This window comes from Methylobacterium sp. HJ2 (genome assembly GCF_056431005.1).
In genome coordinates this window covers 275004-330200 of sequence record NZ_JBWJYM010000004.1, presented here as the reverse complement: position 1 = coordinate 330200, position 55197 = coordinate 275004, and the positions used below count along the sequence as shown (strand labels likewise).

The 55197-nt window shown below is 71.3% G+C and carries 53 protein-coding genes (2 of these 53 running past the window's edge); 24 read left to right on the top strand and 29 right to left on the bottom strand.

All coding sequences use genetic code 11. The features are described 5' to 3' along the window. Positions 1-1140, bottom strand: partial view of a protein meaA gene (locus ACS5RC_RS12755; RefSeq protein ID WP_478344232.1) — the 5' portion only. The gene continues 891 nt to the left of window position 1, outside the view; 1140 of the gene's 2031 nt are visible here — the first part of the coding sequence; the start codon lies at positions 1138-1140; the stop codon falls past the left edge of the window. A 317-nt stretch (positions 1141-1457) separates the two neighbouring features. Between ACS5RC_RS12755 and ACS5RC_RS12750 the strand changes: the two genes are divergently transcribed. Next, on the top strand, positions 1458-2930 hold the full coding sequence (locus ACS5RC_RS12750) for a catalase (protein ID WP_478344231.1): 1473 nt from the start codon (positions 1458-1460) through the stop codon (positions 2928-2930). A 210-nt stretch (positions 2931-3140) separates the two neighbouring features. After that, a complete protein-coding gene (ccrA, locus tag ACS5RC_RS12745) occupies positions 3141-4424 on the top strand; it encodes a crotonyl-CoA carboxylase/reductase (protein WP_478344230.1) in 1284 nt (427 codons plus the stop codon). A gap of 47 nt (positions 4425-4471) precedes the next feature. Here ccrA and ACS5RC_RS12740 read toward each other — a convergent pair whose 3' ends face one another. From ACS5RC_RS12740 to ACS5RC_RS12695, 10 genes are all read right to left on the bottom strand, one after another. Beyond that, entirely contained in the window at positions 4472-4711 is a 240-nt protein-coding gene (locus ACS5RC_RS12740) for a hypothetical protein (RefSeq protein ID WP_478344229.1), read from the bottom strand. Positions 4712-5046: 335 nt separating this feature from the next. After that, the gene (locus tag ACS5RC_RS12735) at positions 5047-5568 is read right to left on the bottom strand and encodes a dienelactone hydrolase family protein (RefSeq protein WP_478344228.1); all 522 of its coding nucleotides are present in this window, start codon (positions 5566-5568) and stop codon (positions 5047-5049) included. 106 nt (positions 5569-5674) lie between these two features. Further along, on the bottom strand, positions 5675-5851 hold the full coding sequence (locus ACS5RC_RS12730) for a hypothetical protein (RefSeq protein ID WP_478344227.1): 177 nt from the start codon (positions 5849-5851) through the stop codon (positions 5675-5677). A 229-nt stretch (positions 5852-6080) separates the two neighbouring features. Next, positions 6081-6593, bottom strand: coding sequence for a 5,6,7,8-tetrahydromethanopterin hydro-lyase (gene fae / locus ACS5RC_RS12725; protein WP_478344226.1), 513 nt, complete (start codon positions 6591-6593; stop codon positions 6081-6083). A gap of 221 nt (positions 6594-6814) precedes the next feature. Continuing rightward, positions 6815-7660, bottom strand: a complete 846-nt coding sequence (locus tag ACS5RC_RS12720; RefSeq protein ID WP_478344225.1) for a triphosphoribosyl-dephospho-CoA synthase — start codon at positions 7658-7660, stop codon at positions 6815-6817. Next, entirely contained in the window at positions 7660-8568 is a 909-nt protein-coding gene (locus ACS5RC_RS12715) for an ATP-grasp domain-containing protein (RefSeq protein WP_478344224.1), read from the bottom strand. The genes ACS5RC_RS12720 and ACS5RC_RS12715 overlap by 1 nt, the downstream gene beginning before the upstream one ends. A gap of 68 nt (positions 8569-8636) precedes the next feature. Next, positions 8637-9608 (bottom strand): methenyltetrahydromethanopterin cyclohydrolase, encoded by a 972-nt coding sequence (gene mch / locus ACS5RC_RS12710; protein ID WP_478344223.1) that lies wholly within the window; start codon positions 9606-9608, stop codon positions 8637-8639. Further along, positions 9605-10882 carry an ATP-grasp domain-containing protein gene (locus ACS5RC_RS12705; protein WP_478344222.1) on the bottom strand — a complete coding sequence of 426 codons (1278 nt, stop codon included), beginning with the start codon at positions 10880-10882 and terminating at the stop codon, positions 9605-9607. The genes mch and ACS5RC_RS12705 overlap by 4 nt, the downstream gene beginning before the upstream one ends. Continuing rightward, entirely contained in the window at positions 10789-11682 is an 894-nt protein-coding gene (locus ACS5RC_RS12700; RefSeq protein ID WP_478344221.1) for an NAD(P)-dependent methylenetetrahydromethanopterin dehydrogenase, read from the bottom strand. The genes ACS5RC_RS12705 and ACS5RC_RS12700 overlap by 94 nt, the downstream gene beginning before the upstream one ends. 137 nt (positions 11683-11819) lie before the next feature. Next, positions 11820-12806: a beta-ribofuranosylaminobenzene 5'-phosphate synthase family protein gene (locus ACS5RC_RS12695; protein WP_478344359.1), complete on the bottom strand. Its 987-nt coding sequence runs from the start codon at positions 12804-12806 to the stop codon at positions 11820-11822. Between the two features lie 500 nt (positions 12807-13306). Here ACS5RC_RS12695 and ACS5RC_RS12690 point away from each other — a divergent pair, with 500 nt between their 5' ends. The 7 genes from ACS5RC_RS12690 (at position 13307) to ACS5RC_RS12660 (ending at position 20526) form a co-directional block, all read left to right on the top strand. Next, the gene (locus ACS5RC_RS12690; protein ID WP_478344220.1) at positions 13307-14329 is read left to right on the top strand and encodes a formyltransferase; all 1023 of its coding nucleotides are present in this window, start codon (positions 13307-13309) and stop codon (positions 14327-14329) included. Beyond that, positions 14329-15975: a formylmethanofuran dehydrogenase subunit A gene (locus tag ACS5RC_RS12685; RefSeq protein WP_478344219.1), complete on the top strand. Its 1647-nt coding sequence runs from the start codon at positions 14329-14331 to the stop codon at positions 15973-15975. The genes ACS5RC_RS12690 and ACS5RC_RS12685 overlap by 1 nt, the downstream gene beginning before the upstream one ends. A gap of 63 nt (positions 15976-16038) precedes the next feature. Further along, a complete protein-coding gene (gene fhcD / locus ACS5RC_RS12680) occupies positions 16039-16980 on the top strand; it encodes a formylmethanofuran--tetrahydromethanopterin N-formyltransferase (RefSeq protein WP_478344218.1) in 942 nt (313 codons plus the stop codon). A 3-nt stretch (positions 16981-16983) separates the two neighbouring features. Continuing rightward, on the top strand, positions 16984-17778 hold the full coding sequence (locus ACS5RC_RS12675; protein ID WP_478344217.1) for a formylmethanofuran dehydrogenase subunit C: 795 nt from the start codon (positions 16984-16986) through the stop codon (positions 17776-17778). 79 nt (positions 17779-17857) lie between these two features. Continuing rightward, positions 17858-18064, top strand: coding sequence for a hypothetical protein (locus tag ACS5RC_RS12670; RefSeq protein ID WP_478344216.1), 207 nt, complete (start codon positions 17858-17860; stop codon positions 18062-18064). A 138-nt stretch (positions 18065-18202) separates the two neighbouring features. Then, positions 18203-19825, top strand: a complete 1623-nt coding sequence (locus ACS5RC_RS12665; protein ID WP_478344358.1) for a sensor histidine kinase — start codon at positions 18203-18205, stop codon at positions 19823-19825. Continuing rightward, positions 19822-20526 carry a response regulator transcription factor gene (locus ACS5RC_RS12660; protein ID WP_478344215.1) on the top strand — a complete coding sequence of 235 codons (705 nt, stop codon included), beginning with the start codon at positions 19822-19824 and terminating at the stop codon, positions 20524-20526. Before ACS5RC_RS12665 ends, ACS5RC_RS12660 begins: the two co-directional genes overlap by 4 nt. A 240-nt stretch (positions 20527-20766) precedes the next feature. On the opposite strand, the gene ACS5RC_RS12655 is transcribed toward ACS5RC_RS12660, so the two are convergent. From ACS5RC_RS12655 to ACS5RC_RS12640, 4 genes are all read right to left on the bottom strand, one after another. Beyond that, entirely contained in the window at positions 20767-24189 is a 3423-nt protein-coding gene (locus tag ACS5RC_RS12655) for an SbcC/MukB-like Walker B domain-containing protein (RefSeq protein ID WP_478344214.1), read from the bottom strand. Between the two features lie 91 nt (positions 24190-24280). Beyond that, the gene (locus ACS5RC_RS12650; RefSeq protein WP_478344213.1) at positions 24281-24913 is read right to left on the bottom strand and encodes a DUF4194 domain-containing protein; all 633 of its coding nucleotides are present in this window, start codon (positions 24911-24913) and stop codon (positions 24281-24283) included. Continuing rightward, on the bottom strand, positions 24906-26276 hold the full coding sequence (locus ACS5RC_RS12645; protein ID WP_478344212.1) for a Wadjet anti-phage system protein JetA family protein: 1371 nt from the start codon (positions 26274-26276) through the stop codon (positions 24906-24908). Before ACS5RC_RS12645 ends, ACS5RC_RS12650 begins: the two co-directional genes overlap by 8 nt. 33 nt (positions 26277-26309) lie before the next feature. After that, entirely contained in the window at positions 26310-26729 is a 420-nt protein-coding gene (locus tag ACS5RC_RS12640; RefSeq protein ID WP_478344211.1) for an FKBP-type peptidyl-prolyl cis-trans isomerase, read from the bottom strand. Positions 26730-26844: 115 nt separating this feature from the next. Between ACS5RC_RS12640 and ACS5RC_RS12635 the strand changes: the two genes are divergently transcribed. Beyond that, a complete protein-coding gene (locus ACS5RC_RS12635) occupies positions 26845-27159 on the top strand; it encodes a hypothetical protein (RefSeq protein ID WP_478344210.1) in 315 nt (104 codons plus the stop codon). Positions 27160-27174: 15 nt separating this feature from the next. Here the strand turns inward: ACS5RC_RS12635 and ACS5RC_RS12630 are convergent, their stop codons facing one another. The 6 genes from ACS5RC_RS12630 to ACS5RC_RS12605 all read right to left on the bottom strand — a co-directional run bounded on the left by ACS5RC_RS12630 (position 27175) and on the right by ACS5RC_RS12605 (position 33212). Continuing rightward, positions 27175-27465, bottom strand: coding sequence for a hypothetical protein (locus ACS5RC_RS12630; protein ID WP_478344209.1), 291 nt, complete (start codon positions 27463-27465; stop codon positions 27175-27177). A gap of 22 nt (positions 27466-27487) precedes the next feature. Next, entirely contained in the window at positions 27488-27694 is a 207-nt protein-coding gene (locus ACS5RC_RS12625) for a hypothetical protein (protein WP_478344208.1), read from the bottom strand. A 140-nt stretch (positions 27695-27834) separates the two neighbouring features. Then, positions 27835-29391 carry an FAD-dependent oxidoreductase gene (locus ACS5RC_RS12620; RefSeq protein WP_478344207.1) on the bottom strand — a complete coding sequence of 519 codons (1557 nt, stop codon included), beginning with the start codon at positions 29389-29391 and terminating at the stop codon, positions 27835-27837. 111 nt (positions 29392-29502) lie between these two features. Next, positions 29503-31878, bottom strand: coding sequence for a response regulator (locus ACS5RC_RS12615; protein WP_478344206.1), 2376 nt, complete (start codon positions 31876-31878; stop codon positions 29503-29505). 61 nt (positions 31879-31939) lie between these two features. Continuing rightward, a complete protein-coding gene (gene rarD, locus ACS5RC_RS12610) occupies positions 31940-32797 on the bottom strand; it encodes an EamA family transporter RarD (protein WP_478344205.1) in 858 nt (285 codons plus the stop codon). A 136-nt stretch (positions 32798-32933) separates the two neighbouring features. After that, the gene (locus ACS5RC_RS12605) at positions 32934-33212 is read right to left on the bottom strand and encodes a hypothetical protein (protein WP_478344204.1); all 279 of its coding nucleotides are present in this window, start codon (positions 33210-33212) and stop codon (positions 32934-32936) included. A gap of 532 nt (positions 33213-33744) precedes the next feature. On the opposite strand from ACS5RC_RS12605, the gene ACS5RC_RS12600 reads away from it, so the two are divergent. The 4 genes from ACS5RC_RS12600 (at position 33745) to metC (ending at position 36009) form a co-directional block, all read left to right on the top strand. Further along, positions 33745-34089, top strand: a complete 345-nt coding sequence (locus tag ACS5RC_RS12600; RefSeq protein WP_478344203.1) for a DarT ssDNA thymidine ADP-ribosyltransferase family protein — start codon at positions 33745-33747, stop codon at positions 34087-34089. Then, positions 34082-34558 (top strand): DarT1-associated NADAR antitoxin family protein, encoded by a 477-nt coding sequence (locus ACS5RC_RS12595; protein WP_478344202.1) that lies wholly within the window; start codon positions 34082-34084, stop codon positions 34556-34558. The genes ACS5RC_RS12600 and ACS5RC_RS12595 overlap by 8 nt, the downstream gene beginning before the upstream one ends. Further along, positions 34467-34733 carry a DarT1-associated NADAR antitoxin family protein gene (locus tag ACS5RC_RS12590; RefSeq protein WP_478344201.1) on the top strand — a complete coding sequence of 89 codons (267 nt, stop codon included), beginning with the start codon at positions 34467-34469 and terminating at the stop codon, positions 34731-34733. Before ACS5RC_RS12595 ends, ACS5RC_RS12590 begins: the two co-directional genes overlap by 92 nt. 94 nt (positions 34734-34827) lie before the next feature. After that, a complete protein-coding gene (gene metC / locus ACS5RC_RS12585) occupies positions 34828-36009 on the top strand; it encodes a cystathionine beta-lyase (protein ID WP_478344200.1) in 1182 nt (393 codons plus the stop codon). A 12-nt stretch (positions 36010-36021) separates the two neighbouring features. Here metC and ACS5RC_RS12580 read toward each other — a convergent pair whose 3' ends face one another. Next, on the bottom strand, positions 36022-36717 hold the full coding sequence (locus ACS5RC_RS12580) for a DNA-binding protein (RefSeq protein ID WP_478344199.1): 696 nt from the start codon (positions 36715-36717) through the stop codon (positions 36022-36024). A gap of 256 nt (positions 36718-36973) precedes the next feature. On the opposite strand from ACS5RC_RS12580, the gene ACS5RC_RS12575 reads away from it, so the two are divergent. Next, positions 36974-37642: a response regulator transcription factor gene (locus ACS5RC_RS12575; protein ID WP_478344198.1), complete on the top strand. Its 669-nt coding sequence runs from the start codon at positions 36974-36976 to the stop codon at positions 37640-37642. Continuing rightward, a complete protein-coding gene (locus tag ACS5RC_RS12570) occupies positions 37639-39102 on the top strand; it encodes a sensor histidine kinase (RefSeq protein ID WP_478344197.1) in 1464 nt (487 codons plus the stop codon). Before ACS5RC_RS12575 ends, ACS5RC_RS12570 begins: the two co-directional genes overlap by 4 nt. Before the next feature lie 18 nt (positions 39103-39120). On the opposite strand, the gene sfnG is transcribed toward ACS5RC_RS12570, so the two are convergent. Then, on the bottom strand, positions 39121-40227 hold the full coding sequence (gene sfnG, locus ACS5RC_RS12565; RefSeq protein WP_478344196.1) for a dimethylsulfone monooxygenase SfnG: 1107 nt from the start codon (positions 40225-40227) through the stop codon (positions 39121-39123). 531 nt (positions 40228-40758) lie between these two features. On the opposite strand from sfnG, the gene ACS5RC_RS12560 reads away from it, so the two are divergent. The 6 genes from ACS5RC_RS12560 to ACS5RC_RS12535 all read left to right on the top strand — a co-directional run bounded on the left by ACS5RC_RS12560 (position 40759) and on the right by ACS5RC_RS12535 (position 46315). Beyond that, positions 40759-41349: an NAD(P)H-dependent oxidoreductase gene (locus ACS5RC_RS12560; protein ID WP_478344195.1), complete on the top strand. Its 591-nt coding sequence runs from the start codon at positions 40759-40761 to the stop codon at positions 41347-41349. Continuing rightward, positions 41346-42308 (top strand): aliphatic sulfonate ABC transporter substrate-binding protein, encoded by a 963-nt coding sequence (locus ACS5RC_RS12555; RefSeq protein ID WP_478344194.1) that lies wholly within the window; start codon positions 41346-41348, stop codon positions 42306-42308. Before ACS5RC_RS12560 ends, ACS5RC_RS12555 begins: the two co-directional genes overlap by 4 nt. A 6-nt stretch (positions 42309-42314) precedes the next feature. After that, complete coding sequence (gene ssuC, locus ACS5RC_RS12550; RefSeq protein WP_478344193.1) at positions 42315-43097, top strand: aliphatic sulfonate ABC transporter permease SsuC; 783 nt, start codon at positions 42315-42317, stop codon at positions 43095-43097. Between the two features lie 2 nt (positions 43098-43099). Further along, positions 43100-43972 (top strand): ABC transporter ATP-binding protein, encoded by an 873-nt coding sequence (locus tag ACS5RC_RS12545; RefSeq protein ID WP_478344192.1) that lies wholly within the window; start codon positions 43100-43102, stop codon positions 43970-43972. 127 nt (positions 43973-44099) lie between these two features. Continuing rightward, positions 44100-45275 carry an FMNH2-dependent alkanesulfonate monooxygenase gene (gene ssuD / locus ACS5RC_RS12540; protein WP_478344191.1) on the top strand — a complete coding sequence of 392 codons (1176 nt, stop codon included), beginning with the start codon at positions 44100-44102 and terminating at the stop codon, positions 45273-45275. 23 nt (positions 45276-45298) lie between these two features. Further along, on the top strand, positions 45299-46315 hold the full coding sequence (locus ACS5RC_RS12535; protein ID WP_478344190.1) for an aliphatic sulfonate ABC transporter substrate-binding protein: 1017 nt from the start codon (positions 45299-45301) through the stop codon (positions 46313-46315). A gap of 70 nt (positions 46316-46385) precedes the next feature. Here the strand turns inward: ACS5RC_RS12535 and ACS5RC_RS12530 are convergent, their stop codons facing one another. From ACS5RC_RS12530 to typA, 4 genes are all read right to left on the bottom strand, one after another. After that, positions 46386-47597: a glycosyltransferase family 87 protein gene (locus tag ACS5RC_RS12530; RefSeq protein WP_478344189.1), complete on the bottom strand. Its 1212-nt coding sequence runs from the start codon at positions 47595-47597 to the stop codon at positions 46386-46388. Next, a complete protein-coding gene (locus ACS5RC_RS12525) occupies positions 47581-48291 on the bottom strand; it encodes a class I SAM-dependent methyltransferase (RefSeq protein WP_478344188.1) in 711 nt (236 codons plus the stop codon). The genes ACS5RC_RS12530 and ACS5RC_RS12525 overlap by 17 nt, the downstream gene beginning before the upstream one ends. Further along, positions 48288-49289, bottom strand: a complete 1002-nt coding sequence (locus ACS5RC_RS12520; RefSeq protein WP_478344187.1) for a glycosyltransferase family 2 protein — start codon at positions 49287-49289, stop codon at positions 48288-48290. Before ACS5RC_RS12520 ends, ACS5RC_RS12525 begins: the two co-directional genes overlap by 4 nt. A gap of 191 nt (positions 49290-49480) precedes the next feature. Beyond that, positions 49481-51307 carry a translational GTPase TypA gene (typA, locus tag ACS5RC_RS12515; protein WP_478344186.1) on the bottom strand — a complete coding sequence of 609 codons (1827 nt, stop codon included), beginning with the start codon at positions 51305-51307 and terminating at the stop codon, positions 49481-49483. 334 nt (positions 51308-51641) lie between these two features. Between typA and ACS5RC_RS12510 the strand changes: the two genes are divergently transcribed. Then, positions 51642-52856: a sensor histidine kinase gene (locus ACS5RC_RS12510; RefSeq protein ID WP_478344185.1), complete on the top strand. Its 1215-nt coding sequence runs from the start codon at positions 51642-51644 to the stop codon at positions 52854-52856. A gap of 91 nt (positions 52857-52947) precedes the next feature. Further along, on the top strand, positions 52948-53331 hold the full coding sequence (locus ACS5RC_RS12505; protein WP_478344184.1) for a response regulator: 384 nt from the start codon (positions 52948-52950) through the stop codon (positions 53329-53331). A gap of 12 nt (positions 53332-53343) precedes the next feature. Here the strand turns inward: ACS5RC_RS12505 and ACS5RC_RS12500 are convergent, their stop codons facing one another. Together ACS5RC_RS12500 and ACS5RC_RS12495 are read right to left on the bottom strand one after the other, a co-directional pair. Then, complete coding sequence (locus ACS5RC_RS12500) at positions 53344-53688, bottom strand: DUF3325 domain-containing protein (RefSeq protein ID WP_478344183.1); 345 nt, start codon at positions 53686-53688, stop codon at positions 53344-53346. Beyond that, positions 53685-55197, bottom strand: partial view of a PepSY-associated TM helix domain-containing protein gene (locus tag ACS5RC_RS12495; protein WP_478344182.1) — the 3' portion only. Its footprint extends 26 nt past the window's final position; 1513 of the gene's 1539 nt are visible here — the last part of the coding sequence; its start codon lies off the right edge, out of view — the gene reads right to left on this strand; the stop codon is at positions 53685-53687. The genes ACS5RC_RS12500 and ACS5RC_RS12495 overlap by 4 nt, the downstream gene beginning before the upstream one ends.

Sequence of the window (55197 nt, the reverse complement as noted above, 5' to 3'; positions counted from 1 at the left end):
GCCGGTCTCGACCGCCGCGACCGCGCCGCCGATGCCGCCGATCCGCTCCAGCTCGGCCCGGGTCTCGGCCTTCAGGGACTCGACCTTGGCGTCGATCACCGTCGAGCCGTCGAAGATGTCGTCGTATTCCAAGAGGTCGGTCTCGAAGGCGAGGATCTGCTGCATCCGCATCGACCATTGCTGGTCCCACGGCCGCGGCAGGCCGAGCGCCTCGTTCCAGGCCGGCAGCTGCACGGCGCGGGCGCGCGCCCGCTTCGACAGCGTCACGGCCAGCATCTCGATCAGGATGCGGTGGACGTTGTTCTCGGGCTGCTGCTCGGTCAGTCCGAGCGAGTTCACCTGTACGCCGTAACGGAAGATCCGGCGCTTGGGGTCGTCGATGCCGTAGCGCTCCTGGGCGATCTCGTCCCAGAGCTCCGAGAACGCCCGCATCTTGCAGATCTCGGTGACGAAGCGCAGCCCCGCATTCACGAAGAACGAGATCCGGCCGAACACCTCCGGGAAGGTCTCCGGGTCGAATTCGGGGTCGGCCCGCACGGTGTCGAGCACCGCGATGGCGATGGCGAGCGCGTAGGAGAGCTCCTGGACCGGCGTCGCCCCGGCCTCCTGCAGGTGGTAGGAGCAGACGTTCATCGGGTTCCATTTCGGCACGTTCTTGGTCGTGAACAGGATCACGTCCTTCGTGAGCCGAAGGCTAGGGGCGGGCGGGAACACGTAGGTCCCGCGCGAGAGGTACTCCTTGATGATGTCGTTCTGGGTGGTGCCCTGCAGGGCCGCGATCGGCGCGCCCTGCTCCTCCGCCACCGCGAGATAGAGTGAGAGCAGCCACGGCGCCGTGGCGTTGATCGTCATCGAGGTGTTCATCTGCGCGAGCGGGATGTCCTGGAACAGGGTCCGCATGTCGCCGAGATGCGCGATCGAGACGCCGACCTTGCCGACCTCGCCGCGGGACAGCTCGTGGTCCGGGTCGTAGCCCGTCTGGGTCGGCAGGTCGAAGGCCACCGAGAGGCCGGTCTGGCCCTTGGCGAGGTTGCCCCGGTAGAGCTTGTTCGATTCCGCGGCGGTCGAGTGGCCCGCATAGGTCCGGATGATCCACGGCTTGTCGCGCTTCACCTCGGCGACGGCTGCCTGTCCGCTCATCCCATCCACTCCCATGCCGATCGTTGCGCCGGTCGCCCGCCGCGCGAGGCCCGGGCCCCGCGGACAGCATGGGCGCCGCCTTCGTGGGCGCACCCTAGTGCCGATTCTGCCGGGGTGGAATCGACTTATCGTTCTCGCGCCCGCGTGTTTTCTTCAACAATGGTCCAATGCGGCGCGGGCCCGCGCACCCGCTGTGGACGGGGCAGGCCACGATGCCGCGAGGATGGGTGCCGCGGGCGATCGTTGACCTACATCAAGGCGAGGCGGCCGCGGGTCCGAGGTCCGGGCCCACGCCGCGCATGGAGCAGATCCCGACGATGGCCGATCAACCGCCCCGCCTGACGACGGCGTTCGGAAACCCGATCTCCGACAACCAGAATTCGCTCACCGCCGGCTCGCGCGGGCCGGTGCTGATGCAGGATTACCACCTCATCGAGAAGATGGCCCATTTCAACCGGGAGCGGATTCCGGAGCGGGTCGTCCACGCCAAGGGCTACGGCGCCTACGGCACCTTCCGGCTCACCAAGTCGCTGAGCCAGTACACCCGCGCCAAGGTGCTCACCGAGGTCGGCGCCGAGGTGCCGATGGTCGCCCGCTTCTCGACCGTCGGCGGCGAATCCGGCTCGGCCGACACCGCGCGCGATCCGCGCGGCTTCGCGCTGAAGTTCTACACCAGCGAGGGCAACTGGGACCTCGTCGGCAACAACACGCCGATCTTCTTCGTGCGCGACGCGATCAAGTTCTCGGACTTCATCCGCACCCAGAAGCGCGACCCGCGCACCCACCTGAAGCCGCACTGGCGCCGTTGGGACTTCTGGGGCCTCTCGCCCGAGGCCATCCATCAGGTGATGATCCTCTACAGCGATCGCGGCACGCCCAAATCCGCCCGCTTCATGAACGGCTACGGCTCGCACACCTTCTCGCTCTGGAACGACGCGGGCGAGCGCCACTGGGTGAAGTTCCACTTCCACACCAAGCAGGGGGTGCAGAACCTCTCGGCCGACGAGGCCGACGAGCTTGCCGGCAAGGATCCGGACTACTCCTCGGCCGACCTGTCGAGCGCCATCGAGGCCGGCGACTTCCCGAAGTGGAAGGTCTCGGTCCAGCTGATGCCGGAACTCGACGCCGACACCTACCGCATCAATCCGTTCGACCTCACCAAGGTCTGGCCGCACGGCGACTATCCGCTGATCGAGATCGGCGAGATGGAGCTCAACCGGAACCCGGACAACTACTTCGCCGAGATCGAGCAATCGGCCTTCGAGCCGTCCAACGTGGTGCCGGGCATCGGTTTCTCGCCCGACAAGATGCTGCAGAACCGAATCCTGTCCTACGCCGACGCGCACCGCTACCGCCTCGGCGTGAACTATCACCAGATCCCGGTGAACCAAGCCCGGAACGCCAAGGTCCAGACCTATCACCGCGACGGCACGATGCGGACAGACGGCAACCACGGCGCCCAGGTCGATTACCAGCCGAACTCCTTCGGGGGGCCGGTGGAGGACCCCGCGTTCCTGGAGCCGCCGCTGCGGATCACGGGCGACGCCGCCCGCTACGGCTGGCCGAACGACGACGAGGACCTCTACGGCCAGCCCCGCGAGCTCTGGTCGAAGGTGCTCGACGAGGGCGCGCGCAAGCGCCTCGTGCAGAACATCGTCACCTCGATGGGCGACAGCCCGCGCCATATCCAGGAGCGGATGATCGGCCATTGGTATAAGGTCCACCAGGATTTTGGGCGCGGCGTCGCCGAAGGTCTCGGTATCCAGACGAGCAAGGCGGCCGCGGAATAGCGTTCGCGTCCGAATAATTCTTGGGACGGACCCAAGTGGATTTTGAATCGACGGGGCGCGCGCTGTGGCGGGTGCCCCGTTTCGCGTTTTAGCCTGTCGCCTCCGCCTTTCGGCCCACTTGGAGCCCTCCCGCATCGCCGCTATAGCGCTGGGTATTGCGAGCGCGGCTTTTAGAGAACCGCCGGCCCAACGGGTGTGAGGAGAGCGACCATGGCAGCCAGTCCGGCATTGCAAGCGGCATCCGAGGTCAAGGACCTCTACGAGATGGGCGAGATCCCGCCTCTCGGTCACGTGCCGGCCAAGATGTATGCCTGGGCGATCCGGCGCGAGCGCCACGGGCCGCCGGAGCAGTCGCACCAACTCGAGGTGCTGCCGGTCTGGGAGATCGGCGACGACGAGGTGCTGGTCTACGTCATGGCCGCCGGCGTGAACTACAACGGCGTCTGGGCGGGGCTCGGCGAGCCGATCTCGCCCTTCGACGTGCACAAGGGCGAGTACCACATCGCCGGCTCGGACGCCTCGGGCATCGTCTGGAAGGTCGGCTCCAAGGTGAAGCGCTGGAAGGTGGGCGACGAGGTCATCGTCCACTGCAACCGGGACGACGGCGACGACGAGGAGTGCAACGGCGGCGACCCGATGCTCTCGCCCTCGCAGCGCATCTGGGGCTACGAGACGGGCGACGGCTCCTTCGCGCAGTTCTGCCGGGTGCAGTCGCGCCAGCTCATGGCCCGTCCGAAGCACCTCACCTGGGAGGAGGCGGCCTGCTACACGCTGACCCTCGCCACCGCCTACCGCATGCTGTTCGGCCACGCGCCCCACACGGTGAAGCCCGGCCAGAACGTGCTGATCTGGGGCGCCTCCGGCGGGCTCGGCGTGTTCGGCGTGCAGCTCTGCGCGGCGTCGGGCGCGAATGCCATCGCGGTGATCTCGGACGAGTCGAAGCGCGACTACGTGATGAGCCTGGGCGCCAAGGGCGTCATCAACCGCAAGGACTTCGACTGCTGGGGCCAGCTGCCGAAGGTCAACAGCCCCGAATTCCACGCCTGGACCAAGGAGGCGCGCAAGTTCGGCAAGGCGATCTGGGACATCACCGGCAAGCAGGACGTCGACATCGTGTTCGAGCATCCGGGCGAGGCGACCTTCCCGGTCTCGGCCCTGGTGGTGAAGCGCGGCGGCATGGTGGTGTTCTGCGCGGGCACGACGGGCTTCAACATCACCTTCGACGCGCGCTACGTCTGGATGCGCCAGAAGCGCATCCAGGGCTCCCACTTCGCCCACCTGAAGCAGGCCTCGGCCGCCAACCAGTTCGTGCTCGACCGGCGCATCGATCCCTGCATGAGCGAGGTGTTCCCCTGGGACAAGATCCCGGCGGCCCACACCAAGATGTGGAAGAACCAGCACCCGCCCGGCAACATGGCCTGCCTCGTGAACAGCCCGCGCGCAGGGCTGCGCACCGTCGAGGACGTCATCGAGGCAGGCCCCCTCAAGCGCTGAGCCGGGAAGCCGCGCCCTCTCCGTCACCGGAGGGGGCGCGTCCTCCGCTACCGGCCGTGCGCGCGCGCCGGATGGCGGCCGTGGATCGAGCTCGTGACGGCGGGATCGGCCTGAACACCGCGCGGCGCCAGCGCGATGTCGGCGGTCGCGGGCGCGGCCGTGTAGCCGAGCGAGGCGGCTGAAGCCGGCAGGCTGCCGGGCGAGATGTAGGTCTGGGCGAGCGCCGTGCCGGCCGGGAGGGCCAGGGCGGCGGTGAGCGTGACGATCGTTGCAAGACGGTGTGACATGGCCGGGATCCTTCGGAGGCGAAGGGCCGGGTGCCGATCCGTGATCGGGTGTCCGGTGCTTCGTTCGAACCCGGAAATGGGTGGCCCGCGGCGCGGCGGACGTGCGCGCCGTCACATCGAGGTTTCAAAAACCAAGCCGTTTGGCCACGGGAGGGGCTATTGAGGCTGAACTTGCGACGGTCTGTTTTCGGGCGCGAATTGGCAGAAGCAGGCATCGCCGTCGCGACCTCTCTCGGACGTCGAAACGGACGAGCAGTAATGTCTGCTACAAATGAGAAGCGATCTAGCGCTGGAGGCGTTCGATCCGACTCTAGAAGCTGGCGTTGTGTTGCATTTTAAAAGCGAAGGTTAAACGCGTCCCCGTCAGATTGGCAAGCAGCGAGAAAATCTGAGCGATAGATCGAAGCAGCTGTCGCATTGATTCCGTCGTAAAAATTATGTCCCAACCCCTTATAGATAATCGAATAGCTTGGAACTGATCGACACCATTGTTCATCAGGTCTATGGGGGTCCAACTCACCCCAAAGCGTATAGGTTGGGATAGCAAGGCCGTCAGGCTCATGGCGTAAGCGGGTCGAGGACACGCAAACCAGCTTCTTCAACGGCAATCCTTCCCGGGCTGCTCGCCAAAGTGCGGTGCCTCCTGCGCTGAACCCGAGGCCGATCGGACCATCGTCTGAAAAATCGCGCAGTCTGCGCACGGTTTCCCGCATGCCATCGTGCTCGAATAGATAAGTGTGAAGTTCTCCGCCTTTCAGAGCAGGTCTGCCGCTAAGATTGCCCAGAGTGAGGCAATCGACCGCTCCATAATGCGCCAGCCATTCCATTTCGAAAGGCTGACCATGGATATCGAGCACCACAAGAAATCGCATCGATTGCCCATTAGCCGACCGGGAGGGAACCAGCCTCGACAGTCCCGTCCGCGGTCAAGCGGATGAGGTTTCGAACCCTAGGACCGGCGCTTCAGCGGCGACGCGTCTCGTCCTGCGGCAGGTGGCGGGCGTAGGTCTCCTGCTTCGACTCGCGCTCGCGGATCAGGTCGGCATAGGCCTGACGCATCTCCGGCGAGACCGAGACCGACTTGCCCTTCGACGGCTTGCGCTTGGGCGCCTTCTTGAACGTGTTGTCGCCCTCGGCCATCGATCCGCCCCCCAAAGTTCGTCGCCAGCATAGCGTCGGCCGGCGACGTTCGCGAGACGAACTTGCGGCCGTGCGCCCGGGCCGAACCGCAGCCGGCAACGAGAAACGGGACGGCTTTCGCCGTCCCGTCCGAGGCCTCGCCCTAGCGGCCGAGGAAGATCGATGCCAGTCGCTGGAGCAGGCCCCGCGGTGCGGGCGGAGGCGCGCTCTGCCCAGGACTGTCCCCGATCTAAGCGTTCGCGGCGAAGGGGTGCGACGCCGACTTGCGCTGCTCGGTCACCGTCGAAGCCTTCGGCTCGCCGTTCACGGCGCGCTGGATCGAGAGCTTGGTGGCCTCGTAGTTGTACTTCTGGATCTTGGCGTCGTCGGCCGCCTCCCAGTGGATGAACACGCCGACCAGGATGAACAGGTCGTCGGCCTCGTCCGCCGGGATGATGCCCTCGGCGACGGCATCCTGCACGGCCATGGCGACGCCGTGCTGGGCAGGGCCGAACATCTGGACGGCCTGACGGGCGTCGTTGATGGTGACCTTGTTGAACATCAGCGTGTTGGGCTTGCACGGCAGGTTCGGCGCGATGACCGCGAGCAGGCTGGTGAAGCCGTGCTTGTTGTTCACGAGGCCGTTGCAGAACGCCGTCTCGGCCGGCGAGCCGCGCGGTCCGATGATGAGGTCGATGTGGGCGACCTCGTTGCCGTCGCCGACGAGAGCCTCGCCGACCTGAACCTTGGTGATCTTCGCCATTCGGGGTCTCTCCCTGGATTCCAAAAAAAGGGGCTGCGGCTAGAGGGCGTGCCGCAGCCGGGAAGCCATCCTTGTTTGCGACGTGCAGCCGGGAAAGCCGCACCGGTTTGCCCGGATAGCGGCGCGGACCCTACAGCGGGGCCCTGCCTGTCACAACCCTGGGCAAGGCGCTGAAATCGATAAATTAATGCGGCGGCCGGCGGCGTCAGGCACGGAACTTTTCACGGGAAGCCGCCTTGGCCGACCGCGCCCGGGTCGGCCGCGCGCAGGGCGTCGGCGAACAGCGTCGCGACGGTGAAATCGGCGCTCGTGCCGGGATTGATGCCCCGCGCCTTCAGACTGCCGTCGAAGGCGAGGAGCGGCGCCACCGGCGCGGCGCGCAGGTCGAGCCCGGCCACGATCCCGGCTGCCTCGGCGCGGATGGCCTCGGCCACCTCGGGCCCGTGCTTGCGCGCCACGTGGCTGTCGGGAACGGCGGCGAGGTAGGCGAGATGCACGGCCGTGGTGCACCACGTCGCGTCCAGGCCCGCCGCGCGCGCCGCGGCGAGCGCGGGCCGGCCGACCGCGTCGAGATCGGCGAAGCCGGTGACGTAGGCCCGGGCGATGCGGTCGCGCGGGGCCGCCTCCGCCATCGCGTCGCGCAATGAGTCGGGAGGGGTGCCGGCGACGTCGTGCCGCCCGGAGCGGCCGAGCCCGCCGGGATTGGCCCGGACGATCGCCGCGAACACGTCCCGCGCATCGGTCCCGTCGAGGTCGTCCAGCACGGCCGCGAGGCCGAGGCCCGTCTCGGCGGCGCGGGCGAGCGGGGCGCAGAGCAGCAGGATGCCCAGATTGGTGTTCTGGCCGACGGCCGCCATCGTCGCATCGACCCCGCCGAGGATGCGGGCGCCCACGCGCGCGCCGGCTTGCGCGAGGGACGGGGCCGAGACGTCCGCGCTGGCGACGAAATCCGCTACCGCCATCCGGTGGCCGCTCGCGTAGGCGTGGACGTTGCCGGGCTTGAGCGCGTCGAGTTCGGCGAGGCAGGCCGCCCGGTACAGGGTGGCGATCTGCGCGGGCGCGCGCATCAGGCGACGACGCGCGCGGGCCGGTTGGCGGCCCGCACGGCGGCGAGGAAGCCGCGCACGACCGCGCCCGCGATGTCGGTCTCGCACACCTTCTGCAGGCCGGACCAGGCCGGCATCGAGTTCACCTCCAGCACGAGGTAGCCGCCCTGCCCGTCCTCGACGAGGTCGATGCCCGTGTAGTCGACCCCGACCGCGGCGGCGGCGGCCTCGGCGAGCTCGGCCGCGCGCGGCGGCATCGCCCAGGCGAGCGGCCGGCCGCCGCGGTGGACGTTGGTGATCCAGCCGTCGCCCTCGCGGATCATCCCGGCCACCGCCCGGCCCTCGCAGACGAAGACCCGGTAGTCGCGCCAGAGCCCGTCGCTGCGCGGCACGTAGCGCTGGAGGTAGTAGACCCGCGCGACTGCGGCCTCGTCGGGCAGCTCGTCGGGGCGCTCGACCAGCATCAGGCCCTCGCCCTGCGAGCCGAAGAGCGGCTTGAGCACCAGCGGCCGGCCCGGCCGGGCCTCGCGGGCGACGCATGCCGCTGCGGCCTCGCGCTTCGAGAACACCCAGGTCTCGGGCGTCGGCAGGCCGGCGCGGTCGACGAGGAGCGAGGTCGCGGCCTTGTCGACGGAGCGCTCGATCGCCACCGGGTGGTTCCACACGGTGACACCGGAGGCCACCAGCGCGTGCAGCACGCCGAGGCGCATCGTGGTGGCTTCGAAGGTGCCGCCCGCGATCGTCCGCAGCAGGACCCCGTCGGGCAGGCCGTCCGGAAAGCCCGGGACGCGCAGGGGTTCGCGACCCCCCGTCACCACCGCCACGTCGGCGAGCGAGAACAGCACCGGCTCGACGCCCTGCGCCCGCAGGGCGGCCAGCAGGCGGCCCTTGTGCCAGTTGCCGTTATCGGCCGCGAGCCCGATGCGCATGCGTGTCTCGGAAGGAAGTTGGCACTGATCGGATCCGCGACGCGGGGAACGGGCCCGCCGGGATGGCCTCAGGCGAAGGACGCCTCGACGAGGGCCGGCTCGAGCCGGCCGCCCCGGAAGCTCGCGCCGGTGCGGACCGAGGTGACGATGGCCTCGGCCGGCGAGAACAGGGCGCCGTCGATCTTGTAGAAGTCGCCGTTCACCCGCGAGAAGATCTCGGCGAAGGGCGCGCCGTGGTCGCTCGACGTGGTGGAGGGCAACTGCTCGGCGAGCTGGCGCGCATCCGCATCCTCCGAATCCACGAAGAGCTGCACCCGGCCGCCGTAGATGATGGCGTCGTTGGTGCGGCCCATCGCCTTGATGAAATCGGGGTGCTGCGGCGAGAGCGGGGCCGAGCCGATGCCGTCCACGATCGCGTGCAGGTCGAAGCCGACGGTATGGGCCTTGTGCAGCGCCACCTCGAGCACGCGGGCGACGACCTGGGTCGCGCCGGCGAGCGACTGGGTGGGCGCGAAGATGAACGTCAGGTTCTCGGGCGCGAGGCCGGCGGCGGCCGCGACCTTGGCGACGACGTTGACGGGCGGGCCGCTCGCGGCCTCCAGCACCAGGGCGGTTCGCGTCGCCTGATCCCGGTAGCCGAGTTCCGTGTAGAGATCCTCGACCACCGCGACGGCGCGGCCGGGACCGGAGCCCAGGGCGAAGAAGCCCGAATCCCCGTCCTCGTCGGCGATGCTCCAGCCCGCGTACTGGCTGCCGAGGCAGGCGAGCACCGGATCGGCGGCGTGCACCACCACCGAATAGGGCCACGACGCGATCGGCCCGGTCGGGCTGAAGCTCACCGTGCCGAGGCCGCCGAGGCAGATCTCGGCGATCCGGCGCCCCGCCTCGAGCGAGCCGCGCGCGTTGGCGCCGGCATCGATCATGCGGGCGCCGCCCGCCTCCTGGCTGACGGCGAGGCGCAGCATCCCGGCATCGGCGACGAGGCGATCGACCAGGGGGGCGGTGAGCGCGTTCACGCTCGGGTACTGGGGCGTGCTCATACTCGGGTTTCCTCCAGGGCGAGGATGGCGCGCAACCCGGCCATCCGCGCCCGCAATGCGTTCTTGGCCGCGCCGGCCTCCGGCCCCGTGGCCAGGACGGTGCAGAGCGGCGCGTCCCGGCGGACGATCGTGCCGGCCCGGGGACGGTCGCGCACGTGGTCGGGCCAGGGCAGGTCCGGCACGGGCGCGATGTCCCGGTCCGCGTAACAGATCTCTGCGGCCGCCGCACCCGCCGGATCTGCATCCGGGGGCGGCGTCGCGCCGAGGACCGCTCCGATATGGGCGCCGAGCAGCGGGGTCGCCCGCCGGTCCAGCACGTCGAGTGTCGCCCCCGGCCGCGGGTTGACCTCGGTGAGCCACCAGCCGCCCTCCCCGATCAGGCAATCGAGGCTGGCGAGGCCGGCGAGACCCGTGCGCCCGGCGAGCCCCTCCGCCGCCCGGACGATCTCCGCGACGATCCGGGGCGCGACCGGACAGGCTTCGGCGGCGCCCCGGGCCAGGGCACCCGCGTAGCGGTAGGGCCGTAGCCGCGTGGGCGCGCTCCATTGCTCGGTCAGCGCGAGCACCCGGATCCCATGCCCGTCGGCCAGCAGGTTCAGGGCGAAGGCGCGGCCCGGAGCCCGGGCCTGGAAATAGGCTCCCGGCGGCGCCGGGCCCCGCCCGGCCCGGCGGATATGGCTGCCGCCCGAGCCGCCGACCCGCTTCAGCAGCCAGTTCTCCGGATCGGTCCGCGGCTCCCGCGCGACCGGCGGGGTGGGGATGGCGAGGTCGGCGCAGAGGGCGGCGAGCCGGAACGGATCCTTCAGCGCCGCCACGCTGTCCGGGCTCGCCCCGAGCAGGCGGTGGCGGGCGGAGACCGCCCGCATCAGCTCCGGCGCGCCCTCGAAGCCGCTGCCCAGGACGACGCCGAGGCTCGGTCCGTGCGCCGACGCCGCGAGATCGTCGAGGGCCGTGAGGAGGGCCTGCCCGCCGACCCGGCCCGAGCCGAAGCGACCCGGCAGCGGGCGGTAGGCCGCGGCGCCCGCGAGGGTGTCGGCGTCGCCGAAGAGGTCGGCGACGTAGGGCCTGAGTCCCGCCCGCCGCGCGGCCTGAGCGAGGGCGCGGCCGGATTGGGCCGCGATGAGGACGGCGGGCCCCGTCCCGGCTTCGGCCCCGGCGGACGGGCGGGGCGCGCCCGCGCTCAGCCCGCCACCTCGACGGCCAGCTCGTAGGCGTCGCGGAAATCGAGGCAGAGCGGCTGGTCGGCGGCGAGCATGCGGCCGAACAGGCGGCACTGGGTCTGGTACTTCACGTTGCCGACCGCGAGCGCGCCGATGCCGATGCCCTTGCCGGTCGGGAGCGCCACGTCGACCGCGTTCACGTCGATGCCCGCGATGCCGGCCGGCGGCACCGCGTTGACGTCGGAGGCGACCAGCAGCTTCGGGGCGGATTCGAGATCCTCCGCCGAGAGGATCGGGATGCCCGCGGGCCCGGCCGAGAGAATGACGTCGGCCTCCGCGATCGCCCTGCGGCGGTCGTCCGGCGTGGTGCCGTCGACGGCATCGACCTCGATGCCGAAGCGCCACTTCATGGTGAAGGCGATCTTCGAGACGCGCTCCTCGCCGTCATGGCCGACGAGCACGCTCTTGGCCCCCTCGAGCGCCCCGATCACCGCCGCCACGTAGGCGACAACGCCCGCGCCGCCGAAGATGACGATGCGCTTGCCCTTCAGATCGGTGCCGAACTTCTCCCTGAGCGCACGGCGCACCTGCGCCACCATCGCGGCGCCCGTCGTGAAGGAGCCGGCCGGATCGGCGAAGATGTGGTTGGCGAAGGGGGGCACGAAGGCCTTCTTGGCCCGGTCCACCATGTCGAGGGCGTCCTCGGCGTTCTTGCCGCCGATGAAGATCCCGGTGCGCACGCCGTCTCCGGGCGCGCGGGAGAAGATCGAGTCCTGGGTGAGCGAGACCACGTCCGGCAGCGTCACGTCGGTGTAGGTGACGATGGTCTCGAAGCCGGCATCGATCGCCATGTTCACGTCGAAGGGGCTCATGTGCTTGAGCGGCGTGAGCATGTGCAGGATCGAGCGGGCCATGGTCGTCTCCTCGAATCTCGGATCTGGCGCCGAGGTCGCCTGCTCCAAATCCCGATGCCGGGCGCCGGTCAAGCCCGAAGCCGGGTCGCGCCGCGCTGCAATCGTGGGTCGCACGCGGCCCTGCGGCCCGCCATGCCTCAGCCTTCGGCGACGACCTGCGCGCCGCCGTTGCGCCCGCGGGCGACGACGAGATCGAGGCCGGTGCCGGCGAGCGCCGAGACCAGCGCCCGCGCCTCGGCCTCGGACGGCACCAGCGCGAAGCCGGTCGGCCCCCAGGAGCTCTGCCCGTAGCCGGCAACCCCCATCGCGGCGACCGCGTCGAGGGCCCGGGCGACCGCCGGGCTGGCGTAGCGCCCGCCCTGATGGGGCGCGAAATGATCGCCGACGAGCCGCTGGATGCGGGTGATGCCGGCGCCGAAGCCCTCGGGCTCCGCCGTCGCCGCGGCGGGCAGCACCTGCATCAGAACGATGCGGCAGATCTCGGCGGCCTGGGCCTCGGGAAAGCGGGGGAGATCGCGGAAGGCCTCGATCTCGCGGCTCCCATGGACGCCGGTCATGCTGGGATCGAGCATCAGCACAACGCGCCACGCCTCCGGATAGGGCATGCGGGCGATGACGGGCGGAGGCGCGCCCGTGGCGTCGCGCCCGCCATCGACGATCAGGCCCCCCTCGGTGAAGGCCTTCAGCCCGACGCCCGAGCGGTTGCCGCGGTCGAGAACGTTCGAGAAATCCTCCGGCGCGAAGGGCCGGCCGGCGAGCCGCGCCAGCGCCGCCGCCACCGCGAGGGCGAGCTGCGTGCCCGAGCCGAAGCCCGCATGGGCCGGGATCGCCGCCTCGACGCGGATCGCCACGCCCTCTCCGATGCCCAGATGCGCCGCCGCAGCCTGGATATAGCCGCGGACGCGCGCCGCCTCGGGGCCCTCGGCCCGGGCCTCCGGCGCAGGCTCCGCGGTGAGGCGCAGGGCGGGGGCGTCGATGGCCAATCCGATGCTGCCGAAGCGGCGCCCGAGGCCGCCATGGAGATCGAGGAAGCCGAAATGCAGGCGGGCGGGCGCAGTGACCCGGACCCGCGCGGGCCGGTCCGGCTCCGCATCGCTCGGGCCCGCCAGCGTCCGGCTCGGCAGCTCAGGCACCACGGTCCCTCCTCGCTCGCCGCGGCGCGCACGGTCCTCGGCCCGACCCCGGCGGCGGTCCCGGCGGATGGTACCGCGGACCCCGACCGCGGGTTCCGGGCGGCTTCTCCCATGCCGGCCGCATCCGGGCAACCGCGGGGGATCGCCGGATCCGCGCCCGATCGGCGCCTGATCCGCGCCGGATCGGCACTCGATCCGCGGCGGGGCGCCCTCCATCCGGAGGTCCGCGCCCGGGTTCCGCGCTCGTGGCCCGGGCTTCGAGGGAAGCCGCGGCATTTCCCGGGCCGGGGCCTTGCTTGCTGCCTGCGACCGATGCAAACGTGCGGGCCACGACGGCCCGAATGCCGTCCGCGGAGGCGTCGTTGCGCCGGCGGACAGGCCATTTCGGCACGGCGGTGCCGCGAGGCGCCCGCTGTCCCGATCTTACGGTGACCGCCTTCCGGGCGCACCCGCGGTGCGCATCGAGAACAAGAATCAACGTGCGAGGGTGGATGGCAGCCTGGGTGAAGGGTGGCGCGACCGACGCAGACGGCGCCGTCGAGGCAGCCGCCGCGCTGCTGTCCTCCGCGAAGACGCCGGTCTTCGCCGGTCTGAACGCCGACGTGGCGGCGATCCGCGCCGCCTGCGATCTCGCGGGGCGGATCGGCGCCTCCCTCGACACCGTGGGCGGCGATGCGACCTACGCCGAACTCGGCGCCCTGGCCCGGGTCGGCGCCATGACGGCGACGCCGGCCGAGGTGGTCGGCCGGGCCGATGCGGTGCTGCTCGTCGGCGCTCAGCCGCTCCAGCACGCGATCCTCGACCGGCTGAGCGGCAGCAAGCCGACGCGCGGCCGGGCGGCGGGCGCGGACCGGACGCTGATGCAGCTGGGCGCCGGACCCGACCTGCCGGTGGCGATCGCCCATCTGCGGGCCCATGCCCGCGGTCATCTCACCGGGGACAGGGCGCTGTATACCATCGCGAAGTCGCTGGCGGAGGCCCGCTACGGCGCCGTGCTCTACGATCCCGGCGAGGTCGGCACCCTCGGCATCGAGATGCTGCAGGGACTGGCGATGGACCTCAACGAGGCCACGCGCTGCTTCACGCTGCCGCTCTCCGGCCCGAACCAGGACCGCGCCGCCGTGCAGGTCGCGGCCTGGAAGACCGGCCAGGCGACGCGCGTCGGCTTCGGCCGGCACGTGCCCGAGCAGGATCCATGGCGCTTCGACGCGGCCCGCCTCGCCGCCTCCGGCGAGGCCGACGCGGTCCTCTGGATCGCGAGCCTGCCGACGCCGCGGCCGGACTGGCTCGCCGGCCTGCCCGGCGTCGCGCTGGTCGGGGCCGACGCCTCGGCCGACCTCGCCGAGGTGGTGATCCGGGTCGGCGAGCCCGGCCGTGAGGCCGGCGGCGTGCTCTGGAACGAGGCACGGGCCGGGATGAGCTACCGCGAGGCCGCGGAAGCCTCCGAGCTTCCGACGGCCGCCGACATCATCGAGCGCATCGCAGAACGCATCGCCAGCAGGAAGGACGCCTGATGCTGATCCGGATCCAGGGCGGCCGGGTCGTCGATCCGACGGCCGGCCGCGACGCGGTCGGCGATGTCTGGGTCGAGGACGGCCGCATCGTGGCGCCGCGCGAGGGCCGGCCCGACCGCACCATCGACGCCTCGGGCTGCGTGGTGATGGCGGGCGGCGTCGAGGTGCACTCGCACATCGCCGGCGGCAACGTCATCACCTCGCGCCTGCTGCTGCCGGAGCTCTACGTCAGCGAGGCGGCGCCCGAGGGCCATCCCTTCGCCCATGCGGGCGGGGCGGCCGGCTGGATCGGCGCCACCTACGCCAAGATGGGCTACACCACCGCCGTCGAGCCGGCGATGCCGCCCGTCCAGGCGCTGGCGACCCAGCTCGAACTCGCCGACATCCCGCTCCTCGACCGGGGCGCGCTCACGGTGCTCGGCAACGACGACCATCTCCTGCAGATCCTGCGCGACGGCGAGGGCAAGGCGGCGGTGCGCGACCTCGTGGCGCTCAACGTCGCGACTTCGCGGGGCCTCGGCGTCAAGTGCATCAACGCGGGTGGGGCCTCCGCCTTCAAGGACGGCGCGCTGCGGCTCAGCCTCGACGACGAGATCCCCTGCTACGGTCTCTCGACGCGCCGGATCATGGGGTCGCTCCTCGACGCCGTCGAGGAGATCGGCGTGCCGCACCCGCTGCACGTCCACTGCAACAATCTCGGGCTTCCGGGCGCCGACGACTCGCTGATCGCGACGCTCGAGGCGGCGGAGGGACGGCGCATCCATTTCGCCCACGCCCAGTTCTACGCCTACGGCGTCGCCGACCCCGAGAACCCGATGACCGGCGGTTTCCGCTCGGCGGCCCGCCGCATCGTCGACGCGATGATGGCCAATCCCCAGGCCAGCCTCGACATCGGGCAGGTGGTGTTCGGCCAGACCGTGACGGTCTCCCTCGACATCCTGCGCCAGTTCGGCGGCCGCAAGGGCGCCAAGCCGAAGAAATGGGTGCTCAACGCGGGCGATGCCGAGGGCGGCGGCGTGGTGCCGTTCCTCTACCGTCCGAAGGGCCCGACGAGCTCCCTGCAATGGGCGATCGGCCTCGAGATCATGCTGCTGTCGGGCGATCCCGAGCGCACCATCCTCACCACCGACCATCCGAACGGCGGTCCGTTCACGCAGTACCCGCGCATCATCCACCTGCTGATGGACAAGGAGGCGCGCGACCGCGAGATCGCGACGCTGCCGGGCATCGTGGGGGAGCGCTCGGAATTGCCGGGGATCGAGCGGGAATACACCTTCTCGGAGATCGCCCAGCTCACCCGGTCCGGCCCGGCCAAGCTCCTGGGCCTCGACGATCGCGGGCACCTGCGCGAGGGCGCGCGGGCGGACATCGCGGTCTACCGCGACGATCCCGACCGCACCGCGATGTTCACCGCGGCCAAATGCGTTTTGAAGGACGGCACCGTCATCGTCGAGAACGGGCAGGTGACCGAGTGGCGCGCCGGCCGTTCGCTCGCGCTGACGGTGGAGTCCGATAAGGCGATGGAGCGGCGGACCGAGACCTACCTCCAGGACCGCTTCGGCCAGGGCCTCGCGAGCTTCGCGGTGCCGGACGCGGCCTTCGCCCGCAAGGGCCCGACCTTCGAGGACGTGGCATGCCGGGCCTGAACCGTGCCCCCGCCAGGGGGCGTTCGCGTCGTGGATCCGGGGGGCCGATGCGGCAGACCAGCAATGACTGAGACGACGTACCTGACCCTCAACGGCATCCCGGTCGAGGACACCTTCGCGGAAGCGTTCGACGTCGCCGGGACCTCGATCGTCGTGACCAACGACACCGCCCGCTGGGCGATGATCGCGGCGACCGTGATGACGGGCTTCGCCACCTCGGTGATCGGCTGCGGCGCCGAGGCCGGGATCGACGCGGAGCTGTCGCCCGAGGAGACGCCGGACGGGCGCCCGGGCGTGCGCATCCTGCTGTTCGGCTTCGAGCCGAACGGCCTGAAGGAGCAGCTGATCAAGCGCGTCGGCCAGTGCATCCTGACCTGCCCCGGCACGGCCTGCTTCGCGGGCGGCGAGGGTCCGACCAAGATCAAGCTCGGCGGCGCGATCCGGTATTTCGGCGACGGCTTCGCGGTTGCCAAGCGCCTGCCCGACGCCGCCGGCCGGATGCGGCGGTACTGGCGCATCCCGGTCATGGACGGCGAGTTCCTGTGCGAGGATTCGGTGCGGGCGGTCGACGGCGCGGTCGGCGGCGGCAACCTTCTGTTCCTCGGACGCACGCACGCCGACACGCTCCAGGTGGCCGAGATCGCGGTGGAGGCGGCCAAGGCCGTGCCCGGGGCGATCCTGCCCTTCCCCGGCGGGATCGTGCGCTCGGGCTCGAAGGTGGGCGGGCGCACCAAGGGCATGATGGCCTCGACCAACGACGCCTATTGCCCGACGCTGAAGGGCCGGGCCGGCTCGAAGCTTCCGCCCGAGTGCGGTGTGGTGCTGGAGATCGTGATCGACGCGCTGACCTCGCAGGGCGTCTCGGACTCGATGCGGGCGGCTCTGCACGCCGCGACCGAGATCGGCGCCCGGCACGGGCTCGTCGCGGTCACGGCCGGCAATTACGGCGGCAATCTCGGTCGCCACCACTATCATCTGCGCGACCTGCTCGCGAAGGAGGCCTGAGCGATGAGCGTCCTCACCCTCCGCGCGGCACCGCCCGAACGCCTGGACTTCCTGGCGATCACGCCCCTCGTGCTCGCGCGCCTCAGCCAGGCCGAGGCCGAGCGCCTGCCCGTCGGCACGAGCCGGCGCGGCCTCACCCTCGGCGACTGCTTCGCGGTCAAGCTCGACGGCGGCGACGAACTGGTGATCGAGGGCGGGCACGAGCGCCTCGACCGGGTCGGCGCCTCCCTGTCCGACGGTGCGATCCGCGTCGTCGGCGACGTCGGCCAGCGCCTCGGCGCCGGGATGGCGGGGGGCAGCGTCACGGTCAGCGGGAATGCCGGTCCCTTCGCGGGCTCCGGCGCCACCGGCGGCACGATCACGGTCGCGGGCGATGCGGGCGACCATGCGGGCGGCGCCGTCCACGCCGCCAAGGTCGGGCTCGACGGCGCGACCCTGGTGATCCGCGGCACGGCGGGCGACCATCTCGGCGACAGCATGCGGCGCGGCCTGATCGTGGTCGAGCGCGCGGGCAACCACGCCGGCTCGCGCCTGATCGCCGGCACCATCGCGGCCGGCACGGTCGGCGACCATCCGGGCTACGGCATGCGCCGCGGCACGCTGGTGGTGGAGCGGCACGGCGCCCTGATGCCGACCTTCGTCGAGACCGGCACGCACGACCTCGTCTTCGTCCGCCTGCTCGCCAAGGCCCTGCGCGGCCTCAGCCCGCGCCATGCCGATCTCCTCGCCGGCAGCCTCCGGCGCTACTCGGGCGATCTCGCCACCATCGGCAAGGGCGAGATCTGGGCCGCGGCCTGATCTGGCCGGCTCGATCTTCGGCATCATATTGCATCGGAGGACCGCCCGCGCGGCCGTCCGATGCTCCGGAGACCGTCCGATGCTCATCCTGCTCTCGATCTGCCTCCTGTCGCAGCCGACGACCTGCAAGGAGGACAAGATCGATTTCTCCTACGAGGCGCGCAGCCCCTTCGTCTGCCTGCGCAACGCCCAGAGCGCGCTGGCCACGTGGCAGGAGGCGCATCCCGAGTGGCACGTGCAGCGCTGGCGCTGCGCCGCGCGGGGCAGCCAGCCCAAGGACCTCTGAGCCGGGCGTGCCCGGGCCGCCTGTCCCGGACGGTCCGGCGGCCGGGCGCCCGATGATCGGGGCCGGCACCCCTTGGCCCCGTGCGCTCCGGGTGCCATGCTTCGCCAAACCGCCCGCACGGCGGGCCGGACGGGGATGATGCGCTCGCTCAAGGTTCGTTTCGCGCTCCTGCTCGGCGCGACAACCCTTCTTGTCGTGCTCGCGGCGGCGGGCGTGCTCGCCTCGATCGCCGCCGCCGAGCGCACGATCGACCGCACCCTCGAGGCGCAGGGCCGCCTTGAACTGCTCGCCGAACTCTCCGGCCGGCTCACCCAGTTCGGGCTCGCCGCGGTCGAGACGGTGGCGAGCCCCGACACCCAGCCGGAGGCCATGGCGGTCGCGCGGACCAACGTCGACCGCGCGCTGAGCCACGTCGACGAGGCGCTGGCGCGCAGCATCCAGGCGAGCGACGATCCCCTCGACCGCATGCAATACGCCGCCCGCATCCGGCCGATGGCGCAGCTGCGGGCGGCGCGCGTCGTCCTCGACCGGCAGGTCTCGCAGATCGGGCGCCAGACGGCCGACCCGGAGCAGCGCCAGAACGCCATCAAGGGCGCGCTGAACGGCTTCGGCGCGATGACCGGGCAGCCGCTCTCCTTCCTGATCGAGGCGGAGCGGCGCAGCATGGTGCTCGGTTCCGAGCAGGCCCGCGCCCTCTCCTCCCGCCTGCGCATCGCCGCGGCCCTGGCCGTCCTGTTCGCGCTCGCGCTGGTGGCGGTGCTCTACCGCAGCATCACGCTCCCGACCCTCGCCCGGATCGCCGCGGTGCGCCGTGCATCCGGTGCGGTCGGGCGCGGCGAGCTCGACACACGCCTGTCCGTGGCGACCCGCGACGAGCTCGGGCTGCTGGTGGCGAACTTCAACCGCATGGCGGCCAAGCTCGCCCGGCGCGAGCGGCGGGTCGCCGCCGACCGCGCCGCGCTCGAGGAGACGGTGGAGGCACGGACCGCCGATCTGCGCGCCGCCAACGCCCGGCTGGAGGCGGTCGACCGCTCGCGGCGGCGCTTCTTCGCCGACGTCAGCCACGAGCTGCGCACGCCGCTCACCGTCATCCTGGGCGAGTGCGACCTCGCCATGCGCAACACCGGCCGCCCCGTCGAGTACGGACCGGTCTTTTCCACCATCCGCAAGCGCGCGCAGCGCTTGAAGCTGCGGGTCGAGGACCTGCTCCGGGTCGCGCGCTCCGAATCCGGCGAGATCGAGCTCGACCGGCAGGCGCTCGGCGCCGCCTCTGTCCTCGCCGAGGCCGTCGACAACAGCGCCTCCGAAGCCGCGCGCCGCCGCGTCGCCCTCGATTTCGATCCCGGCCCGCACGACGTCGAGGTGCTGGCCGACCGCGAATGGCTGCGGCAGGTGGTCGAGAGCCTGATCGACAACGCGCTTCGCCACGCCACCGGGCTCACCCTCGTGACCGTCGCGCTCCGGCCCGGAACGACCGCCCGCGGCAGCGTCGCGCTGATCACCGTGACCGATGACGGGCCGGGCTTCGGCGAGGCCGCCGGCACCCTGTTCGAGCGGTTCCGCCGCGGTGTCCATCCGGGCGAGACCGGCTTCGGCATCGGGCTCGCCCTGGCGCGCTGGGTGGTCGAGCACCACGACGGCGCGATCGCCCTCGGCAGCGGCGATGCCGGCCGCGGCGCCCGGATCCGTCTCGAGCTGCCCTCGCTCCATCCGGCCGCCGAGGCGGCGCACACCGCCCAGCAGAAGGACGACGCCGCATGACGCGGATCCTGATCGTTGAGGACGACGTCGACATCCGGGGCATGCTCGCCCGCGGGCTGGAGGCGGAGGGGTTCGAAGTCGGTACCGCGGCCTGCGTCGACGACGCGCTCAGTGCCGCCCGCGCGGAGACGCCGGGCGCGGTCGTGCTCGACATCACCCTGCCGGACGGCTCGGGCCACGACGTCTGCCGCTCGCTCCGGGCCGGCGGCTATCCCGGGCCGATCCTGTTCCTCTCCGCCCGCGACGAGGTGCGCGACCGCGTCGAGGGTCTCGCGCTCGGCGCCGACGACTACATCGTCAAGCCCTTCGTCTTCGACGAACTGGTCGCGCGCCTGCGGACCCACCTGATGCGCCGTCAGAGCGCCGAGGCGCCCCGAACGACCCTGACGGCCGGCAAGCTGGTGCTCGATCTCGACACCCGGCAGGTCTCCTGCGGCGAGGCGTCGGCCCGCCTCACCCCGCGGGAGGCGGAGCTGCTCGCCATGCTGATGGAGGGCGCCAACCGGCCGGTCTCGCGCGCCGACATCTTCGAGAAGCTCTGGGCGAGCCAGGGCGGCCTCTCGCTCAACGTGGTCGACGTCTATATCGGCTACCTGCGCTCGAAGATGGCCGATTTCGTCCGCCACGGCGGCCCGGTTCTCACCACCGTCCGCGGGCGCGGCTTCATGCTGGAACTGAAGGGGCAGGATTTCCGGCACTGACCGGGACATCCTCGCGCGGGAGCGGAGACCGGCCGCCGGGCGTGACGAGACCGCCCGGACTGTACGCCGCGGAAAAAACCAGACTCCGCTTGCGCTATGTGAATGCGGGTTTGGACCGCGCCGGTAAGATGGTTCCCAGTCGGACGAGTTATCCCCCCTCTCGTTCGGCCGGCGCCGTCGACCGGACTTTCCTCCCGATCGCTTTCGTGTCGGCGGCGCCCCCTGCTTCGGGTCCCCCCTTCAGACCGCGACACCGTCGATCCCCGTGCGTTCCGGGTTGATCCGGGCGAGCGCCCGTTTGGCCGCTTCCAGCGGATGCTCCGACTCGATCCGGACGGAGGTCAGATCCGGGCTCTTGTAGACCGTGACGATCGTGTCCATCACCTCGGTCAGCGTCGTGCGCTTGTCCTCGGGCGCCGCGATCAGCAGCTGCAGGCCCCACGCTCCGTACAGATCGACCAGCGCTTGGCTGTTGCGCACGTCGAGCTTCGAGAAGGCCTCGTCGAGGAGGCAGAGGCCGAGGCCCGGATTCTCGTCGCCCGGCCGGTCGCCCGGGTAGTAGGCGCTGGCGAGCGAGGCGGCGATCGCCACGTAGAACGGCGCCTGCGCCTCGCCGCCCGATCCCCGGAGCGCCCGGCTCGACATGGTGGTGCGCTCGCCGCCGCGGCCCCTCATGCCGATCTCGTAGACGAAGTAGTTGCGGTAATCGGCGAGCCGCGCCGCGTCCTCCGCGCCGCCGATCAGGGCCTGGATCTCCTCCAGGGCCGCCGCCGTGGCGCCTCCCTCACCCGGGGCGAGCAGCGCCTGCGCGGCGTCGGCCGAGCGCGCCACCTCGGTGGCGAGCGCGTGGACAGCGGCGTAGCGCCGGTCGACCGCGGCCTCGAAGGCGTAGGTCTGGCCCGTGAAGCTGCGCGAGGACAGGCGCTCGTTCAGGGCGTCGAGCCGGGCCTGGACCCGCTCGAACTTGTCGGCGAGGCGCGTCAGCAGGTCCTCCGTCATCAGCCGGCGCATCTCGCCCTCGGCCCGTTCGGCCTGGGCGCGGTAGCGGCGCAGCTCGTGGCCTGCCACCGCGTCGTGCTCGCGCTTGGCGAAGGTGTAGCCGAGGCTCGCGGGCGCCTCCGTCTGCCCCAGCGGGTTGGCGATGCGCCATTGCGCGCAATACTCGGTGAGGTCGCGCTCGGCGGCGCGGCCGTGCGAGCGGGCGCTCTCGGCGGCCTCGCGCGCCAGCGTCCGCTCCGTGGCGGCGAGCGCGCTCATGCCCTTGGCCTCCTGGCCCTCCAGCTCCGCGCGGATCGCCGTGACGGGCCCGAGATCGACGGGCCGATCGCGCAGCAGCCGCACCCGCAGGGCGTCGCCGGCCCCGAGGCGGTGGATCGCGCCGCGCCGCGCCACCAGGGCCGCGCGGGCGGCCTCCCGCGCGGAGCCGAGGCGCGCCTTGAGCGCCGCCTCCTCGGCGAGCATGCGGTCGAGCTTGGGCTCGAGCTCCTCGGACAGCTCGCGCAGATACGCGATGCGCTCGGCGGCGAGCGCCTTGATCTCCGCGTCGAGCCCGCCGGAATCCTGCTTGGCAATGGCCTCGCGCTCGGTGCTGAGGCTGCGTCGACGTCCCTCCAGGCCGTCGACCTCGTCGCGCAGGGCGTCGACGTCCTCGATCCCCCGCTCGATCCGGGCGCGGAGCGCCGCCGCGGTCTTCGAGGCCTCGCGCAGGACCGCGGCCTCGCCGCGCAGGCGGCGCGCCTCGGCCACCGCCGCCTCGTGCAGCTTGCGGCTCTCCGGCGTCGGCCCGCGCCGGCCGCGCGTCATCAGGAGGTCGACCGAGCGCGTCACCGTGTAGGCCATGCCGGCGGTGGTCCGGCCCGACGGCGCCACGGCGCGGCTCAGATGGGCGAGCTCCGCGTCGTTGCGGGCGAGGTCGTAGCCTCCGAGCCGGACGCCCAGGAAGGCCTCGGCATGGGGATCGCGCGTCTCGATCACCGAGAGCGGGCCGTCGTCGTAGCGCCGCGCCCGCTGGCGGGCCGTGTCGGTGGTCTTGACCAAGATGCAGCGGCTGAACTGGTTGCGGTTGCCCTGCATCACCCCGAAAGCCTCCTCGAGGCGGTGCGGCTCGACCACGAGGGCCTCGCGGGCACGCCCGAGCAGGCCCTCGAGGGCCTGCCCCCAGACCGGATCGGTGATCTCGGCGAGCTCGCAGATCGGGGTCGCGTCGATGCCGATCCGGGCGAGTTCGTTGCGGAACGCGATCGTATCGGGTGAGAGCCGGGCCACCGGCCCGGAGGACGGCGCGGGGGAGGTGCGCTCGGCCTCCGCCTCCTGCGCGCGGGCGCGGAGCGCCGCGTCCTCGGCGGCGCGGTCGAGGGCGTCCTCGAAGGGGCCGAGCCGCTGCAGGCGCTCGATCAGCCCGGCGAGCGGGCCGTCGGCGCGCAGCAGGTCCTGCGGCGGCGCCTCCTTGCGCAGCCCCGAGCGGGCGCAGGCCTCGGCGAGGCTCGCCGCCTCCGGCACGCTGTGGCGGAGCGCCGAGAGCACCGGCTGGAGCCGGCCCATCTGCCCGACGATGCCGACGAGATCGGCGGCGCGCGCGGCGATGTCGCGCCGGTCCCGCTCCAGCATGGAGAGGCCGAGCGTCGAGGCGGCGAGCCGCCCCTCCGCGGCGCCGGCCGCGGCCAGGGCCTTCTTCTCGGCGATCTCCGCGTCGATGTCGCGGACGTAGCCCCGGCTCGTCGTCACGCTGTCGCGGGCGATCCGCAGCAGGTCGGCCCCCTCGGCGATGCGGCGCCGGATCGCCAGCAGGTCGAGGCAGCGGCGGCGCAACTCGGCGGCGGCGGCCCGCGCCTCGTGGGTCGCGGCGGCGAGCACCGCGTCGCCCCAGGCCTCGTAGCGCCCGAGCAGGCGCTTCAGGCGCGTCAGCTTCTGCTCCAGCTCGCCGATGGTCTCCAGCAGGGCCCGCCAGTTCTCGACGGATTGGCGCACCCGGGCGACGTCGAGGGGCTCGGCGTCGAGCACGAAGGCGCGCACGAAGGCGCTGGTGTCGAAGATCGGCTTGAACGCCACCGCGTTGGCGAAGCTGCGCAGGAAGTGGCGCGGATCGGGGACCGGCGCGCCCTCGCGCAGGGTGGCGAGCACCTCCGCGGTGAAGCGCTCGCCCGAGGCCCGGAACTCCTCGAAGCGCTCGGATTTCCGGCGCAGGTCCTGGGCGATCTCGGCCCAGGGCGCCGTGTAGCTGCCCTCCGGGCTCTGGCGGGCGTAGTCGGCGATCTCGAAGCGGTGGCCGGTGGCGATGAAGCGCGACAGCACGGTCTCGCGGCTCTCGCTGGCCCGCGCCGCGAGCGCGAGCCCCACCGAGACGACGCGGCCCGAATGCTGATTCTCGAAGACGAGGACCAGCACCGTCTCGCAGGCCTCCCGCGTCGGCCGCCCGCCCTCGGCCGGGTCGCTGATCCAGCCGAGGCAGTAGTCCCGCACCGTGCGGGCGCTGCGGCCCGAGGCCGAGGCGTTCAGCGCCAGGCGGCTGGCATTGTTGCCGGCGAGCACCGTGCCGACCGCGTCGAAGATCGTCGACTTGCCCGCGCCCGTCGGGCCGACGAGCGCGGTCGCGCCGCGCACGCGGATCTGGTCGCGCCGGATCAGGTACCAGTTCGAGATCGCGATGTCGGTGAGGCGGTACACCCGGTCGGGCCATATCGGTGAGGGGGGCGGCGCGGCGCCCGGTTCGGGGCCCTGTGCGGGGAACGCGTCCCGGATGCAAGCCGCCTCGCGGCTAGTCTCCACTCTCGCCCGCCTGCGACCACGCCTCGATCCGGTCCAGCCATCCGTCCGAGGCGAGGACGAGGATCCCGGGCAACACGGCGAGCGGGGTGACGCGCTCGTTGCGGTCGCGCTCGCCGAGCCGCAGGCCGCCGCGGCGGCCGAAGAACCGCAGGATCTCGATCAGCCGGGCCTCGTCGGGCGGGTCGGAGCGGGCGGCGGTGCGGATCGTCTCGACGAGGTCGTCGGTGGTGGTCTCGACGACGCCGTCCGTGGAGATGCGGTGGTCGCGCACGCCCTCCTCGTAGGCGAGGCGCAGAGCCAGCAGCACCAGGGTCTCGTCCTTGCGCAGGCGCTCGGCGGCGATGTCGTAGCGGGCCGCGTCGGCGGGCAGGGTGAGCGAGATCATCTGGTCGCGATGCGCGATCGCGAGGCTGTAGCCGAGGCAGGCGAAGTAGTCGGTCATGAAGGGCGCGTAGTGGCGCACCAGCTCGTAGGAGCGCCCGATGCCGGGGGTGTTGGCGTAGATCACCTGGGCCTTGAGCATCACCTGCAGGGCGCGGGACAATTCCTCGGCGTCGGGCGCGCGGGCCCCCGGCGGGGGCGGCTCGTCCCCGTCGATGATGGCGCGGAAGGGCTCAAGCATCGGCGCGCCGCTCCAGCACGAAGTCCGGGCAATCGATCCAGCCGTTGTCCAGGCGCTCGGGCAGCGCCGTCACCCGGTAGCGGGCGCCCAGCGCGCCCTCGAACAGCACGTCGATCTCGCGCAGGCGCTGGAACACCACGAAGGCATCGACGTCCGCGATCGGGATCTCCGAGCCGCGCAGGTGCCCGCCCGCGGAGAGGCGCGCCTCCACGAAGGCACCCATGCTCTCGGGCGTGACCGTGGTGCGGCGGCGGAACTCCGCCTTGGCGGCGACGAAGGCCTCGACGCGGGGGTCGATCACGATCTCGGGCAGCGGCTCGAAGTCGATCGGCGCCCGCGACCGCCGCGGTGTCGAGAGATGGGCCTCGCCGAGCGGCGGGCGCAGCAGCGAGACCGCGGCCGGCAGGTCCGGAGCGTCATCCGCGGCGCCGACCGCGCGGAGCGCTGCGGCGGTGCGCTCGATGCCGCGGGAATCGGGGGCATCCATGTAGCGCACGGCCGCCGCGATGCGGCGCTCCATCCGGGCCACGACTTCGTCCACGGCGTCGAGATGGCGGTCGATTCCCTCGAACACCGCGAGGATCTCGGTGAGATCCGCCCGCACGGCGCGCTCGGCCAGGTCGATCTCGGGCGCCCGGCCCTCCCGGATCAGGCCCTCGGCGAGGGCCCGCACCAGCAGCGCGTCCCGCAGCGCCCGGCCGGCCTCCCGCACGATGGCCGAGCGGAAGCGGAACGGGTTGAAGCGGGTGTGCAGCGTCCGGTAGTCGCTGATCAGGTGGCGCTCGACGAAATCCTCGAAATAGAGGCGGAAGGCGGCGCGGCGGTCCTCCTCGCGCAGGATCCGCTCCTCGATCTTGCGCATCGAGCCGGCCAGGCCCCGCAGATGGGACAGGAAGGCGCCGGCCGAGCGCGCGGCGTTGGCGAGCGCCTCCGAGCGGTCGGCGGGATTGGCGAGCGCGCTCTCGAGGCTGCCCAGAACGTCGAGCACGGCGCCGCCGTAGGAGCGGGTCTCGCCCTTCTCCAGGCGCGACAGCTCCTCCAGCAGGAGACGGGCTTCGGGATCGAACTCGACGACCGGGACGTAGCGGTCGCGCCGCTCGATCAACCAGCCGGATTCGAGGAAGCGGCGGTAGAGGGCGGAGCGGCGCTCCACCGGGTCCGGCGGGAAGCTGTCGTCGTCGGCGAGTTCCGGCGTCTCGCGGCCGGCGCTGAAGTCGCCGATCTCGGCCAGAAGCTCGGCCTTGCGGATCGGCTCCGAGCCGATGACGCGCCGGTGCAGGTGCAGCAACAGGGCCGCGTTGAAGGCGCGGCTCGGCGAGGCGAGCGGCCGGAACAGGTCGTCGGGAAGCTGCGCGAACAGCACGGTTCTCGGGACCCGTTCCGGCGGCGTCGGGGCCTACTTCGAGCCGATCAGCTCGACGTCGAAGATCAGCGTCGCGCCCGGCGGGATGATGCCGCCGGCGCCGCGGGCGCCATAGCCGAGCTCGGCCGGGATCACCAGGGTGCGGCGGCCGCCGGCCTTCATGGTGGCGACGCCCTCGTCCCAGCCGCGGATGACCTGGCCGGCACCGATGGTGAAGCTGAAGGGCTGGCCACGGTCGCGCGACGAGTCGAATTTCTTGCCCTGCTTGCCGTTCTCGTCGAGCCAGCCCGTGTAGTGCACGGTGACCTTCTGGCCGGCCTTCGGCTCGGGGCCGGTGCCCACGACCTCGTCGTGATACTTCAGGCCCGAGGGCAGCGTGGTGTAGGAATCGGCGTTGGCGGCTGCGGTCATGGCGATCAGCACGGCTCCTGCAAGCGGAAACAGACGAGGCATGGTTCCTCCCCGCGGGCCGGCCTTCCGCCGCCCGTCGGGGCGCCTCTTAACAGCCGATGGGGCCGCGAGGCCAGCCGCGCCGGAGCCTGCGCCGCCTCTCGGACGTTGAGGGCGCATGGATACCGCCACCGTCACCGCCCAGGATTGGGACGCCCGAGTCGACCGCCTCTCGGCGAAGCTCCCGGACGCCCTGCGCCGTGCCCTGGACTGGCTGCGCGAGCCGTCCCGGATCTGGCTGCGCGTCGGCGCCGCGATCCTGTTCATCCTGGGCGGGATCTTCTCGATCCTGCCGGTGCTCGGCCTGTGGATGCTGCCGGTGGGCCTCGCCCTGCTGGCGCAGGACGTGCCGGGATTGAAGGTGCCGCTGGAGCGGGCCGCGCGCTGGCTCGAGGATGCCTGGCGGCGGCTGAAGGCCCGGTTCCGACGATGAGCCCTGTCGGCCGGCTCAGATCTCGGCGCGCGCATCCTCGATCAGTTGCGCCAATCCGGAATCGACCTCGGCGGCGAGCATCGCCCGCTCGGCCTCGGTGAGGTCGCCGGCCCAGCCCTTGCGGCCGAAGCCTTCGCTGCAGCGTTCCCGCTCGGAGGCGATGTAGGCCTCGGTCTCCTCGCGGCGCGTCCGCATGGCGTGGACGAGGCCGAACCAGGCCGCCCGCTCGACCACGGCGAGGCGGGCGCGCAGGCGGATCATCACGGCACGCTCGGGGGCAACGGCGGCGTCGGTCTCGGCGGGCATGGTCTGTTCGTCCTTGCCGGGATCAGCGCCGCTGTTCGCAGCGCGTCTTCACGTAGCTGTCCGGTCCGCCGGTATAGCCGGAATTCGCCGCGAGCACCGGGCCCTGGACGAGGCATTCCTGCAGGGTGTGGGCCGGCCCGGTGACCACGTCGAGGGCGTTCTCGCGGGTGCAGTCCGGCGCCTGGATCGAGGAGGCACAGATGAGGGCGACGACGAGGACCTGATTCATGACACCTCCCGCGCGGGCGCTCGGGCTGCGTCCGGCCTCCGATTATGGGCCCGCCGCCCGACACGGCGAGCCGGGCGCCATGTCGCGGGCGCCGCTGCTCGCGAGGACGTGATCGGTCCCACGCCAAACCCGTTCGGAAATCAGTCCGGGTCAGCGCCGCGAAGGTCGGCCCCGGCTTCGAGCGCGGCGGGCGTCGGGACGCGTCCCTCGCCCAGCCGGTGCAGGAAGGCGGTGAACTCGGCGTTCCGCCCGATGCTGCAGGCCGCCGTCACCGCGTCGCCCGTCACGTAGAAGGCGATGAAGTCGAGCGCCTCCGTGTCGCCACGCAGGATGATCCGATCGAAGCCCGCGCTGTAGCCGGCGTAATCGAGCCGCTTGTCGCCCTGGTTGCTCCAGAAGAAGGGCGCGCCCGCGAAGGGGCGCGTCTCGCCCAGGATGGCGCGGGCGATCTGGGTGCCGTGCTGCTCGGCGAGCCGCCAGTGCTCGATGCGCGCGGTCTGGCCGCTCGCCCGCTCCGGGAAGGCGGCGATGTCGCCCGCGATCCAGACGCCGTCGGCCAGTGCCAGATCGGCGCCCACCGCGATCCCGCCGTCCGGGCGCGGCGCGACGCCCCGGATCGCGCCGGTCTCGGGCGCCGCGCCCGCACCGATCAGCACGATGTCGGCCGGCAGGCTGCGACCGTCCCGGGTCTCGACCGCCTCGATGCGGCCCGCGCCCGTGAGGCGCGCCACCGCGCCGGTCTCGAACCGGACGCCGTTGCCCGCGTGGAAGCGCTTCAGCGCGCCCCCGACCGCCTCGCCGAACCGCTTGGCGAAGGGGATCTCCTCGCGGGCGAGCACCGTGACGCCGAGCCCGCGCTTCGTCAGGAAGGCCGCGGCCTCAAGCCCGATGAAGCCCGCGCCGATCACCACGACCCGGGCCGCAGTCTCCGCCGCTTCGCTCAGGCGGACCGCGTCGTCGAGGCTGCGCAGGGTGAGGACCCCGTCGAGGTCGCGGCCGTCGAAATCCGGCACCACGGCGCGGCTGCCCGTGGCGATCACCAGGGCGTCGCCCGTGATCGTGCTCCCGTCCGCGAGCACGACCCGGCGCGCCGAGGGCTCGATCGCCCGCGCCTCGCCCGCGACCGGCTCGATCCGGTGCGCGGCGAAGAAATCGGGCTCCAGCAACGTCTTCTCGGCCGGCGTCGGCTTGGCCAGGAACTGCTTGGACAGCTTGGTGCGGTCGTAGGGCGGATGGCTCTCGCGGCCGACCATCGTGATGGCCCCGGCAAAGCCGAGCCGGCGCAGGCTGGTGGCGCAGGCAACGCCCGCCGCGCCCGTCCCCACGATCAGCACGTGCCGCTCCGCGCCGCGCGGCGGCGGGGCTTCGGGGGCCAGGGGCTCCAGCGTCGCCACGACCGCGTCGCCCTCGATGCGCACGGGGTAGCGGGTGAGCGCCTGGAGGGCCGGCGGCTCCTCGAGGGCGCCGTCGGCGAGGGCGAAGGCGGCCTTGTGCCAGGGGCAGTAGAGGCGGTGCCCGCAGATCTCGCCCTTGGCGAGCGGCGCACCGAGATGCGGGCACTTGGCCTGGAAGGCGCGCACGCCGTCCGCGTCGCGCACCAGAAGCACCTTCGCCTCGCCTGCCGCGGCCTCGACCATGCCACCGAGCGGGATCGCGGACAGCGCGTGCCTGATCTCGGTTCCCGTGCGCCCCGCCATGCCCGTCCCCCCGGCGGACCCGACGGGATCCGCGCCAGCGACACAAGTCGCGAGCCGGGCGATGTTTCCCGGGTGGCGCCATCGGGACCGCGCGCGAGCCGCGTGCGGCCGTCAGCCGTCGCGCTCGGCCAGCCGGTCGAGCAAGCCCTGCATCCCGCTCGGCACCGGCTCGTGGGCTTCCCGGGCGTAGAGGGTGCGCAGCTGCCGGCCGATCTCCGCGAGGCTGAGCGAGCCCTTCACGATCACCCGGTCGGCCTGCTCGGCGAGACGCGCCTTCTCGGTGTCGGTGATCTCCTTGGCGGTCAGCACCACCACCGGGATGTCGCCGTCCGGCCGCGAGCGCAGGGCCCGCAGGAAGCCGAACCCGTCCATCTCGGGCATCATCAGGTCGAGCAGGATCAGGTTCGGGCGCTCCGCGTCGATCCGGGCCAGGGCGACGCGGCCGTTCTCGGCCTCGTCCACGGTCCAGCTGTCGCGCGTCAGCGTCCGGCGCAGGCGCTCGCGGGCGTCGGCATCGTCGTCCACCACGAGGACGCGGGCCTCGACGCCCTCCGGCCGGTAGCGCTCCATCAGGCCCTTGAGCCGATCCCAGTCGATCGGCTTGACGAAGTAGTCGGTGGCGCCGAGCGCCTGGCCGAGCCCCTGCTCGGCCACGACCGAGGTCATGATCACGGGGATGCCGGCGAGTTCGGGGTCGTTGCGCACCGCGTGCAGCACGGCCCAGCCGTCCATGCGCGGCATCTCGACATCGAGCAGGATCGCCCGCGGCTTCAGGGCCCGGGCGAGCGTCAGCCCGGCCCGCCCGTCATTGGCGGTGCGGACGTGGAAGCCCTCGCGCTCGAGGAAGCGCCCGAGGATCTCGCGGGCGGCCGGATCGTCGTCCACGAGGAGCACCGCGTCGTGCTCCTCGTGCGTGCCGAACTGCCCGACCTCCGGGAGGTCGGCCGCCTCGTCCTCGAGGGCGAGGGTCGCGGGCAGGCGCATGGTGAAGGTCGAGCCCTGCCCCGGCGCGCTCTCCACCGCCACGTCGCCTCCCATGGTCCGGCAGAAGGCACGGGTGATCGAGAGGCCGAGCCCAGTGCCGCCGAACTGGCGCGTGGTCGATTCGTCGGCCTGCGAGAAGCGCTGGAACAGCCGCCCGATCTGCTCCTCGCTCATGCCGATCCCGGTGTCGCGCACCGCGAACGAGAGCCAGTCGGCCTCCGCCTCGCGGTGGCGGCGCACGGTCAGGGTGATGGCGCCGTCCTCGGTGAACTTCGCGGCGTTGCCGATGAGGTTCACGAGGCACTGGCGGATCTTGGTCTGGTCCTGGTGCATCGCGCCGAGATCGTCGGCGAGGTCCGTCTCGAAGCGGTTGCGCTTCTTCTCGACGAGGGACCCGATGGCGTCGCCGACATCCGCGACCAGCGCCTCGACCGCGAAGGTCTCGGCGGAGGCCGTCATCCGGCCGGCCTCGATCTTCGAGATGTCGAGTACGTCGTTGATCAGCGACAGGAGGTGGCGGGCCGCCGTCTCGATCTTGCGCAGGTCCGGCAGCAGGGCCGACTGCCCGAGATCCTCCAGCTCCTCGCCGAGCATCTCCGAGTAGCCGATCACCGCCGAGAGCGGGGTGCGCAGCTCGTGGCTCATGTTGGCGATGAACTGGCTCTTGGCGAGGTTGGCGGCCTCCGCCGCCGCCCGCGCGCGCTCGACCTCGGCCTCGGCCTCCTTTCGCTCGGTGATGTCGACATTGGTGCCGACCCATTCGCGCAGGGTGCCGTCGTCGCCGACCACCGGCACGCCGCGCACCTCCATGTGGCGCCACTGCCCGTCGTGGCGGCGCAACCGGTACTCGACCTCGTAGGGCGCGCGCGTCTCGACGCAGCGCGCCCAGGCGTCGGCGGCATGCGCCCGGTCCTCGGGATGGACCGCGTCGACCCAGCCCCAGCCGAGATAGGCCTCCTCGCTCTGGCCCGTATAGGCGCTCCAGCGCGGCTGCGGCGGCATCAGCTCGCCCGCGGCGCTGGTGCTCCAGACCACCGCCGCGCTGGCGTCGACGAGCGCCCGGAAGCGCTCCTCGGAATGGCGCAGCCGCTCCTCGGTGGCGCGCCGCCGGCTGATGTCGGTGTTGGTGCCGTACCAGCGCAGGATCCGGCCGGCCTCGTCGCGGAACGGCATCGCCTGCGACAGGAACCAGCGGTAGGTGCCGTCCGCCCCGCGCAGCGGGAAGGTGTCCTCCCAGGGCTGGCCGGCCTCGATCGCCGCGCGGTAGCGCGCCTCGACCCGCCCGACATGGTCGGGATGATGGACCCGACGCCAGCCCCAGCCGCGCATCTCCTCGAGGCTGGTGCCGGTGTAGTCGTACCAGCGCCGGTTGTACCAGACGATCTCCCCGCCGGCCTCGGCGATCCAGGCGAGCTGGGGCAGCGTCTCCGCCAGGTTCCGGTAATCGGTGTCGGTCACACCCGGACCGGGGGCGCCCTCGGTGCCGCTCTGGCGCTCGCTCATCGGGTCTCGGGTCCTTCGGTTGGCACGCGCTCGGTATACCGCATCCGCCGACTCCGCGCCCTCACGCCCGCGCGGTGCCGCGCCCGGACCGGTAGGCGTCGACTGCGTAGAGGACGAGGGCCACCCAGATCAGCGCGAGCATCGCGATCCTGTGGGGCTCGACGCGCTCGCCGAAGGCGAGGACGCTGAGCCCGAGCAGGCAGGTCGGGGCGAGGTACTGCATCAGCCCGAGCGTGGCGAGCCGCAGGCGCTCGGCCGCGGCGGCGAACCAGATCAGCGGCAGGGCCGTCGTCACCCCGGTGAGCGCCAGGAGCAGGAGAGAGCGGGATTCGGCCGGGAACAGCGGCTCGGGTGAGAACCGCAGCCAGAGCGCGGCGGCTGGGGCGAGGAACAGCGTCTCGGCCAGGAATCCCACCACCGGATCGACGGCGATCACCTTCCGGGCGAGGCCGTAGAGGGCGAAGGTGACGGCGAGCGCGAGCGAGACCAGCGGCAGGTCGCCGGCCCAGACCACCGCGATCCCGACGCCGCAGGCCGCGATGGCGACGGCCATGAGCTGGACCGGGCGCAGCCGCTCGCCGAGCACCAGGGCGCCGAGCCCGACGCTGACGAGCGGGTTGATGTAGTAGCCGAGGCTCGCATCGAGCAGATGCCCCGAATCCACGGTGCGCAGGTAGAGCAGCCAGTTCACGCCGATCAGAAGAGCGGAGACCGCGAGCAGGCCGTGGCGGGGGCGCAGGGGGAACGGCGTGCGCAGCCGGTGGCGCCACAGCACCACGAGGCCGCCCGCGAACAGGCTGGACCACAGGATCCGCTCGGCCAGGATGTAGCTCGGGCTGAAGGCGCCGAGCAGCCGGAAATGCACCGGCACCAGCAGGCCCCAGCTCAGGTAGGCGCCGAGCGCGTAGACGAAGCCCACCTGGCTCTCCCTTCGCCCACAGGTTGCGGGCGTCGCGGTCTTAGCCGTCGGGAGGTCCGAGCGTCAGGTGCGCGGGCGCACCTCGGCGCCCGAACGAGACCCGAACCCCGGACCGGATCGAGGGCCGCGGAGGCCCTCAGCGCCTGCCGGGCAGGATCGGGTCGCCGCGCATCAGGGCGTTGAGGCGCTCGGTGTCGAAACCGTTCGGGATCTTGGCCGGCGCCGCCTTGGCGGGCACCGGCATGGCGACCGGCTTCGGGACCGCGATGGAGCCCGTCGCCGAGGGCTCGACGATGACCGCGCGGGCGACCTTCGGCGGCGCCATGTGGTTCAGCCGGTCGGCGCTGACGAAGGCGATGGTCACGATGCTCAGCGCGGCGAGACAGCCGGTGGCCAGGAGACGCAGGATACGCACGCGACAGACCCGACAGAACTCAGACGCCGGCAGCATAGGCCTGCATCCGTTAACGAAGCGGAATCCACCACCCAGGCCGCCAATCCAGGAATACCAAGAGCCAAAACTGACACATCCGGCTGGCTGCAACATCTCGCGGAGAAATCAGATGGATTGGCATTCAGGATTCGGAAAATTTTCAAAAGACTAAATTGGTCGTAAATTTCTGTAAAAGCATGGCAATCTAGTGTTGACTGATTGATCCGTATGAGTGATTCTAAGTCGTCTAATTGCACTTTAGGTTGGGTTAGTAGCAAGGAAGACTTTCCTGTAGCGTTCCAGTTAGTGTTGAATGGAGGCAATATTGATCGATGAATTTTTGCAACTTATCAATAAAAGTCAGCAAAATATGTGCTTTTATCATTTTACCGACCGTAGAAATTTGGAGTCAATCAAGACTCATGGAGGAATCCTGTCTATGAAAGAGCAGATTAGTAGGGGTATATAATGCACTTCGCCTGGAGGAAATGAATGGAGTTTAGACGCTGACCGCATGTTTGGAATGGACGCATATGTCCATCTATGTTTTATGAATTCGCAGCCAATGGAATACCGTGCTCGTCAGGAAGGTCGAATTCAAGATACCGTGTGGCTTCGCGTGAATCCTGAAATTATAAAACATTCAGGCGTCAAAATTTCGCTGGACGTCTCCAACAAAAGTGGTGTAGTTTCACTGGATGCTGCGATCGGGCTTGGCAAGCTTGATCTTGAAGTTATATATTTGCGGACAGATTGGAAAGATGATACCATAAAGTCTCGCCTCGCGGCTGCAAGAAAGTGCGAAATTCTTGTTCCGGCAATTGTTCCTATTCAATTTGTGCAGAACCCAGATGGCTAAGCGACCAGTTTTCATCCCGTGTTTAGCTGGTGATAAGTTGGTGGACCTGGTACAAGTTTCTTTTCAATGGCACCCAGGCATGGCGCCATCGCAAAAGAAGAAGAACGTCGCCGAACTTCATAAAAGCGCAGAAGATCTTGGCTTCTCGCCGCTTCTCGAAATATCAAGCAAATCTGACTTCGAAGTTGGTGTCAAACTGAGTGCGTTTCATCAAAAAATTCGAGCAAATGGAAAAGAGACCACTGTAGAGTGCGCATTTCAGGGAAGTAAAGTTTTCGAACACGGCGGACCTTATACTGATATTTACGAACTGAGCAGTCGTGAGGCTAAGAAAGATGAAAGACTTAAAATCTTCGGGGAAAATAATTGGCTTCCAGTTGGACGGCGAGAGTTTTCCATTGTCGCCACCGACCGCTTTTTACGATTGGCTATACATAAATGCTTTGTATACTCATCGTGTATGGCTTAGAAGGCTGGAAAGAATCGCCGGATTCACAGACATTGAGTTTAATCCTGACCGGTCGATAAATTGTCAAGCCCGTTCTTGTGCGATGTTTGTATCTTTAGAAAAGCGTGATCTGCTAGACGAATCTTTACAATCATTCGGATCATTTTTAGAGATTAGTCAAAAAATGACAATTTAAGACCCGGCATCCTAAGTGCGCGCGCAGCCAAGCGCTTGACCTCGGCGGGCGCGACGGGCTTCGTGCCGCGAGCCCCCCGACGATCCGAGACGAGATGTCGAAGCCTTCTCCCGAGACGCCCCGCGCCGTCGCCACGCGCCTGATCCACGCCGGGCGCGACCCTTCCGAGCAGCACGGCTTCGTCAACACGCCGATCTATCGCGGCTCGACGGTGCTCTACCCGACCTACGACGCGATCAAGCACAGGCGCGGGCGCTACAATTACGGCACCTCGGGCACGCCGACGATGGACGCGCTCACCGAGGCGTGGACGGAGCTCTCGGGCGCGGCCGGCACCGTCGTCACGCCCTCGGGTCTCGCCGCGCTGACGGTCGCGCTGATGGCGGCGGTCTCGGGCGGCGACCATCTCCTCGTCACCGACTCCGCCTACCGCCCGACCCGCCAGTTCTGCGACGGGGTGCTCGCCCGCTTCGGCGTCGAGACGACCTATTACGATCCGACTTTGGGCGCGGGCATCGCCGCCCTGATGCGCGAGAACACCCGGGCCGTGCTCGTCGAGGCGCCGGGCTCGCAGAGCTTCGAGATGCAGGACATCCCGGCGATCGCCGAGGTCGTGCATGCCCGCGGCGGCACGGTCATCATGGACAACACCTGGGCGACGCCGCTGCTGTTCCCGCCGCACGCGCGGGGCGTCGACATCGCCGTCGAGGCCGGGACCAAGTATCTCAGCGGCGGCTCCGACCTGCTCCTCGGCCTGACCTCGGCCAACGCCAAGCACTATCCGGCGGTGCGCCGCACCTTCGACCATTTCGCCATGTGTGCCGGCCCCGAGGACATCTTCCTGGCCCTGCGCGGTCTGCGCACGATGGCGCTGCGCTTGCGCGAGCACGGCCGCGCGGGGCTGGAGATGGCGCGCTGGCTGCAGGCGCGGCCCGAGGTGCTGCGCGTGCTCCATCCCGGCCTGCCGGAGGATCCCGGCCACGCGATCTGGCAGCGAGACTTCTCGGGGGCCTCCGGGCTGTTCGGGGTGATCCTCAAGCCCTGCCCGGAGGCCGCGCTCGCCGCCATGCTCGACGGTCTCGAGCTGTTCGGGATGGGCTTCTCCTGGGGCGGCTTCGAGAGCCTCGTCATCCCGTTCGACTGCGCGCCCTACCGCACCGCCACCGCCTGGGCGCCGGGCGGCTGGGCCTTGCGCTTCCACATCGGCCTGGAGGACGTCGCCGACCTCCAGGCCGATCTCGAGGCCGGCTTCGCGCGGCTGCGCGCCGCGTCCTGACGGTTCGGGCCGTCAGAACACCCGCTTCTCGCGGATGTCCCCGTCGAAGCCGACATGGAGCAGGCGCTCGCGCCCGTCCGCGCCCTTGGCCGCGACGTCGAGGTGCCGCGGGCCGCGGCCGGTGACGCGGATGTCCGTGTAGCCCGCCCGCTCGACGGCGCCGGTGAGGGCCGGGAGGTCGGCGCGGGGCCCGAGCCCGACCCGCTCCTTCGCCCAGTCGAGGCCGCCCGCCGGCGGGCCGCCGGCGGGGCCGAGCGCCAGGACCTTGCCGTCCGCCCGGGTGATGATCCGGGCGTGCAGGTAGCCGGTCTCGAAGCGGCCCTGGACGGTGACGGTCTCGCCCTTCGTCACGAGCGTGCCGCCCTCGCCCTCGCGGCCGGTCTCGACCAGAGCCCGGCCGCTCGCATCCTGCAGGATGAACTTGTTGCCGAAGATCTCGGCGACCTCGCCCTTCGCCGCGACGGCGCCGGAGGGCTGGAGGCTCGCGATCGCCACGGGGGCGACTGGCGTGACGGGCGTGGCGGCGGTCTGGGCCAGCGAGAGGCCGGCGGCGCCGAGCGCCAGCGGCGCGGCGAGCGCCCCGATGACGAGGTGGCGGCGCGGGCCGCGCTTCCGGGCGGCCGCATTCGCGGGCGCGCTCGGCTGCGCGGTCTCGACGGCGTCCGGCGTGGTGGGAAGGGTGTCGGCGGCGGGGGTCTCGGTGCTCATGGTCTCTGCCTGATGTCCTGTCGGGGTGGGCCCTGTCCGGGCCGGACCGATCTCTAGGCGGACGCGTGAAACCCCGACTGAACCGAGCCGTTCAGATTCGGTTAAAGGCCCGGGCCTAGGCGGGCGCGGCGCCGGCAGGCCGCCGCCTCGGCCGCTCGGGCCTCTGCCGTGCCGCAGGTTCCCGTCGCAGGCCCGGCGGCCACGGTCTCGAAACCTGCTCGCGGCGCCGGGCGCAGTTCCCGCGGGAGGGCAAGGCATGAAGATCCTGCTGGTGGAGGACGACGCGGCGCTCGCCGCCGAGATCGCCCGGGTGCTGCGCGCCGAGGGCTTCGTCCTCGACCACGCCGACAACGGCGAGGATGCCCAGCACCGCGGCGAGACCGAGAGCTACGACGCGGTCGCCCTCGATCTGGGCCTGCCGAAGGGCGACGGGCTCTCGGTCCTCCACGCTTGGCGCTCCGCGGGGCGCACGGTGCCGGTGCTGGTCCTCACCGCGCGCGACGGCTGGAGCGACAAGGTGGCGGGCTTCAAGGCGGGGGCGGACGATTACCTCGTCAAGCCGTTCCGGGTCGAGGAACTGGTGATCCGCCTGCGCGCCCTCGTCCGCAGGGCCCAGGCCGGAGGCGCCAACCGCGTCGTCTGCGGGCCCCTGAGCTTCGATACCGGCCTCGGGCAGTTCGAGCGCGACGGCCTGCCGTTGAAGCTCACCGGACTCGAATGGCGGGTGCTGTCCTGCCTGATCCTGCGCCGCGAGGCGGTCGTTCCCCGCACCCAGCTGATCGAGCGGGTCTATGACGGCGATGCCGAGGTCGATTCGAACTCCGTCGAGGTCATCATCACGCGCCTGCGCCGCAAGATCGCGCCCGCCGGGATCGAGACGGTGCGCGGCCACGGCTACCGCCTGGTGCCGGCGGGCGGCGCGTGAGACCGCCCTCCCCGCCCGCGCCCTCCCCGTCCGCGCGCCCGCCGCGCGCGGAGACGCCTGAGCGTCCCGGCGATCGCCTGCGCCCCCCGCCGTCCCGGCGGCCCCCCCGCCGCTTCCGGATCGGCTCGCTGCAGCGCCGGCTGCTGCTCGCGGCGCTCGCCTGCGTGGCGGTGGCGCTGGTGGCGGCCGGGCTCGCCATCGGTTTCATCCTGCATCGCTTCGTCCGCGGCCAGATCGACGGACGCCTCGACGACCGGATCCTCGCCCTCGCGGCCGACCTGGACGTGGGGCGCGACGGGGGATTGCGGCTCCGGCGTGATCTCGACACCCGGCCCTTCGACCGGCCGCGCTCCGGCTGGTACTGGCAGGTGCGCCGCGGCGATGCCGTGCTGCGCTCCGGCTCCCTCGAGGGGCAAGACCTCTCCCTGCCCGAGCTGCCGGCAGCCCCGAAGGACCGGCCGGATCCCGAGCGACCGCGGCCGGCGGACGGCACGGATCCGTGGGGCCAATCCCTGGTCCTGCGCATCCGCGTCCTGCCCGCGGACGGCGCGCCCGCGCTCGTCATCGCGGCCTCCGCGCCCACCGCGGCTCTGCGCGGGCCCGTTCTCGAAGCGCTCCGCGCGCTCGCCGCGAGCCTGGCGGCGATCGGCCTCTTCCTCGGCGGCGCGGCCGTGCTGCAGGTCCGGCTCGGCCTGCGCCCGCTGCGGCGGTTGCGGGACGAGCTCGCTGCCGTCCGGGCCGGCAGCCGGGCCCGGCTGCCGGACGAGCAGCCGGACGAGATCCGCCCGCTGGTGACCGAGATGAACCTGCTGCTCGACCAGAGCGCGGCCAATCTCGAGCACGCCCGCACCCATGTGGCCAATCTCGCCCACGGGCTGAAGACGCCCCTCGCCACCCTGTCGGTGACGCTCTCGGACCGCGCCGTCGATCCGGACGGGACGCTCGGCCGCCTCGTGGACGGCATGGACCGGCGGGTGCGCCATCACCTGCGACGCGCCCGCGCCGCCGCCGTGGCGGGGCCGGCGCGAAGCCGCACCCCGCTCGGCGGTCACCTCGCGGACCTCCGCGCCGCGCTGCTGCGCATCCACGCGGGCAAGGCCCTGGCCATCGATCTCACCGTCCCGGAGGGGCTCGCGGTGGCCTGCGACGCGCAGGATCTCGACGAGATGCTCGGCAATCTGATCGAGAATGCCTGTCAGTGGTGCCGCGCCCGCGTCGCCGTCACCGCGCAGCGCACGGGGATGACGGTGGCGATCCGGATCGCGGATGACGGGCCGGGCCTCGACGCGGATGCGGCGGAGGCCGTCCTGCATCGCGGCCGGCGCCTGGACGAATCCGTTCCGGGCAGCGGCTTCGGCCTGCCGATCGCTCTCGAACTCGCCGAGCTCTACGGCGGCGCGCTCGCCCTCGGCCGCGCCGATCTCGGCGGTTTGGAGGTGCGCCTGACCCTCCCCGCCTGAAGACCCCGATCGCGGCCCTCAAGCCGCCTCCGCCCGCCGCTCGCGCGCCGCCTCGAGGGCCCGCACCCGCGGGATCACCTCAGCGCCGAAATACGCGACCTCCTCCTGGAAGTGCAGGAAGGCCAGCAGCGCGAGATCGACCCCGACATCCTTGAGTGCCACGATGCGCTCGGCGACCTGATCCGGCGTGCCGATGAGGTTGGTCTTGAAGCCGTCGTTGTACTGGACGAGATCCTCGAAGCTCGATTGCGCCCAGTTGCCCTCGCCCTCGGGCGAGGCCTTGCCGGCGTTCTTCACCTCGTGGCCGAAGGCCTTCACGGCCTCCGGATCGGCGTTGTCGAGGATCTCCCGAAGGACCGCGCGGGCCTCCGCTTCCGTGTCGCGGACGATCGCGAAGGCGTTGACCCCGACCTTGACGGTGCGGCCGTTCGCGGTCGCCTTGGCCCGGACATCCTCGACCTGGGCCTGTACGCCCGCGGGCGTGTTGCCGTTGGTGAAGTACCAGTCGGAGACGCGCGCGGCCATGTCCCGCGCCGCCCGCGACGAGCCGCCCTGGAAGATCTCGGGCTGCGGGTCGGCCGGCTTCGGCCGCAGGGTGTAGTCGCTGTAGCGGTAGAAATCGCCCCGGAAGGTGAAGCTGTCCTGGGTCCAGATCCCCCGCAGGCTGCGGATGAACTCCTCCGAGCGGCGATAGCGCTCGTCGTGGTCGAGCCAGGGCTCTCCGATCGCCCGGAACTCGCCCGAGAACCAGCCGCTGACGATGTTCACCGCGATCCGCCCCTCGCTGAGCTGCGAGATCGTGGCGATCTGCTTGGCCGCGAGCGTCGGGTTCCACGGCCCGGGCAGGATCGCGGCGATCACCGTGATCCGCGTGGTGGCCGCGAGCAGCGCGTGGCTGAAGGCGACGGATTCGTGCTGGTACTCCGCGCCGTAGCCGGCGGTGAAGCGGATCTGCGTCAGCGCGTAGTCGAAGCCGGCCTCCTCGGCGATCTGGGCGAGACGGCGGTTGTAGGCCGCGTCCCAACTCGTGCGCTGCGGGATGCGGCTGATGACGAGGCCGCCCGAGACGTTGGGCACCCAATAGGCGAAGCGGATCGGCTCCGGCGCGTCGGAACGTGCGGTCATCGCGGCCCCTCTTTGAACGATGATGGACAGGTGCCCGATCTCGGCACCGGTCCGAGGCAGGACTTGAGAAACTCGGATCTCGACTGTGTATCCAAGTATCCGTGGCTGCCGGGCCGTCGTCAAAGGAACGGTCGTGCTTTCTCGGCGGCGATCGGGCGACAATCGTCTCGCGCCGGCCGGGAATCGCACAGATTCCTTCCCCGCAGACGGTTCGGTGCTGCCTCGACCCGATGTCGTCCGGCGGAAACGCGAAGACGATCGGGCGGTCGGGGCGCCAAGGGGATAAATATCCTCCCCGTGATCGGGCTTCGAGCGAGATCCGGCGCCCAGAACAGCGGATGAAACCGAAATCTCTGCTTCGACTGCGATCGGAGATAACGATCATCTCTTCGGCTGCGCACATTCATAAGATCGTTTCATTGACCCGGTGCGCCCCATCGGCCAGTTTTTGCTGATCGAAGACAGCGCCTGTCCGGTGCTCGTCCGTCGCCTCCTGGCCCACCGGCTCCCTGCACACCGGAAAGATCACCGATGACACGTCCGAGACTCGTCGGCTTCAGCGCCAATCTCCAGCGCCCGTCCAAGACCCGGACTCTCGTCGAGGCGGTGGCCGAGGAGGCGGGCGCGTCGGCGCCCCTCGATATCCGCCTGTTCGACCTCGTCGATGCCGGGACCGGCCTCGGCGCGGCCTGGAGCCGCGACGCGCTGGCCCTGCCGGCCCGGCGCGTGATCGAGGCGATCGAGGGCGCCGACGCGTTGATCGTCGGCTCGCCGGTCTACAAGGGCAGCTTCACCGGCCTGTTCAAGCACCTGTTCGACCTGATCCCGCCGGACGCGCTCGCCAACAAGCCGGTGGCGATCGTGGCCACCGGCGGGGGTGCCCGCCACGCCCTCGTGGTCGAGCACGCGTTCCGGCCGCTCTTCGGCTTCTTCAACACGCTCCAGGTGCCGACCACGGTCTACGGCTCGGATGCCGACTTCACCGATGGCGGCCTCACCGATCCGGGCGTGCGTGCCCGCGCGGCGCAGGCCGGCGCCGAGATCGCCGCGCTCGCGACCCGGGGCGCGCTCCCCGGCATCCGCCACGAGCCGGTCGCCCGCGTCGCGGCGGTGGCGCGATGAGCGGCCTCGCCCTCGACCGGCGCGCGCTGCTCGCCGGCGCGCTCGCCGCGGCCCTGCCCATGCGGGCCGCCCGCGCGGCCGAGCCCGGCGTGCTGCGGATCGGCTACCAGAAGAACGGCATCCTGGTCATCGCCAAGCAGCAGGGCGTGATCGAGGAGCGCCTGAAGCGCCTGGATCACGGCGTGCGCTGGGTCGAGTTCTCGTTCGGGCCGCCGCTCCTCGAGGCGCTCAGCCTCGACGGCATCGATTTCGGCCAGACCGGCGACGCGCCGCCGATCTTCGCCCAGGCGGCTGGGGGCAACCTCGTCTACGCGGCGGCGCAGGAGGCGGGCGGCTCGGGCGCCGGGATCCTGGTGCCGAAGGGCTCGGAGATCCGCACCCTGGCCGACCTCAAGGGCAAGCGAGTCGCCTTCGCCAAGGCGTCGAGCGCGCACAACTTCACGGTGGCGGCGCTGGAGACGGCGGGGCTCGCCTATGGCGACATCGAGCCGGTGACCCTCGCGCCGGCCGATGCGGCGGCGGCCTTCGCCCGCGGCAGCGTCGATGCCTGGACGATCTGGGATCCTTACTTCGCCATCGCGGAGGCCGGCGACGGCGTGCGGGTGCTGAGCTACGCCACCGACGTCGCCCGGCCGAACAACTTCTTCCTGGCCAATCGCGCCTTCGCCGAGCGCCAGGGCGCGGTGGTGGCGGAGGCGATCGACGCGTTGGCCGGCGTCGCCCGCTGGGCCGAGACGCATCGCGGCGAGGTGGCGGCGATCCTGTCGAAGGGCACCGGCGTGCCGCTGGCCGCGACGCGGCGGGCCGTCGACCGCACCGACTACGTCATCGGCCCGATGTCCGAGCGGGCGATCGCCGAGCAGCAGCGCATCGCCGACCGCTTCCACACCCTCCGGCTCATCCCGAAACCCATCCGGGTCGCCGACGCGATCTGGACGCCGCCCGCCAGAAACGGCTGACCTCGCATGTCCAACCCCCTCCTCGACGCCGCCGTGCGGCGCGCGACGCCGTGGCTGCTGCCCGTCCTGGCGCTCGCCGGCTGGCAGGCCGCCAGCTCGGCGGGTCTCGTCTCGAACCGCTTCATGCCCGCGCCCCTCGACGTGGCGCGTGCCGGCCTCGACGCGGCGCGCACGGGCGAGCTCTGGACCAATCTGGGCGTGAGCGCGCTCCGCGCGCTCACCGGCTTCGCGATCGGCGGCGGCATCGGCTTCTCGCTCGGCCTCGCCAACGGCCTCTCGCGCCTGTCCGAGCGGCTCACCGACACCAGCGTCCAGATGGTGCGCAACGTGCCCCACCTCTCGCTGATCCCCCTGGTGATCCTGTGGTTCGGCATCGGCGAGCAGGCCAAGCTCTTCCTCGTGGCGCTCGGCGTATTCTTCCCGATCTACGCCAACACCCTGCACGGCATCCGCTCGGTCGATCCCGGGCTCGTCGAGATGGGCCGCGTCTACGGCATGTCGCGGGCCGAGCTGTTCCGCCGCGTGGTGCTGCCGGGCGCCCTGCCCTCGATCTTCGTGGGCCTGCGCTACGGGCTCGGCATCATGTGGCTGACGCTGATCGTCGCCGAGACGATCTCGGCCTCCTCGGGCCTCGGCTACATGGCGATGCAGGCGCGCGAGTTCATGCTCGTCGACGTCGTGGTGCTGGCGATCCTGATCTACGCCCTGCTCGGCAAGCTCGCCGACGCCCTGACCCGCCAGCTCGAGCGCGTCTGCCTCGCCTGGAACCCCGCCTACCGGAGCGCCTGACGATGCTGCTCGACGCCTTCACGGCCGATCTCCTCACCAGCGCCCGCGATCGCGCGGCGCCGGCACGCCCGGAGGAGCGCCCCGCCCCCCCGGCCGCCGCGTCCCCGCGGCAGGCGGAAGCACCGTCCGCCCGCGGCATCGCCGTCAGCTTGCGCGACCTGCGCAAGAGCTTCGACGGGCACACGGTGATCGAGGGCCTGAATCTCGACGTGCCGGCGGGCGCGTTCACCGCCATCGTCGGGCGCTCGGGCTGCGGCAAGAGCACCCTGCTGCGCCTGATCCTCGGCCTCGAGGCGCCGACCGGCGGCCGTGTCCGCCTGGAGGCCCCGGAGAGCGCGAGCCGGCGCGCGCGGCCGCCCGAGCGCATCATGTTCCAGGAGCCGCGCCTGCTGCCCTGGGCCCGCGTCGTCGACAACGTCGCGGTGGGGCTGACGGGGCTCGCCGGAAAGGCCGAGCGCCGGGAGCGGGCGCTCGCGGCACTTGCCGAGGTCGGGCTCGCCGACAAGGCGGGGCAGTGGCCGGCGACGCTCTCGGGCGGGCAGCGCCAGCGCGTGGCGCTCGCCCGCGCCCTCGTCAGCCGGCCGGGCCTCCTCGCCCTCGACGAGCCGCTGGGCGCCCTCGACGCCCTCACCCGCATCGGCATGCAGGACCTGATCGAGCGGATCTGGCGCCGGCAGGGCTTCACGGCGCTCCTCGTCACCCACGACGTGGCCGAGGCGGTGGCGCTCGCCGACCGCATCCTCGTGGTCGATGCCGGCCGCATCGCCCTGGACCTGCGGGTCGACCTGCCCCGGCCCCGCCGCCGCGGCGACCCGGCCCTCGCGGCCCTCGAAGGCCGCATCCTCGAACACCTGCTGCGCGACCGCGCGGCCTGATGTCGGCCCCGGTCGATCGAACCGGAGCCGACATCAGGCCAAGCCCGCGCGGCGCTTGAGCGAAGCCCGAATCCGCCATCCCGAAGGGATCGGCCGGATTTGACATGAGACCGGACGGAGATCTCCCATGACCGCATCGACCGACGGGCGCACCGACGTCCTCTGGTTCCTGCCGACCCACGGCGACGGGCGCTATCTCGGCGCCCAGGAGGGCGCGCGCGCCGTCTCTCTCGACTACCTCCGGCAGATCGCCCAGGGTGCCGACGATCTCGGCTATTACGGCGTGCTGCTGCCGACCGGGCGCTCCTGCGAGGATTCCTGGATCGTCGCCTCGGCGCTGGCGCCGCTCACCCGGCGCCTGCGCTACCTCGTGGCGGTGCGGCCCGGCCTGATGGAGCCCTCGGCCGCCGCCCGCATGGCCGCGACCCTCGACCGGATCTCGGACGGGCGCCTGCTCATCAACGTGGTGACGGGGGGCGATCCCGTCGAACTGCGCGGCGACGGCGTCTTCCTCGATCACGACGAACGCTACGCCGTCACCGACGAGTTCCTGACGATCTGGCGCGGCCTGATGGCGGGCGAGACCGTCAACTTCGCGGGCACCCACCTGCGGACCGAGAACGGGCGGCTGATCTTCCCGCCGGTGCAGGCGCCCTACCCGCCGCTCTATTTCGGCGGCTCCTCGCCCGCCGGCATCGCGGTCGCGGCCGAGCATTGCGACGTCTACCTCACCTGGGGCGAGCCGCCGGCCGGCGTCGCCGAGAAGATCGCGCTGGCCCGCGCGGCCGCGGAGAGGAAGGGCAAGACCTTCTCGTACGGCATCCGCCTGCACGTCATCGTGCGCGAGACCGAGGCCCAGGCCTGGGAGGCCGCCGAGCGCCTGATCTCGAAGCTCGACGATGCCACCATCGCCCAGGCCCAGGCCACGCTGAAGCGGCAGGATTCGGTCGGACAGAGCCGGATGATGGCGCTCCACGGCGGCAGCCGGGACAAGCTGCAGGTCTCGCCGAACCTCTGGGCCGGCGTCGGGCTCGTCCGGGGCGGCGCCGGCACCGCCCTCGTCGGATCGGCCGACCAGGTCGCCGACCGGATGAAGGAATACATCGACCTCGGCATCGACCGCTTCATCCTCTCGGGCTACCCGCACCTAGAGGAGGCCTACCGCTTCGCCGAGCTCGTGTTCCCGAAGCTGCCCCTGCGCGCCACCACCGGCACCGCGCCGCGGGCCGCGCGCAACAACGGCCCGTTCGGCGAGGTCATCGCCAACGACATCGTCCCGTCCCGGCGCGTCGGCGCCCACTGAAACCCTCTCCTCCGGAGCCCGCGATGCCCGTCTCCTCCACCCGCGCCGCGCGGGTCGAAGTCCCGCGCCTGCATGCCGTGCTGGCCGCGCTCGCGCTGGCGATCCTGGCGCTGCTCCTCACCGGGCCGGGCGCCCGGGCCGACGAGAAGGTGTTCCGGGTCGGCTACCAGAAATACGGCACCCTGGTGCTGCTCAAGGGAAAGGGCCTGCTGGAGAGGCGCCTCGCCGCGCAGGGCTACCGCGTGCAATGGGCCGAGTTTCCCTCGGGCCCGCCGCTCCTCGAGGCGCTGAACGCCGGGGCGATCGATTTCGGCTCGACCGGCGAGGCCCCGCCGATTTTCGCCCAGGCCGCGAGCCCGGCCCTGCTCTACGTCGCGGCCGAGCCGCCCGCGCCGCAGGGCGAGGCGATCCTGGTGCCGGCCGATTCGCCGATCCGCACGCTGGCGGACCTCAGGGGCCGCACCATCGCCTTCAACAAGGGCTCGAACGTCCACTACCTGCTGGTGCGCGCCCTCGCATCTGCGGGCGTGCCCTACGACGCGGTCAAGACCGCCTTCCTGGCCCCGGCCGACGCCGCCGCGGCCTTCGCACGCGGCTCGGTGGACGCCTGGGCGATCTGGGATCCCTACCTCGCCTCCGGCGAGCGCGCGACCGGCGCCCGGGTGCTCGCCACCGGCGCCGGGACGCCCGAGGCCCGCGAGGCCCGCGAGGCCCTCGCGCCGAACCGCCAGTTCTACCTCTCGCGCCGGGGTTTCGCGGAGAGCAACCGGGCGGTGCTCGAGGCGACGCTCGCGGCGATCGGGGAGATCGACGCCTGGACCCGCGAGAACACCGACGCGGTCGCCGCGGAGCTGGCCCCCGCGATCGGCATCCCGGCGCCCGTCCTGGCGGTGGCCCTGCGCCGGCAATCCTACGGCGTCGCGCCCCTCGACGCGGCGGCGATTGCCGACCAGCAGGCGGTGGCCGACAGCTTCGCCAAGCTCGGCCTCCTGCCCAGACCCGTCACCGTCTCGGAGGCCGTCTGGAAGCCCGCGAGCTGACACGTCCTCCGCTCGATCGGAGCGGAGCCCGAATCCGCCATCTCGACGGGATCATCCGGCTTCGGGCGGATCAGGCGGCGAGCGGTGCCTGCGCGGGGGCCGCGCCCTCGCCGGCCCGGGCGATCTCCCGGACCAGGGCCCCGAACAGCGCGACCAGGGCGAGCGCGGTGCCGCCGAAGCCGAAGATCTGCAGGGGCATCACGATCGTGGGCGCGAGCCACGCGAAGGCCGTCACGGGGACGGGCAGCGGCGGGTGCCGGTCGGAGAGGAGGCGCCAGACCAGCACCGCGGCGATCGCCGTGAGATCGTAGTTGAAGGCGTAGGGCGTGAGCAGCGGCACCGCGGCGGCCAGCACGCCCGCGCGCAGCACCGGGTCGGCGGTGCGGCGCACGGCCCACACCGCCGTGGCCAGGACCGGGATCGCGACGGCCGCCTGGATCGCCCAGGCCGCGCTCATACCCAGCCCGAAGGTGCGCGCCCCCGCGAAGACTGAGCTCATCATGTAGGGGTAGAACCCTTGGAAGCGCTCGAGTAGCCCGTACTGGTAGGCGCTCGTCTCTCCGAAGTAGTGGCGCCACGGCTCGATCCCGAGAGCGCCGACCGAGACCGCGACGAGCAGGCCGGCCGTCAGGGTCGCGGCCGCGATGGTGCGCCACGCCCCGAGCGCCAGGAGGACGAGGGGCAGGATCAGGCCGAGATGCGGCTTGCAGGTCAGCAGGCCGAACAGGATCCCGGCGAGGACGGGCCGGCGGTCGAGGGCGAGCAGGCCGCCGAGGAATAGGGCCGCCGTGAGGAAGCCGTTCTGCCCGCCGACCGTGTTGATCAGGCAGGCCGGCGCGAGGGCGAGCAGCGCCAGCGCCACGACCCGGCGCCCCGGCGGCACCCGGCTCAGCGTCACCGCCGCGAAGGCGCCGAACAGGCCGAACGTCCAGACGGCGAGCGCCGCGAAGTAGGGCAGCTGCGCCAGCGGCCAGAGCAGCAGCAGCGCGAAGGGCGGGTAGCCCCAATTGTGAAAGGGCAGCGGCGTCCCGAACAGCGTGCCGATCGCCGCGTGATAGGCCGGACGGTCGAACAGGATCTCGGTGCCGCGCGAGAAGGCGAGGCGCGGGCCGGCCCAGTTGTTGATGAAGTCGCGCCCGATCTGGTGGCCGGTCACGTCGAGGCCGCCCGCGGCCGGCCAGTAGAAGCTCGCCAGGATCGGCGCGGCGCTGAGGAGGCCCAGGATGAGGCAGCCGAGGATCAGGCCGGTGTCGGGCCCGGCGGACTCAGAGCGTCGCCGCATCGGCCCTGCCCGTCCCGGTTCGCGCGATGAGGAGGAACAGGTTCGAACTGGCGGGCCCGAGGGGCAGTCCGGTATGGCCGATCCGGGCCTCGCGCCCCGGCGGCACCAGGGCGCGCAGCCGGCGGCGCGACATGAGGATGAGGTTCTGCGGATCGGCCCAGGCCGCCTTGCCGAGGGTGCGGCAGGCGAGCGCGAAGGTCCGGTCCGCGTAGTGCAGGAACGGGATCGCCGTGTGGTGCTCGACCGGGAAATAGCGGTGGGGCACCGTCAGGAACACGGTGCGCGCCACGCGCAGCATCTCGGCCAGCATCAGGCGCTGGTTCTCCGGGCTGCCGACATGCTCCAGAACGGCGTTCGAGGTCGCGATGTCGAAGCTGCCATCCGCGAAGGGCAGCCGGCAATCGGCCGCGACCTGCCGGTAGGCGATGCCCGGATGGGCCGCCCGGAAGGCTTCCGCCGTCCCGAGCCCGACCGCGGTGAGCCGGTCCGGATGGGGGTAGCGGCGCTCCAGCACGTTGGCGGCGTCGTTCACCACGTCCGACACGCCGATATCCAGGATGGTCGTCTCGGGGGCGGGCGCGCAGAGCCGCAGGAAATCCGCGTAGATCCGGTCGCGGGCCGCCGCGGTGAGGCGCTCCCCGAGCGAGCGCGGGCGCGCGACCTCGTAGTAGCGCTCGTCGATCAGGGCGGTCATCGGATCGTCTCCTGGCCGGGGCCCGGCGCCGGCAGGTCGAGGTAGCGCATCCGCTTGAACTCGCGCTGGCTCGCGCCGATCGCGTCGACGATGATCCCGCAGGTCACGCTCAGGCAGGCGAGCTGGATCAGGGAGGCGGCGAGCACGGCGCTCGGGAGCCGCGGCACCAGTCCGGTCTCCATGTAGGTCGCAGCCACCGGCAGACCGACGGCGAGGCCGATGGCGGCCAGCACGGCGGCCAGCCCGCCGAAGAAGCGCAGCGGGCGGATCGTCTTGTACATCAGCACGATCTTGGCAAGGATCAGCGTGCCGTCGCGCCACTTGCTGAGCTTGCTCGCCGAGCCTTCCGGGCGCGCGCCGTAGGGCAGTGCGATCTCCTCGGTGGCGAGGCGCAGATCGAGAGCGTGGACCGACAGCTCGGTCTCGATCTCGAAGCCCGAGGAGGTCGCCGGGAACGACTTGGCGAACCGGCGCGACACCACGCGATAGCCCGAGAGGATGTCGGTGAAGCCCGGCCCGAACAGCCCGTTGATCAGGCGGTTGAAGAGCCAATTGCCGAAGCGGTGGCCGCGCGGGAAGGCGCCGTTCGTGCCCGCGCGCACGCCGACCACCATGTCGAGGTGCTGGCTCACCAGCGTCTCGATCAGGATGCCGGCCGCGCCCGCATCGTAGGTCAGGTCGCCGTCGGCCAGGACGTAGAGGTCGGCCTCGATATCGGCGAACATCCGGCGGACGACGTTGCCCTTGCCGGGCCGCCGTTCGCGGCGGACGATCGCGCCCGCGGCGGCGGCGACCTCGGCGGTGCGGTCGGTCGAGTTGTTGTCGTAGACGTAGACGATCGCGCCCGGGAGGATCCGGTGGAACTCCGCCACCACGCGCCCGATCGTGGCCTCTTCGTTGAGGCAGGGCAGCAGCACGGCGATCGCGCGGTTGCGGACGAAGGAACCCTGCGGGAGCAGGCCCGCGAGCTCGTGTCGGATCTGTGCCGCGACCTGCATGCGCCCCTCCAGACGCGGCGGTCTGGGCCGCCGGTGTCGAACGTGGCGGGCAGGATGGCGCGGGCCGGTTAATGACGCGGCAATTTTTCAACCATCTCGCGAGTCACAAAAGTGAGAGCGCGCTTGGGTTGGCTCAGGGATGCGGTCGGCATCGGCCGCATCCCCGTCATGAGGGGCGCCGGCCACCGGCGTCAGCCGGCCAGCGCCTCCTTCGAGCGCTCGGCGCGCTTGCGGTCGTTCGGGTCGAGCACGGCCTTGCGCAGGCGGATCGACTTCGGCGTGACCTCCATGAGCTCGTCGTCCTGGATCCAGGCCAGGGACTTCTCCAGCGTCATCCGGATCGGCGGCGTCAGGCGCACGGCCTCGTCCTTCGAGGTGGTGCGGATGTTGGTGAGCTTCTTGCCCTTGAGCACGTTCACCTCGAGGTCGTTCTCGCGGTTGTGCTCGCCGACGATCATGCCCTGATAGACCTTGGCGCCGGGCTCGATCATCATCGGACCGCGGTCTTCCAGGTTCCACATGGCGTAGGCCACGGCCTCGCCCTTGTCGTTCGAGATCAGCACGCCGTTGCGGCGGCCGGAGATCTCGCCCTTGTAGGGCTCGTAGGCCTTGAACAGCCGGTTCATGATCGCCGTGCCGCGGGTGTCGGTCATCAGCTCGCCCTGGTAGCCGATGAGGCCGCGGGTGGGGGCGTGGAAGACCAGCCGCAGGCGGTTGCCGCCCGACGGCCGCATCTCGATCATCTCGGCCTTGCGCTCGGACATCTTCTGCACGACGACGCCCGAGTATTCCTCGTCGACGTCGATCACGACCTCCTCGACGGGTTCCAGGGTCTCGCCGTCCTCACCCTTCTCCAGGACCACGCGGGGACGCGACACGGCCACCTCGAAGCCCTCGCGGCGCATGGTCTCGATCAGGATCGAGAGCTGCAGCTCGCCGCGGCCGGACACGTAGAAACTGTCCTTGTCGGCCGCTTCCTCGATCTTGAGCGTGACGTTGCCCTCGGCCTCCTTGAACAGGCGGTCGCGGATCATCCGGCTCGTGACCTTGTCGCCCTCGGTGCCGGCGAGCGGCGAGTCGTTGACGATGAAGGACATCGTCACGGTCGGCGGATCGATCGGCTGGGCCTGGATCGGGGTGTCGACCTGGGGATCGCAGAAGGTGTCGGCCACGGTGCCCTTCACGAGGCCCGCGATCGAGACGATGTCGCCCGCCTCGCCCACATCGATCGGCGCGCGCTCGAGGCCCCGGAAGGCCAGGATCTTGGAGACGCGGCCGGTCTCGACCACCTTGCCGGTCCGGTCGAGCACCTTGATGGCCTGGTTCGGCTTCACCGAGCCCGAGATGATGCGCCCGGTGATGATGCGGCCGAGGAAGGGGTTGGCCTCCAGCAGGGTGCCGAGCATGCGGAACGGGCCGTCCTCGGTCCGGGCCTGCGGCACGTGCTGCAGCACGAGATTGAACAGCGGCGCGAGGCCCTCGGCCTGGTCGCCGTCCGGCGTCGTCGCCATCCAGCCGGCGCGGCCCGAGCCGTACAGGATCGGGAAGTCGAGCTGCTCGTCGGTGGCGTCCAGGGCGGCGAACAGGTCGAAGACCTCGTTGACCACCTCGTTGATGCGCGCGTCCGGGCGGTCGACCTTGTTGATCGCCACGATCGGGCGCAGGCCGATCTTCAGCGCCTTGCCGACCACGAACTTGGTCTGCGGCATCGGGCCCTCGGCGGCGTCGACCAGCACGATCACGCCGTCGACCATCGAGAGGATGCGCTCCACCTCGCCGCCGAAATCGGCGTGGCCGGGGGTATCGACGATGTTGACCCGGGTGTCCTGCCAGACGACCGAGGTCGCCTTGGCCAGGATGGTGATGCCGCGCTCCTTCTCGAGGTCGTTCGAGTCCATCGCCCGCTCCTCGACCCGCTGATTCTCGCGGAAGGTGCCGGACTGCTGGAGCAGCTTGTCGACGAGCGTCGTCTTGCCGTGGTCGACGTGGGCGATGATGGCGATGTTGCGCAGCTTCATGGTGTATCCGGAACGAGATGAGCCCGATCTTCGGCCGGCCGTGGGCGCGGCCAGCCGTGCCGGGAGACGGTCGGGCTCAAGCTATTGCATCGCAATATAAGGTGTGCTCCCGCCGGGCAAGGGCGCTTCGGCGACGCGCGGGGCGACCATACACCGAAACAAGGCCACCCGATGGCCGCGGGATCCCGGCCGGGACGCGTCGCCGGTCTCGCGACGCTGCCATTCCGGCACCGATGACGGTGCAGCGGAATCCTGCTTTTCGGACCGTCTCCGCAACGTTGCGTTGCATGGATTTGCAAGCGATACAGGGTGATGCGCGGCACCGGGGGGCATCATGTTCGCGTGGGTTCGAAACTTCGGAGGACTCGATAGTCTCTCGCCCCACGGGATTTGCCTGCTCTGGCAGCCAGAACTGATCTGGACGCACGCGGTATCCGACGCGATCATCGCCCTCTCCTATTTCTCGATCCCGGTGGCCCTCGGGTACTTCCTGCTCAAGCGCCGCGATGTCGCCCTGTCGGGTTTGTTCTGGGCCTTCGCCGTGTTCATCATGGCCTGCGGCACGACCCACCTATTCGCCATCTGGACGCTCTGGGTGCCCGATTACGGCATCGAGGCGCTGATCAAGGTCGTGACTGCGCTGGCCTCGGTCTTTACGGCGGCGGCACTCTGGCATCTGATGCCCGTCGCCCTCGCGATCCCCTCCCCGACGCAGCTGCGCGAGGCGAACGACGCTCTGCGCCTGCGAGTCGCAGAGCGCGACACGGCCCTCGAGGCGCTGAGCCGCGCCAATGCGGAACAGCTCCGGACCGAGGAACTCCTGCACCACGCGCGCAAGATGGAGGCGGTGGGCCAGCTTACCGGCGGTGTCGCCCACGACTTCAACAACATGCTGAGCATCATCGTCGGCAACCTGGAGCGCATCGAGCGGCGGCTTCCGGCCGACGACCCGATGCAGGTCTGGCTGCAGAACGCGATGACGGGGGCCGAGCGGGCAGCCGGAGTCACCCACAAGCTTCTCGCCTTCGCCCGCCGCCAGCCGCTCCAGCCGACCGTCTGCGCCGCCGGGCCGCTGATCGAAGAGGTCGTCGAACTCCTCCATGCCAGCCTCGGGGACCTCGTCGTCGTCACGGAGATCGCCCCCGACCTGCCGGATATCGCGGTGGATCGCGGACAGTTCGAGAACGCGCTCCTCAACCTCGCCTTCAACGCCCGCGACGCCATGCCCGAGCGGGGCCGGATCACGCTCTCGGCCGAGGCCGCCGACGCGCGGCGCGAGGTGGTCGTGTCGGTGCGCGACGAGGGGCACGGCATGGATCGCGAGACGGCGGCGCGGGCCTTCGAACCCTTCTTCACCACCAAGCCGGTCGGCCACGGCACGGGCCTCGGGCTGAGCCAGGTCTTCGGCTTCGTCCAGCAGACCGGGGGCCGCGCCGAGATCGAGAGCGAGCCCGGCCGCGGGACGACGATCCGCCTGATCTTCCCCGCGGCATCTCCCGCGGAGAGCGGGCTCGCGGCGCATGAGGAGAACGCCCTCATGCCCGCCTGACCCATCCCGGTCGCGCGCGGGATCGCCGAACCCGCCGCGGATCGTCGCCGGCTCGTCCCTCACCGTTGCCGCCCGCAGCCAGAACCGCTCCATGCGCAAACCGACCGTCCTGATCGTCGAGGATTCCGACCTGCTCCTGGAGCTGACGATCTCGGCCTTTCAGGATGCCGGGTACGAGACCGTCGCCGCCGCCAGCGGCCCCGAAGCCTTCGACGCCCTGGCCGGTCCGATGCCGATCGATCTCCTGCTCACGGATATCCGGCTTCCCGGCGAGATCGACGGCTGGGACATCGCCGAGCACGCGCGCGCGCGAAGCCCCGACCTGCCGGTGATCTACGTGACCGGCTACAGCGAGCAGGCGCCACGGCAGGTGGCCGGCAGCCTGCTCTTCCTGAAGCCCTGCCGCTCCATGCGCCTCCTCGATGCGGCACAATCCCTCGGCGTCGGGCGCGGCTGGACCGGGCTCGGCGAGTAGGCCTCGGGGCGATCAGCGCAGGGCGGCCGGCAGGATCGCGAGGGCGAGGGGCAGTGCCGACAGCGCCGCCGGCTGGAGCCAGGCCGGGCGGTAGCTCAGCAGGGCGGCCACCAGCAGGCCGGCGCCGGTCAGAGCCCCGACCCACTGCACCGGCCCGAAAGTCCAGCCCTCTAGCGCCACAGCCGCCGCGAGCGACAGGACGAGGAGCGACCAGCCGGCGGCGCGCAGCGGCAGGCGCCGCGCCCGCGGCACGGCGGTGGCGAAGGCGTCCCGGTGATGCCGGTCGAGGCTGAGCGCCAGGGCGCCGAAGCCGGAGAAGCAGAGGGCGAGGTTGAGGATCAGCACCGCGGCCGTCATGTCCGGACGGCCTCCTCCCGGGTGCTTGCGGGCCTGCGGCGCGGCGCCGGTCGGGTGGCGCGCCGGCCGGCCTTGCGGGCCGCGAAGCCGAAGCCCAGGGCGAGCGCCAGCATCGCGAGATCGAATCCGAGGAAACGGATCTCGCCTGTCGCGGCGCCGAGGCCGGTCGTCGCCGCATCGGCGAGTGGTACCGCGCCGAACGCGAGCGCGGCGAGCGCCAGCGCCTCCGGCCAGGCCCGGGCCGGACGCAGCGCGGCGAGCAGCGCGACGAGAGCCCAGGCCCCGAAGAACAGCCCGACCTCCCATTCGGCCCGCGCCGATAGATCGATCGGCAGCAGCCGGTTGCCCAGGAAGTAGAGGGCGACGCCCGCGGGCAGCCCGACGATGGTGCCGATATTGAGCACGCCGACGAGGCGCAGGCCGAACCCGGCCGGCTCGGACCCCTTGGGCGCGCGCGCCACCGTCCAGAGCACGAGGCCGGTCGCCACCGTCGCGGCGCCGAGGATGCCGCAGAGCAGGAACAGCAGGCGCAGGGCCGGCCCGGCGAAATGCGCCTCGTGCAGGCCGACGAGGCTCGTCGAGACGATGCCCGCCGCAGCGACCGGTCCGGTCGTGGAGAGACGCGCTCCGGTCTGGCCGTCGAAGGCGATCTGCGGGTGCTGGTGGGCGATGCCGTGCGGCTCGGCGAAGATCGCCACCACGCTCGCCCCCGCGTCACCCGGGTTGTAGACCGCGACATCCTCCGGGGCGGCCCCGCCGTGTTGCGTCGACGCGGCGACGATCGGGCCGAGGGGCGTCAGCCGGCCCGGCCGGCCCTGCGGCGCGGGCAGGTCCGGCATCAATCCCGCCTCGACGAAGAAGCGCGTCTCGTCCTGGCCGTAGGCGCTCTGCACGCCCCAGGGCATGTACATCGGCGCGAGCGACACGAGGCCCGAATAGGCGATCATCAGGTGGAAGGGCAGCGCCAGCACGCCCGCCACGTTGTGCGCGTCGAGCCAGCGCCTCTGCGGGGCGCCGTTCCGCCGGAAGGTGAAGAAATCCGCGATGATGCGCCGGTGGGTGACGATGCCGGTCACGAGCGCCACCAGCATCACCAGCGCGCAGGCGCCGACGATGTAGCGACCGAGCATCGGCGGCATGCTCAGCTCGAAATGGAAGCGGTAGAGGAAGTCGCCGCCGTGGGTCTCGCGCGCCTGCGTGCGGGCACCGGTGCGCGGATCGAGCAGCGCGCTGTGGAACGGCCCCGCCAGGCTCGGCCACCAATGCACCGCGATGACCGGCGCCTCGGGCTTCGGCAGCGTGATGTACCAGCCCGCGGCATCCGGCATCGTGCCTGCGAGGAAGGTCGCGCCGAGTTCGGCGGAGCGCGCGGGGTCGGTCGTGACGGCGGTGAGTTCGGGGCGCATCCAGCGCGAGATGTCCTCGCGGTAGTAGCTCGCCGTGCCGGTGACGAAGACGCAGAACAGCACCCAGCCGACCACGAGGCCCGACCACGCGTGCAGCCACGCC

What these genes read in the sequence shown, in the direction of transcription:
- ACS5RC_RS12510 (WP_478344185.1), top strand. Translation starts at nt 51,642, where the DNA reads ATGTTCGCGTGGGTTCGAAACTTCGGAGGACTCGATAGTCTCTCGCCC.
- ACS5RC_RS12535 (WP_478344190.1), top strand. Translation starts at nt 45,299, where the DNA reads ATGCCCGTCTCCTCCACCCGCGCCGCGCGGGTCGAAGTCCCGCGCCTG.
- ACS5RC_RS12595 (WP_478344202.1), top strand. Translation starts at nt 34,082, where the DNA reads ATGGCTAAGCGACCAGTTTTCATCCCGTGTTTAGCTGGTGATAAGTTG.
- ACS5RC_RS12620 (WP_478344207.1), bottom strand. Translation starts at nt 29,391, where the DNA reads ATGGCGGGGCGCACGGGAACCGAGATCAGGCACGCGCTGTCCGCGATC.
- ACS5RC_RS12670 (WP_478344216.1), top strand. Translation starts at nt 17,858, where the DNA reads ATGCTCATCCTGCTCTCGATCTGCCTCCTGTCGCAGCCGACGACCTGC.
- metC (WP_478344200.1), top strand. Translation starts at nt 34,828, where the DNA reads ATGTCGAAGCCTTCTCCCGAGACGCCCCGCGCCGTCGCCACGCGCCTG.
- sfnG (WP_478344196.1), bottom strand. Translation starts at nt 40,227, where the DNA reads ATGACCGCACGTTCCGACGCGCCGGAGCCGATCCGCTTCGCCTATTGG.
- fhcD (WP_478344218.1), top strand. Translation starts at nt 16,039, where the DNA reads ATGACTGAGACGACGTACCTGACCCTCAACGGCATCCCGGTCGAGGAC.
- ACS5RC_RS12700 (WP_478344221.1), bottom strand. Translation starts at nt 11,682, where the DNA reads ATGGCCCGCTCGATCCTGCACATGCTCACGCCGCTCAAGCACATGAGC.
- ACS5RC_RS12520 (WP_478344187.1), bottom strand. Translation starts at nt 49,289, where the DNA reads ATGCAGGTCGCGGCACAGATCCGACACGAGCTCGCGGGCCTGCTCCCG.
- ACS5RC_RS12625 (WP_478344208.1), bottom strand. Translation starts at nt 27,694, where the DNA reads ATGAATCAGGTCCTCGTCGTCGCCCTCATCTGTGCCTCCTCGATCCAG.
- ACS5RC_RS12530 (WP_478344189.1), bottom strand. Translation starts at nt 47,597, where the DNA reads ATGCGGCGACGCTCTGAGTCCGCCGGGCCCGACACCGGCCTGATCCTC.
- ACS5RC_RS12660 (WP_478344215.1), top strand. Translation starts at nt 19,822, where the DNA reads ATGACGCGGATCCTGATCGTTGAGGACGACGTCGACATCCGGGGCATG.
- ACS5RC_RS12580 (WP_478344199.1), bottom strand. Translation starts at nt 36,717, where the DNA reads ATGAGCACCGAGACCCCCGCCGCCGACACCCTTCCCACCACGCCGGAC.
- ACS5RC_RS12650 (WP_478344213.1), bottom strand. Translation starts at nt 24,913, where the DNA reads ATGCTTGAGCCCTTCCGCGCCATCATCGACGGGGACGAGCCGCCCCCG.
- ACS5RC_RS12675 (WP_478344217.1), top strand. Translation starts at nt 16,984, where the DNA reads ATGAGCGTCCTCACCCTCCGCGCGGCACCGCCCGAACGCCTGGACTTC.
- ssuC (WP_478344193.1), top strand. Translation starts at nt 42,315, where the DNA reads ATGTCCAACCCCCTCCTCGACGCCGCCGTGCGGCGCGCGACGCCGTGG.
- ACS5RC_RS12640 (WP_478344211.1), bottom strand. Translation starts at nt 26,729, where the DNA reads ATGCCTCGTCTGTTTCCGCTTGCAGGAGCCGTGCTGATCGCCATGACC.
- ACS5RC_RS12685 (WP_478344219.1), top strand. Translation starts at nt 14,329, where the DNA reads ATGCTGATCCGGATCCAGGGCGGCCGGGTCGTCGATCCGACGGCCGGC.
- ssuD (WP_478344191.1), top strand. Translation starts at nt 44,100, where the DNA reads ATGACCGCATCGACCGACGGGCGCACCGACGTCCTCTGGTTCCTGCCG.
- ACS5RC_RS12615 (WP_478344206.1), bottom strand. Translation starts at nt 31,878, where the DNA reads ATGAGCGAGCGCCAGAGCGGCACCGAGGGCGCCCCCGGTCCGGGTGTG.
- ACS5RC_RS12635 (WP_478344210.1), top strand. Translation starts at nt 26,845, where the DNA reads ATGGATACCGCCACCGTCACCGCCCAGGATTGGGACGCCCGAGTCGAC.
- ACS5RC_RS12740 (WP_478344229.1), bottom strand. Translation starts at nt 4,711, where the DNA reads ATGTCACACCGTCTTGCAACGATCGTCACGCTCACCGCCGCCCTGGCC.
- ACS5RC_RS12630 (WP_478344209.1), bottom strand. Translation starts at nt 27,465, where the DNA reads ATGCCCGCCGAGACCGACGCCGCCGTTGCCCCCGAGCGTGCCGTGATG.
- ACS5RC_RS12555 (WP_478344194.1), top strand. Translation starts at nt 41,346, where the DNA reads ATGAGCGGCCTCGCCCTCGACCGGCGCGCGCTGCTCGCCGGCGCGCTC.
- ACS5RC_RS12665 (WP_478344358.1), top strand. Translation starts at nt 18,203, where the DNA reads ATGCGCTCGCTCAAGGTTCGTTTCGCGCTCCTGCTCGGCGCGACAACC.
- typA (WP_478344186.1), bottom strand. Translation starts at nt 51,307, where the DNA reads ATGAAGCTGCGCAACATCGCCATCATCGCCCACGTCGACCACGGCAAG.
- ACS5RC_RS12505 (WP_478344184.1), top strand. Translation starts at nt 52,948, where the DNA reads ATGCGCAAACCGACCGTCCTGATCGTCGAGGATTCCGACCTGCTCCTG.
- fae (WP_478344226.1), bottom strand. Translation starts at nt 6,593, where the DNA reads ATGGCGAAGATCACCAAGGTTCAGGTCGGCGAGGCTCTCGTCGGCGAC.
- ACS5RC_RS12525 (WP_478344188.1), bottom strand. Translation starts at nt 48,291, where the DNA reads ATGACCGCCCTGATCGACGAGCGCTACTACGAGGTCGCGCGCCCGCGC.
- ACS5RC_RS12750 (WP_478344231.1), top strand. Translation starts at nt 1,458, where the DNA reads ATGGCCGATCAACCGCCCCGCCTGACGACGGCGTTCGGAAACCCGATC.
- ACS5RC_RS12690 (WP_478344220.1), top strand. Translation starts at nt 13,307, where the DNA reads ATGGCAGCCTGGGTGAAGGGTGGCGCGACCGACGCAGACGGCGCCGTC.
- ACS5RC_RS12545 (WP_478344192.1), top strand. Translation starts at nt 43,100, where the DNA reads ATGCTGCTCGACGCCTTCACGGCCGATCTCCTCACCAGCGCCCGCGAT.
- ACS5RC_RS12575 (WP_478344198.1), top strand. Translation starts at nt 36,974, where the DNA reads ATGAAGATCCTGCTGGTGGAGGACGACGCGGCGCTCGCCGCCGAGATC.
- mch (WP_478344223.1), bottom strand. Translation starts at nt 9,608, where the DNA reads ATGAGCACGCCCCAGTACCCGAGCGTGAACGCGCTCACCGCCCCCCTG.
- ACS5RC_RS12720 (WP_478344225.1), bottom strand. Translation starts at nt 7,660, where the DNA reads ATGCGCGCGCCCGCGCAGATCGCCACCCTGTACCGGGCGGCCTGCCTC.
- ACS5RC_RS12500 (WP_478344183.1), bottom strand. Translation starts at nt 53,688, where the DNA reads ATGACGGCCGCGGTGCTGATCCTCAACCTCGCCCTCTGCTTCTCCGGC.
- ccrA (WP_478344230.1), top strand. Translation starts at nt 3,141, where the DNA reads ATGGCAGCCAGTCCGGCATTGCAAGCGGCATCCGAGGTCAAGGACCTC.
- ACS5RC_RS12600 (WP_478344203.1), top strand. Translation starts at nt 33,745, where the DNA reads ATGTTTGGAATGGACGCATATGTCCATCTATGTTTTATGAATTCGCAG.
- ACS5RC_RS12715 (WP_478344224.1), bottom strand. Translation starts at nt 8,568, where the DNA reads ATGCGCATCGGGCTCGCGGCCGATAACGGCAACTGGCACAAGGGCCGC.
- ACS5RC_RS12730 (WP_478344227.1), bottom strand. Translation starts at nt 5,851, where the DNA reads ATGGCCGAGGGCGACAACACGTTCAAGAAGGCGCCCAAGCGCAAGCCG.
- ACS5RC_RS12560 (WP_478344195.1), top strand. Translation starts at nt 40,759, where the DNA reads ATGACACGTCCGAGACTCGTCGGCTTCAGCGCCAATCTCCAGCGCCCG.